The following is a 41136-nucleotide window of genomic DNA, read 5'->3' as shown; positions in this document are numbered from 1 at the left end:
GGTCTGCACCGTCGATCCACGCGGAACCAAAGCGTACTGGTAATGAGTATGACTACTCTCCTGCGGGTCCTTGATGTTCAGTACCACGTACCCCTCACGTTCCTCCAACCAAAAACCTTTAGCATACTTAATATGAATCCGGGAAACCGTATCGACCTTCCCTTTCACGGTCTGTTCTCCCGACGACTGTTTGCGTGAAGTCGACTTGCAACAAAAGAGAACACTACAAAGGTATAAAAGATAAAAAAAACGCACTACATTCATTTCTTTTCCTCCGAAAGTATTAATTAATCACGTCTCCTGGCAGGTTTTCTGGCTTGTCATCTTTTCCCCTTCCCGGTATCACCAGTGGCCTAACGAAAAGATCCGCCCTCTCGGACGGGCAATGACTTTACAGCTGCGGGGACAGCCCCGGAATTTCACCGGATTCCCTTTTCTTCCAACATGAAAGCACCAAGACGCCTGCAAATATATAAATATTATTTTGAGGCTATTCCTTTTTTAGCGACTTTTGCAACGAAGAAAAAGAGTTCATAAGGTTCGTAAGGTTCATAAAGCTTATAAAGTAACGGGGTGTCCTTCGGACGAAGCCTGTCGGCAACTTCCGTTGCCGTGAACTAAGCACCTCACAAGGGACCATAAACCTTATAAACTTTATGAACCTTATAAACTTTACAAACTAATTTAGACATGAAAGGAAAAATCGTGGGAGTATCGTTGGGACCGGGAGAACCGGAATTGATCACGTTGAAGGCATTAAAAGCCTTACAGGGGGCGGACATCATCTATTGTCCCGGCACACAGACCAAATCCCGTTCCCGGGACATCCTGCAAGCCCTGCCCGTGGCCATGGAACGAGTACGACTTTTCCACGTACCCATGTCCAAGAATCGCACGTTTGCCAATCAAGCCTATGATGCCCTTTGCACGGAAATAGCATCCCTTGTCGCCACGGGTAAAAACGTTGCCATCACGGCGGAAGGGGATTCCGGTTTCTACTCTTCCGTGAATTATATGTTCGACAAACTCGCTTCTATGAACCTTCCCGTGACCACCGTGGCCGGTGTCCCTGCTTTTATTGCGGCAGGAGCCATCTCGGGCCTTCACATCGTGAAACAAGAAGAAAAACTCGTCGTTCTACCGGGAACAACCACCGCCGAAGAACTGGACGCCCTTCTTTCCAACGGTCATGTCGTGGTGATCATGAAACTCTCGCAATGCACGGAAGAAATACACCGTTTCATGCAAAAAAGTCCCTGCCACGAGTACCACTATTACGAAAATGTAGGCACGTCAGACGAGCTACACACGACTGCTTACAACGACATCACACGTAAAGACTTCCCCTATTTCTCGTTAATGATTATTCGTCCTTGCAAACAATTGGCATAGATATTGCGTACAAGAAGACGCAAGATGAATGATTATAAACATTTTTACAGGTTAATTATATGATTCAACGAATAACATGTGCATTGTCGTTATGCCTTTTATTGTTTATCCCGTTCCATGACATCATGGCGGGGGAACTCGTGACAAGAGATTCGCTGAACAATACAACTGACACGTTGAAGAATGGATTCTTTCACCGTTTCTATCGTTATTTCGAGCAATCGAACAAGGTGAAAGAAGAAAAGAAATTCGACTTCTCCATCATCGGGGGACCGCACTTTTCGAGCGACACGAAGCTGGGGCTCGGCGTGGTCGCATCCGGACTATTCCGTATTGACCGTGAAGATAAAACCATCTCCCCGTCAAACATTTCCCTTTACGGGGATGTCACGACCACGGGTTTTTACCTGCTAGGAATCCGGGGCAACATGATTTTCCCGAAAGACCGTTTCCGGGCAAACATCAATATGTACTTTTTCTCGTTTCCTAGTGAATACTGGGGAATCGGCTACGATGCGGGGAAAGACGAGGATCACAAGACAGAGTACAAACGATTGGAACAACAGGTGAAACTGGAACTTCTATACAAACTCGCTCCCAATTTGTACGCCGGGGCAAACCTTATGTTCCGCAACGTCACGGCAAGGAATTTCGACGACATCACGTTCCTCAACGGGGCCAAGAAAAACGTGAACACTTTCGGACCGGGACTCGTTATATCTTATGACTCGCGAGACTTTATCCCGAACCCGGCAAGAGGTTTTTTCGCCCAACTGGAACAACAATTCTTTCCCGGATGGCTGGGAAATGACGATAGTTTCAAACGCACAAGCGTGGACTTCCGATACTACCAGAAAATGTGGAAAGGTGCCATACTCGCCAGCCAGTTACAAGGGACATTCAATTACGGAGACACTCCCTGGAGCATGGTTTCCCTCATGGGAGGATCATACGCCATGCGAGGGTACTACGAGGGAAGATACCGGGATAACGACCTGATACAATTTCAGGTAGAGTATCGCCAGAAGATATACAACCGCCATGGAATTGTCGCATGGGGCGGAGCCGGAAACGTGTTCCCCGACATGGACAAATTCAAGTGGAAACAAACCCTGCCGACCTACGGAATAGGTTATCGCTGGGAATTTAAAAACAGAGTAAACGTAAGATTAGATTATGGATTCGGCAAAGGCGTCAGCGCATTCTACTTCGGTATTAACGAAGCTTTCTAAAGGGATCGTGAATTTCGTGAAACAGCCAAGATTACTGTTTTGGCTCTTTATCGTGTTGAATTTAGTCCCGAATTTCTGCTTGCTTTTCACGGAACCTCTCTCCGGACTGGGCAAAACGATCTTGATCCTACTACCACTTGGTGTTTACATGGTCGTGTTCTCCCTGTTCAAACGGGCGGGCCTCATGCAATTGATACTGATTCCGGTACTGATCTTACACGCCTTCCAGCTCGTTTTGTTCTATCTCTTCGGAGAGTCGGTCATCGCTGTTGATATGTTCCTGAACCTACCCACCACGAACGCCTCCGAGGCCGGGGAATTGCTGGGAAATATATGGCCCTCCATTATCATTGTCTGCGTCCTTTATATCCCTGTTATCGTGCTGGCCTCTATTGCCGTACACCATAAAGTGAAACGTACTGCCGTGTTCCGCAAGCACATGATCACGTGGGGAATCATCTTCTTTATCATTGGTTCCGGACTGGTCGCTTTCGAGAAACACAGGGATAACACCTACGAGGTAAAAACAGATATATACCCGGCAAACGTGATGTATAACTTGTATTACGCGGGAGTGAAATGGAACCGCAGCATGAACTATCCCGTCACCTCGAAAGATTTCGTCTATCATGCCACCCGTGATTCCGTTCACCAACGCCGGGAAATATACGTGCTGGTAATCGGGGAGGCCGGAAGGGCTGAAAACTGGGAACTGTGGGGGTACCAGCGGGAAACCAACCCGTTATTGAAAAACGAGGATAATCTGGTACTATACAAAGATGCCTTAACACAATCTAACACGACACACAAAAGCGTACCACTCATTCTGTCCGCCGCCGACGCTTGCCACTACGAGTACCTCTACACGCATAAAAGCATCGTAACTGCCTTCAAAGAGGCCGGGTTTAAAACAATATTCCTGTCAAACCAGACACCGAACCGATCATTCACGGATTACTTTGCCGCGGAGGCAGACATTCATGTCAATGTACGTCCTCAAGCCGACGGGGGATTAATCACGGTCAATAAATTCGACGGAGAAATGCTCCCGTTGATACAGCAATACGTGGATTCATTGAGCGAGAACCTATTCATTGTCTTCCACACCTACGGGTCGCACTTCAACTACAAAGAGCGTTACCCGGAAGAATTTGCCAAATTTCAACCGGCCAACGCCACGGAAGTCGAGTACAAAAACAAGGACCAGCTCATCAACGCTTACGACAACAGCGTCCTGTACACGGATTACTTCCTGCACAGCCTGATCGGGATATTGAAGAACTCGGGAGCTGATGCCACCATGATTTACTCGCCGGACCACGGGGAGGATTTACTGGACGACAGCCGGAAAAGATTCCTGCACGCCTCACCGATCCCGACCTATTACCAGATACACATTCCATTCCTGATGTGGTTCTCGGAAAATTACATTGATGCCAGACCAGAAAAATACGAGGTTGCACGTTACAATAGTAGCGCCCCCATTTCTTCGAACGCCTCAATCTTCCATACCCTGTTGAATATGGCCGAGATTCAGACCCCTTATTTTGACTCCACTTACTCGCTCGTCAATCCCGGTTTTGTCCGGAGACCACGCATGTACCTCGGAGACCACGACCAACCCGTGAACTATTACGAGGTCGGGTTGAAGAAACAAGATAAAGAGATGATTCTCAAAAGGGGAATGGACTATTCAATTGAGTGATTCTATGATTTCCGATTAAGTGATTTTATGACTAGATGATTAAAAGAGTTAAGAATTTAACATCCCGTATGATTGTTGAAAAAATAACATCCCCCTATTGTTCAAGCAATGCTTATTCACTACTTTTGAGGCGTTAATATAACCTAACTCATAAAAAGACTCCCGAAAAGGGAATCTAATCATTAAATCAAATTATACACGATGAAAGTAGCAGTAGTAGGAGCAACAGGATTAGTCGGAAGAAAAATGTTGCAGGTTCTGGAAGAAAGAAACTTCCCGGTAACAGAGTTAATACCGGTAGCCAGCGAGCGTTCGGTAGGCAAAGAAATTACCTTCAAGGGGAAAAACTACAAGGTCATGGGTATGCGGGACGCGATCAACATGAAACCTCAACTCGCTATTTTCTCTGCCGGGGGAGAGACCTCATTGGAATGGGCACCCCAATTCGCCGCAGCCGGAATTACCGTGGTCGACAACTCGTCAGCCTGGAGAATGGACCCGACGAAAAAATTGGTGATCCCCGAAATCAACGCAAACACCTTAACCAAAGAAGATAAGATTATCGCGAACCCGAACTGCTCAACAATACAGATGCTCGTTACGTTGGCACCCCTTCACAAAAAATACGGGATCAAACGAGTCGTCGTTTCCACGTACCAATCCGTGACCGGAAGCGGTTTGAAAGGAATCAACCAGCTCGAAGGCGAACGGGAAGGCCGGGAGGTGAAAAAAGCATACGCTCACCCTATCGACCGGAATTGTCTGCCGCACTGCGACTCATTCACCGACAACGGGTACACAAAAGAAGAAATGAAACTGGTCAACGAGACCTGCAAAATATTAAATGACGACACGATTAAAGTAACCGCCACGGCCGTACGGGTTCCCGTCATGGGCGGACACTCCGAAAGTGTAAACATCGAATTCAAACAAGATTACGACCTTGACGAACTTCGTGACCTGCTCGCCCATTCAGAAGGTATCATCGTGCAGGACGATCCCGCCCAGAACCTTTACCCGATGGCCATCACCGCCAACGAGAAAGACGAAGTCTTCGTGGGCCGCTTACGCCGGGATTTCTCCCAACCCAACAGCCTCAATCTGTGGGTAGTTTCCGACAACCTGCGCAAAGGCGCTGCCACGAATGCCGTGCAGATAGCGGAATACTTGTACAAACACGATCTTTTGTAAGAACCCGTAAGTTCATTATAAAAAATGAAGGCCAGCAATAACTATTTGCCGGTCTTCATTTTTTTTATAAACACTGTCACCCGCAACCACCCGTTCCGGATTTAATAACGTGTTCTGTGATCGTAAAATCATTGTAAATTTAAAACTTGTAACATGAAATGTAAGTTTATTATTTTTCTAATCGCACTAACCTCTTGTACTCATACTGCAAAAAGTCAAAACAACATCACGCTCTCCGTAGATGTGGAGAAAATCCCGGAAATGGGTTTTGTCATTTCCTACTTGAAAGAGTCCATGATTGGTATGGATTTCGATGCCAAAGGACATGCAGAATATCGTATCGAAGATATGGATGCGATCTACTTAACTCTCCATAACGGCTTTGCCGAGCAGAAGACGATTTATGCCGAAAAAGGAGATCATATCCAACTATCCTTTGACGGAGAAAGCATGAAGAAAACACTAAAAATGGAGGGAGTGCGAGAAAACATTGCCGATTACTTGAAGAACGTGAAAATATCATGGCCCGCAAACAAGGACTTCGCTTTAGACATAAAAGACTTTGTGAAATTGCTGAAAGAGAAAGTAAAGGAGAATCAACAATTGTTAGACAGCCTGACACCAGCCTTGACAAAGGAAAGCAGTAAATTCGTGAAACTCGAAAAGAATCGGATTAAATACATGCTGGGCTTGTCATTACTTGACTATCCCCGGATGCACCCCTATATGGCAAAGATTGAATATACCCCGGGAGATGATTATTACAACGAGCTTAAAGCTTGGTTGGAAGAAGACCTAAATTCATTGTGCCTATCACAATATCGCACTCTCATGACCGAAGTTCCCACATTCATCATGAGTCGTAAGACGCCTATTCGTACTCCCTACGAAAAAGCCATGAAACAAATGGAGTACATCAACAATAACACCAAAGATGAACAAGTTAAACAGAATTTACTCACCATTATTGCCAACAATTATATCAAGGATGCCGGAATTCAGAAAAGTACTGAACTGGATGCTTTCTACCGGAAACACGTGACAGACAAAGAATTACTTGCCCAATACCAGCAGACGTATGATAGTTGGGCCGCAGTTTCCCCCGGACAACCTACTCCGGATTTTAAAGCCGTTGATATTTCAGATAAAGAATTCTCCCTTAAAGACTTCAAGGGCAAATATGTTTGCCTTTATTTGTGGCCATGTGTCAGCCCCGCAATACAACAATTTGCCGAGTTGAAAAAACTACAACCTCTATTTAAAAAGAAAAACATCGTTTTGGTTAACTTGTCTATTGAGAATAAAAAAGACAACTGGGTCCAAACCATACAAAACGAGGAAGTACAAGTCGGGACCCATCTTTACGCGGGATTCGATAAACATTTTTTACAGAAATGTCATTACAGTGCTGCCAGCATGGTTCAATTTATTTTCATTGATCCCGCTGGAAAGATCATAGAATTACAAGCTCCTCTCCAGTCTTCCAACATGGAAGATTTTATCAAAGAGACCATCCAAGATTAGACTTTTGCGGCCCGTGCATGGGGCCGCAACTTTTTTATTTCAATAAGTTTTTGTTTATTTGCAAAAACAATTGGAAATCACACCGTGTCAAGTCAAGAGAAATTCTTAAAAGGGATAAATCAGAAAGAATCTGATGCATGGAAAGAGCTATATCGCTATTTCTACGGGACTCTATGCAATTACACGACTAAAATTGTTGTAGATGAAACCGTGGCGGAAGACATCGTTCAAGAATGCTTTATCTCCATCTGGAATTCTTCGCTCCATTTCCAAGAGATGAAAGCCCTCTCGGTTTATCTATACCGTTCGGTACACAATAACGCTTTAAAATATCTCCGGGATAAGAATGTCGATAATCAAAGATTACAAAGATGGAGCAAAGAACAAGACGATGTTGAAGATGTTGATTTCTACCAAGCCGTCGAAGAAGAGCTTATTCGCAAATTACACGTGGTCATTGATCAATTACCGGAACAACGTAAAAACATCTTGCTATTGAGTATTGACGGGTTGACCGTGCAAGAGATTGCCGACCAACTGAATATCAGCATCAACACGGTAAAAACGCAAAAGAAAAGAGCCTACGTGTTTCTCAAAGAAAATTTAAAACAAAGTTTACTTCTCATATACATTCTGGAAATATTAAAGTAAAAAAAATTACTCTAGCTGTCACCCGCATATAGCACTTTCGGATTTATAGATAAAATAACGCATAAAAATCGAATCCGATGAAATGGAATGCATTATCAGATAAGACCGAGTGGCTATTAAAAAAGATCACAGAACACACGGAAGAACCTATCGATGACAATATGCTGAAACAACTTGCAGATAAACTGCAAGAGAAGGGTTACGTTTCCAAAAAACTTCGGGAACAACAACGCTTCAATTACCTAAAGGCCTACCAGCAAGTTGTTCAACCAAGAAAAAGATGGGTGTCACCCGGCTTATTAAAAATTGCAGCCGCCATTATTATCCTAATCGGAACAGGGACATTCCTGTATTTCCAGCAACTTCCCGAATCGACACCTACCCCAGATGAACTCTTTCTTACCGAAGTACATCCGGGAACACGTAAAGCTTTCTTGATTAAACATGATGGTCTGGAAATTGAATTGAAAGGAGACTCCGTGAAAATCGACGAACAAAACGGGATTAACATTCATATCGATTCCATGGGACTACGGTATGATACCGAACAGGCTCAACAGCAAACGGCACCCCTCTATAACACGTTGGTTGTTCCCCGGGGAGGGGAATACTCGTTAGTGTTGGCAGACGGGACAAAAGTGTGGCTGAATGCCGATTCTGAATTAAGGTATCCGATCCAATTCACGGGTGACACGAGAGAAGTTTCCGTGGCAGGAGAGGCTTTTTTTGAAGTTACAAAACAAGAAGGCAAACCTTTTATCGTGAAGACATCCCTAGGAAACATCACGGTTCTCGGTACTCAATTTAACGTGTGTAACTATCCGGGGAAAGAGAAACTCGTGACCACGTTAGTACAAGGAAAAGTATCTTGTGATCTACCGGATGGTAAAAGCATTATCCTTGCTCCCGATCAACAATTATCGGTCAACGGGAACGGAGAAAGTAAGTTAAGAACGGTGGACACCAAGTACTTCACTTGCTGGAAAGACGGTATGTTCTTGTTTGAGGAAATGAGGATGGAAGATATTCTGGAACAATTGTCCAGATGGTACGATATTCACATTTTCTACACGAATGAAGAGGTAAAAGATTTGCATTTTTCGGGAGACCTCAGTCGTTTCAAGGATATTATAACTTTCATCGAGATGTTCGAAAAAAGTGCTGATGTAAAACTAACATTAAAAGGGAATACTTTAACAGTAGGTTTATAAAAAAACAAACCGGACCAAGCGCCAACTAAAATCCGGTTTGATATGGTTTAATTTATATAACTAAACGTCTCAAAATTATGAAAAAAAAAGGAAGAATCATGCAGGTTCTTGCAAGCTTTCTGTTTTTATTTGTTTTGCTTACGTGTCATACGAACTTAAAAGCACAAGGCAAAGCGGTAAACATGAACTACAAAGAAGTTTCTTTTGTCGAAGCGATCAATTCTTTTCGGCAACAAACCGGGGTAAAATTTCTTTACAACTTGGAAAAAGTAAAAGATAAAAGATGTAAAGACCTCGTACTGAAAAATGTACCTGTAAACGAAGCTATTGAAACCGTACTGAAACACTTCGGTTTAACCTATTCGATGGTGGAAGGGGTGGTCGTCGTGAAAGAGACGGAAGAAACATCTCCCACGACTTCGACACACACGATCACCGGCAAAGTCGTCGATCAAGCCGGCAACTCGCTCCCCGGGGTAACGGTAATTATTAAAGGAACAAAATCGGGCGTGGCAACAGACGTAAACGGAAATTTCACGATCACGTTAAATGAACAAAAAGAACAAACTCTTATTTTCTCGTTCGTGGGTATGCAAACGAAAGAGGTCTCCTGCATGGCCGGGAAACCCGTGACGATAATCCTGGAGCCAGAAGAGGCCCAACTGGATGAAGTCGTGGTGACAGGTTATCAAAGCATCAATCGCCGGGACATGGTGGGTTCTTACACGACAGTAAAAGCCGCAGATATTATGATGCCGGCATACAATTCTATCGACCAAATGTTACAAGGGAAGATTCCGGGAATGGTTGTCGTCAATTCTTCTTCTCGTATAGGTAGTTCACCTAAAATCACGATCCGCGGAACTTCCACTATTTTCGGAAACACGGATCCGCTATGGGTCGTTGACGGTATCATCCAGCCAGACCCACTCCCCATTGATGCCAGCTCCGCTGTAACGGAAGATATGAAAAACTTGATCGGGAACCAGATATCATGGTTAAATCCTGCTGACATTGAAACAATCACTGTTTTAAAAGACGCATCCGCAACGGCTATTTACGGTTCAAAAGCTTCCAACGGGGTCATCGTGATTACCACGAAGAAAGGGAGCGCAGAGAGAACAAGCATTCGTTATTCAACGAATTTATCATTTAGAGCCCGTCCCAACTACGGGATGTTCAACTTCATGAACTCCAAAGAAAGGATTCAATTCAGTAAAGAAGCTTATGACGCCGGAATCAGGTACCAGAGCGATCCTCTTCCTCAAATATATACCTATGAAGGGTTAATGGCCATGTACAATAATCGCCAAATCAGCGAAGAAAATTTCATGAAACAGATGGAATACTTGGAAACGTGTAACACTGATTGGTTTGACATCCTGTGTCGAAATTCTGTCAGTCATTCTCATAACTTAAGCATTACCGGAGGTTCCCAGAAAGTGACATACAATGCTTCTTTTGGCTACTCTTCAAGCCACGGAACGCAAAAAGGTGATGACATGACACAGTTTAACGCTCGATTGAATGTCAACGCCCAACTACTGGAATCTCTTTCTGTTAATTTCAATCTAAGTAATTCATTTACTGACAGGAAAGGATATGGACCGGGAGTTAGTCCTGAAACTTACGCAAAACAAACCAGCCGGGCAATTCCTTTTGTTGATGAAAACGGAGATCGGGTATCTTATAAACAATACTACGAGTACAAACTAAATAGAACCGGGCAACTTGAATACGGTTACAACATCTTGAACGAGATGGAAAACAGTTACTCTAAAAATAAAGCAAAAAACGTAAATATGTCACTTAACGTGAATTGGAATATTGTTACCTGGCTTCAATACCAATTCGTGGGAAGTATTGCTTTCAACCTGAATAATTCGGAATCATTTGCAGGAGAGAAAACATCCTACATTGAACGCAACTATCGAGGTTATGCTTATGGCTCAGAGTCATCCGGTTCCGCCAAATTCAAAGCAGCGTTATTACCATTCGGAGGTGAACTGGCCACAAACGAGACAAACAATACCTCGTACAATATGCAACACAAAATCGTGTTCTCCAAAACCATTCACGAATTCCACCGGATCAACGCAATGGCCGGAATGGAAATCCGTTCAGAAGCAAACAAAAATAACACAAACACGGTTTGGGGATACGTTCCCGAACGAGGCGAGATATTAGTCTCTCCCTCCAAGCCGACAGAAATTGTTCCCGTTGGCGGAGTCGTCCCTATTTCCTGGGGTGCGCTGGATAAACTCTACCAAGGAGGATGGGCAAACACAAGTATTACCAATAATTTCGTGTCATTTTTTGCTACGTTAGCCTATTCTTTAAAAGATCGCTACGTATTCAATGCCAACATAAGGTCAGACGCATCTAATAGATTCGGGCAAGATGCCAACAACCAATTTGACCCGACATATTCCTTCGGTATATCTTGGAGAATTGCCGAGGAGGAATTTATAAAAAACTACCTGCCATGGCTCAACCAACTGAATTTACGCGCGACCTACGGGATTCAAGGAAATGTTGTAAATTCCGTAAGCCCTGATCTCATTGCCCAGTACCGGGGAATTATAGGAGGTTATGACGAATATTACTTGACCATATCCAGTTTGCCCAACCCCCTGTTAAAATGGGAACGCACAAAAACTTGGAACTTAGGGTTAGACATGCAATTGTTTAATGGTATCACCATGAGTTTCGAATATTATGGACGACGCTCAAATGCCATTATCAACCAGGATATTGCACAAGAATACGGTATGGCAACCATGAAATTAAACGGAGGTCGGATCCATAATCACGGGATTGAATACTCTATAAATTTAACCCCTTACAAAAGAAAAGATTTCGCATGGACCATCGGTATCAACGCATCCAAAAACTGGAATAAAGCTCAAAACGATGATGTCCGGATAAAAGCAGATAAACTGACGAAAGATAATTTCCTTACCGGCAGTAGTGACCGTTTATTAAAGAAAGGGTATCCACTAAGTGCCTTCTGGTCGTATTCTTTTGCCGGACTTGACCCGCAAACAGGTTATCCAACCTTCAACCGGATTGGTTTCGATGAAATAGATCCCGATATTGATCCTACCACGTTTCTGGTATATTCCGGTCAAAAGGACCCTTACTTCACGGGTGGAGTCAACACACGTGTACGCTACAAGAGCCTGTCATTAGGTGTCGATTTTTCCGTGTTACTTGGTGCCAAGAAACGCCTTCCGAATCCTTATGCAAATTTCAACTACGGGAAACTTCCGGCCCCTTACCATAACCTGTCGAAAGACCTGCTAAAACGGTGGCAAAAACCCGGCGATGAAAAACACACGATTTACCCGGCTTTATACACTTCCGTCGAAGACGTATATAACATACAACTTCCTGACGGAACACAATCCAATTCCATTTACTCCATGTGGGCAAATTCCGATGCAATGGTTGTTAATGCCTCTTTTTTACGATGTAACCAAATTTCAGTATCGTGGAATATGCCACCCCGGATATGCTCTAAATTCGGAGCCACCAATTGTTCGATTAGTGCAAACCTCAATAATCCATTCGTCATTGGCAGTAATCGTTTCAATGGATTCGACCCGGAGTTAGGAGATAGTGTCATGCCCAAGATCTTTTCTTGTGGTTTAAGTGTAGGATTTTAAAGATAACATTATGAAACAACGAATTATATTTCTTTGCATTGTAAGTCTAATTCTTGGAAGTTGTGGAGATTTTCTCGAACCCAAATCCAAGAGTGAATTTGTTCCCAAAGACGCCAACTCCTTAAGTGAACTTTTACTTGGAGAAGCTTATCCACGTAACGGTATTACAGAATTAAATGTATTTCTCCATCTGTTGGATGACGATATCGCTCCAGCTCCTTATCAAGGAGTGAAAGTCGGTTCAGATGCAAACAGATGGTATGCTCCTTACACTTGGCAATCCAATATGTATGACATTATGGGTACTGCCGGGGAGAAATACACAAACCTTTATAGCTCTTATTATGCCTTGATATTAGGAGCAAATGCTATTCTGGACTATGTTGATGATATAAACGATGACAAGAATGCTATCAATTCTGTAAAAGCCCAAGCTTTAGCTCTTCGCGGATTCCTTTATTTCAATTTAATCAACATATTCGGAGCCCCTTACAACTACGATAAGACAGCGCTAGGTGTTCCATTGAAGTTAAATAGTGGTATTGAGGAATCCGAACTGAAGAGAAACACCGTAGAAGAAGTGTATGTTCAAATTATAAAAGATCTTCTAGAAGCCGAACGCTTATACAAGACCTTACCGAGCGCTCAACAATGGCAACCCAACAAAAGAACCAGCCTTCCCATGGTTCATCTCCTTCTTTCCAGAGCTTATTTATACATGGAAGAATGGGAAAAAGCCGCAACCTACGCAAATCATGTCATTACAAACGGGAATTTTCATTTATTGGATTTGAACACAATCAAAACATACTCAGAAGAAGACCCTAGTATCCCCTCTTACATAAACTATCACTCTTACACGACATCGAGCGAAGTTATTTGGGTATACGGAAATATTACAGATGTAACTAAATATGTTTACAACGTAAGTGTCTCAACAAATGACCATCCGTTTTTTAGAGCCTCGAAAGAACTCATGAATTGTTTTGACGAAACAGAAAACGACCTGCGTAAAGAACGTTACGTCATTCGTAGTAAATTTCAAATTATCAATGAAGATAACGAGCTTGAAGCAATGCCCTCAGCTTTCGGGAAAATAAACGTAAGTTCTAAGGCATATTATCAACCGGTTGCAGCGAATGATGCTTTTGGTAGAAGTCTTCGATTGTCGGAAGCTTACTTGAATTTCTGCGAGGCAAAAGCCATGCTTTACAAAGCCGGAGTAGCGAATGCCGGACAAGAAGCCCTAAATACACTAAATGAATTTAGAAGATTCCGGTTTCCTTTAAATTATCAAAACGAGAATATCACGGACCCCGAGAAATTAATTACATTTATACATAACGAACGACGCCGAGAACTCTGCTTTGAGGATCATCGCTGGTTTGATTTACGCCGTTGGGGAATGCCACAAATTCAACACACATGGTACCCGGATGCGCAATCAACGCTCGTTTACACGCTCAAAGAACATGATCCCGGATACACGATTCCATTACCACCCGATGCTTTGGAATTGAATAATTTACTAGAACAAAACCCATTGGCCCCCGCACCACGCAACGGTATTAACCTTTAATTAAATAGTATGCCATGAAACAGATCATATTGTTAATAGCTATAAGCAGTATCTTCATGTTAACCTCCTGTTACAATGAAGGTGATGTTACCCCTTCCGGTAATTATTCGGTTTTACGACTTGAATTCCCTCAAGGAAACAATTCGTGGGATAAAGAAATCAAGGACATTCACGATGTTTATGGGGTATATTTACTATACAAAGGTATTACCCCCCAAGACCTTAATCGCAAATGGACATCCTTGGGTACAGGAAAATTATATTATGGGAATGATTTAACAGACGAACAAACACCGTATTACGTCGACTTTCTCAAAAATCATGTTCTCAATTATGTAACTCCGGAAATTGCTAAACTAGTGTTACCAGCTAAAATATATATGCTGGATAATTTAAGAGGATTGAACCCGGGAGAGGATCCCAATGGGACCGGAACGGGGACTGGAACAGGGACCGGAACTGGAACAGGAACCGGAACAGGGACCGGAACAGGGACCGGAACTGGAACAGGAACCGGAACAGGGACCGGAACAGGGACCGGAACGGGAACCGGAACAGGGACCGGAACGGGGACCGGAACGGGGAACCGTAATTTTGTAGGATTAAAAACAGACGGTTTTGATTATTGGGCAATTAGCTTCACTGCCGATCAAATTGCTCATCCTAATTCACAAGATTTAAAAATCAAAAGAGCAACATTACTTTATCTAATGTTTGAAGCGGCTTTACAAAACAAAGTAATAAATGAACCGGATAGTTTCAAACAAGGAATTGACTACATCACTGCAATTACGAACAGTCAAAAAGACAAGCCAGATTATTATCTAACTCGAGGTTTTATTAACATTCTTGCCAGAGATTTTAGTAAAGAAAGCTCGCCGTATAGTATATCCGAATATACAAATGCAAGTTGGGACACAAAAGCCTATCCGTATAGAGACTATCTATCCTACATAAGAGCAGCCATGTTTTACACGAAAGAAGAATTTCAAGCAAAATATTCTCCGGAAACATATCCTCTTGTCAACTCAAGATATGAAATCGTGGTAAACCATATAAAAAACAATTACAACATTGATCTCGAAGGAATAGCCAAAGGACCTAAGAAATAAGGTGCGTCAAAAGTCCTTTCGTTAATTACGAATCCCACACCACAACTCCCCTCTCCTTACACGGGAGGGGAGTTGGAGTAACTCGAAAAAAGCATAATCTCACACAAGATATGAAGATAAAAATTTTAATTTTCCTGCAACTATTATATTTTCCTCTTTTTGCACAAAACCTCAATGCATATCAGCATCTAAAGCAAGAATGGTCAAAGAATTTTGCCTCCGCCAAAGATATTATCGAGACTTATCACAATAATACCAAACGAACAAACACGGCAGCATTTACTACCATAAATAATTGCTTTATGACTCTAAAAAGCGGAGAATACATCATTTGCAGTAAAGGAGAAAAAGAAGATATTCAACTTTTACTTCAGGAAATTTCACCCATAGTGTTAAATGACTCCTCGGTTATCACATTCATGCAACAAAATTCTCCAGAAGAATTCACGAATTATTATTACATGATTCTCGCCTTAAAAGAAGGAGAGTCTTTTGATGCAGCAAGAGACGGTATCACCATCTCGACACAATTTCCCACAAGAGCCCTCAATCATAATGACTACACGAAACTAAATGAAATCTTTTCCGGTGACAATAAATTGTTACATGAGATTTATCTGAAAAAAATAAAATTCCTTCTTCAAAACAATGGCTGTACAAAAGAAATTGCCCAACTACGCCCAATCATAGAATCACATGTAGAATCCTCTCCCTTAAAACTTGAAATATTAAAACTATACACGCAATATGAACTCTTGGGCCAAGGCAAACCGGCACCATTATCTTCATTACAAGATTCGGATGGGAACATCTACACATTCGGTAATTTTAAAGGCAAAGTCATCGTTGTAGACGTATGGGCCACGTGGTGTTGCAGTTGCATTGAAAAAATGCCGAAATTCATTCAACTAAAGAATGAATTTCAAGAAAATGGAAACATTATTTTCCTAACAGTTTCTATTGATCAAGAAAGAACCCGGGATAAGTGGTTAAAAGCTATCCAGGAAAACAACATGACCGGATTAATAAATCTTATTATCTCTCCCACAGGTGATTCTCATTTTGAAACAGATTATCAAATAGTAGGAGTACCTCGTTATTTCATCATAGACAAAGAAGGAAAAATCATCACCGTATTTGCCCCCAGTCCCGACAAAGAAATGAAAGACTTAATTCAAAACATCTTAAAATCATAACCATGAAATTTATTTCTATCATTAGCTTATTACTTCTTCTAGCCAGCAACAGCATTGCTCAAGAAGGTACGAACTTCGAGGATCTAACCTTTCAGGAAGCCTTGGCAAAAGCAAAAACAACCGGGAAGAAATTATTCATTGACTGTTACACGAAAACCTGTGGACCATGCAAATACATGGTCAAATTTATTTTCCCGTTAAAAGAATGCGGGGAATATTTCAACAAGAACTATATCTGCATCATGAAAGATATGCAGGAGGGAGAAGGGATTGATATTGCTCAAAAATACAACGTACAATTCTATCCGACATACTTGTTCATCAACCATGACGGAAGTCTCTATTGCCGCATGGACGGGGGAGCCGTGTCAAAGCCTGAAGATAATTTCGTACAAAAAGTCAAAAACGTAATCGAACTGACAGAATTAAACAAGGAGTACGCCGAAGGAAACCGGGAGCAGGCATTTCTAAAAAAATATATAACTATTTTGCAAAAACAGGATAAACAAAAACTACAAATCGTTCTGGGAGAAACGATGCCCCAACTGGGAGTCAAAAAACTATGCGAAGCAGAAAATTGGTCCCTCATTAAAACAGAAATAACAAATGTCGACACCCCTCTATTCCGCTATCTGGTTGACAATCGAAAAGCTTTTAGCAAACAAATCGGACAGCAAGAAGTCGAAGAGAAAATCATGTCGGCCTATTTAGAAGAATTCCGTATCTTTAAATCAATGGGAATAGACTTCGAGAAACGCATCGCTGACCTTAAACTTTTTGAAAAAGACCATTATAAAGGAGTTCTTTCACTAAGGTATTGTATGGTATTCCGCCAAATAATCGACAACAAGCAAAAAGACAGGATACTTGAAATTCTCACGGTATTACGGGATCTACCCGAACGGATTACAGATACCAAAGAACAAATGAACGTGTTGCAAGAACTCCAAGGATTCCAACAAATAGCAAATCAACAACAGAAAGAGAAAGCTTGTTCTTATTTGGAGGAGATCTGCAAAAAACTCCAACCGACTCAAACAAAACAAGTCGAAAGAATAATCACACGCATCAAGTAATAACCCCACGAAGAGATCATCTAACACCCGGTGATCTCTTCTAAAAAGATTTCATGTATCCCCGTTAATTCTTCGTACTCGCAACAGACATGACAGGCGTATCCATCATCTACCGGACAGGCATACACGTACAGCGGTAACTTATTTTCCCCTTCAAATAAAGACACATCTCCCCCGGAAAACGAAACAATAAAACTATTCAACGGGCGGGTCAATCCGGTACCTATATATTTCAAAAAACTTTCCTTCACAGACCAGTAATTAAAAAATAATTGATCTTGTTTATCCTCTTCCAACATTTTCAATTGTGCCACCTCTTCCCCGTGAAAAAAACGTCCCGCAACTTCCATACGAGCTTTTGCCCGTTTTTCAATATCAATACCGATCTCCCGGTCGGACACGGCACAAACAACGTAATCCCCCGAATGTGAAATATTAAAAAATACATTTTCTACGCCCACAATAAAAGGTTTTCCCTTCTCTCCCCGGTCAATCCGATAATCTTCCGAGGTCAGATTCCAATATTTTTTCAGAGCAAAACGAACCAATGCCTCTCCTAACAACCTGCGAAGGGCAACTTCCTTGCTTCCATACCCGAGGACTTCGGCATAACATTCTTTAGACACAACAGATCGTAACCCAGCAAACATTTTATCCCGATTAGCTCCTGCCGGAATTTGAATAAATAATACTTCAATCATAACACAAAGGTAAAAAAGTTAGAGACAACTATTTTCTTTTCTAAAACAAATAATCCAGAAAACCTAATAAACACGGGCATCTTAACGTTATTTTAAAATTACAGGGTAAAAATTTTAAGAAAATATTCACATTTCTCGGCAAAAAACTTGTTTATATCATTTTTATCTTCTATTTTTGAAACATCAAATTAACGTTTAAATAACATTTAAAGATAAACGTCATGGAAGCAAAGAAAACATCCCGTTCCGATCTTGAGAACAAGCGGTTTATTTTCCGCGAGATCGGTTTTATTGTAGCCTTGGCTACGGTGTTTTTTGCCTTTGAGACAAAATACTACCAGGAAGAGGCCAAAGAGATCACGTTTCCTGTTGAGACGAGTGACATAGAGGAAGTTCTTCCCGTTTTTGTACCACAAAGAGCTTCACAACCACTTCCCAAGATTTCCGTAAAACCTTTGGATTTCATCGAGGTCGTGGAAAACGAGATGGATCTTGAAAATGAGATGGACGTTGTTGATGATAACGCAAACACGAAAGGCTCTTTAACGGGTAAGGCTACCGACTGGCAGAGCGGGTATGATGACGAGGGTGATGATCCCGGTGAGGGAGATCTTCCGTTCTTTACAGTTGAAAAAATGCCTCGTTTTAACGGAGACTTGAACAAATGGCTTAGGAAAAATTTAAGATACCCGGCAAGATGTGCAGAAATGGGCATCGGAGGAAAAGTATTTGTTGAATTCGTGGTAGAGAAAGACGGTAGCATCAGTTCCATTAACGTGGTTCGTTCCGCTGATCCGGATTTGTCACAAGAAGCTATCCGTGTGGTTAAGGCCATGCCGAAATGGATTCCGGGAATGCAACGGGACAAAGCCGTAAGAGTTCGGTTTACCATCCCGATCACATTCCAGTTAAAATAAGAGAAACATACAGTGATTTACATACAATACGAACATCCCGAAAAAGGACAACCTTAAATTGGTTGTCCTTTTTTACTTTTCCTCTCCCAAGCCATCATCGACATGAAATCAACATGATATGAACAACAACCCAAACTTTTAAGAAGATTTTAATGAAGTTTAGCGATCATTTTAACATTTTCTTCAAAAAAAAGGGGAGAAATATTGCGGTTTATTATGAATTTGACTATTTTTACCCACGCAAATTGTGAGAAAAACAGAACTATAATATTAAACTAATAACATGGAAGTAAAAAAATCACCTAAAGCAGATCTTGAAGGGAAAAAGACCATTTTCCTTGAGATCGGTTTTGTTATAGCTCTAGGGATTCTACTGAGTGCTTTCAACTGGAAGACCAACACGAAAGTAGAAGAAGGGTTTGTTATTACCCAAGAAGAGCAGGTTGAGGAGGAAATTATTCCTATTACTCAACAAATGATGAAACCACCCCCACCACCTCCTCCAGCCCCGAAATTGACGGACTTGATCGAGATCGTGGAAGATGAATTAAGTATTGACGAGGAACTTGAAATCGACGACGCTGAAGCTGACGTTGAAAACAAGAATAATTATAACTTCGATTACGACGGAGACAGCTGGGGAGAAGAAGAGAGCGACGGAGAAGCTGATATTTTCCAAGTAGTAGAAGATATGCCGCAGTTCCCCGGAGGTAGTGTACAAAAATGGATTGCGAAGAACGTAAAATACCCGATGATCGCACAGGAAAATAACATTCAGGGTAAAGTTTTCGTACAATTCGTGATCGAGAAAGACGGTAGTGTTAGCGACGTGAAAGTTGCCAGATCCGTTGACCCATCTTTGGACAAGGAGGCTATCCGCGTGGTAAAAGCCATGCCGAAATGGAAACCTGGAAAACAGAGAGGTAAACCGGTTCGAGTATCTTACACTGTACCTATCAACTTCCAGTTACAGTAAATAAGACATGTTAAATTATAACAAGGGGCTGTCGATCATCGTCAGCCCCTTCTTTTCCTATTTATGAGCGAATATTTTTACACGAAAAAAGAAGCAGAAAAAGCCATTCTTGTAGGTGTAGCGCTACAATCAGAAAACATCAGCTACGATATGATGTGTGAATACTTAGACGAACTTGCGTTCCTTGCAGAAACGGCAGGAGCGGAAACAGTGAAAATATTCACGCAAAACTTGGATAAGCCGGTAACGGCTACCTTTGTCGGTAAAGGGAAATTGGAAGAAATCAAAACATACGTCGAAGATAACGATATTGACTTGATTATTTTTGATGATGAACTAAGCCCGACACAAATCAGAAATCTGGAAAGAGAACTAAAAGGCAGAAAAGTCCTTGACCGTACCAACCTCATCTTGGATATTTTTGCCAAAAGAGCCCGTACGGCAGAAGCAAAAGCTCAAGTTGAACTGGCACAATATCAATACCTACTCCCTCGTCTGACGGGAATGTGGACTCACTTGGAAAGACAAAAAGGAGGTATTGGGCTTCGCGGTCCGGGAGAAAGTGAAATCGAGACCGACAGACGTATCATCCGGGACAAAATCACCCGTTTGAAAGAGCAGTTGACCAAGATTGACAAACAGATGGTCACACAACGGAAAAACCGCGGAAAACTCGTACGAGTAGCCTTAGTGGGCTATACGAACGTGGGCAAATCCACGCTCATGAATCTCCTGAGCAAATCGGAAGTATTCGCAGAGAACAAACTTTTCGCAACTCTGGATACCACGGTACGCAAGATAGCCATAAAGAACGTCCCGCTACTACTGGCGGACACGGTCGGTTTTATCCGTAAACTTCCCCATCACCTGGTAGAATCATTCAAATCCACACTGGACGAGGTGAGAGAAGCAGATGTCATTTTGCATGTAGTCGACATCTCCCATCCCCAATTCGAGGATCAAATCCGGGTCGTGAACGAAACACTGGGTGAGTTAATGGATAATTCTAAACCCACGATTACAGTATTCAATAAAATAGACGCCTTCACGTACACGAAAAAGGAGGAAGATGATCTCACTCCCATCGAGCGGAAAAACTATAGCCTAGAGGACTTGAAACAAATGTGGATGTCCAAACAGGAAGGAGAAACCGTGTACATCTCGGCTAAATCTAAAGAAAATATCGAGGAATTGAAAGAAAAGATATACGAGATTGCCAAAGACATTCACTCGGCACGTTTCCCGTTCAACGATTTCTTATACCAGGATTTCGAGATGGACGAAGATACAAAATAAGGTGCCAATCAAGACAAAAAAACAGGGAAATCAGACCCTTTCCCCTTCAGGAGCGACATTCGGATGCCGCTCCTTTTTTATACTGAAAATCAGTGATATATATAATTATACATCTTTCACCTATTTTCTGACAAAACCATTCGTTTATTTTGATTTCTGGCTAATTTTTTGTATATTAGAGGTATAAGCTTAACCATCATAAATAAACATTATGGAAGTAAAGAAATCATCAAAGGCAAACCTCGAAAACAAAAAAGGAATCTTCTTCGAGATCGGACTAATCGTAGCATTAGCCTGCATATTCCTTGCTTTCGAGTGGAAAGTCGACGTGAAGATGGAAGAAGGCTTCATAGTAATAAACACGGAAGAACAATTGGATGAAGAGATCATACCCGTCACCCAACGAATGCAACAAGCTCTTCCGCCACCACCTCCTGCACCTCGGTTAACCGACTTAATAGAGATCGTAGATGAAGAAATAAATCTGGATGACAACTTGGATATCATGGACGTGGATGCCAACGTTGCCAACCACGGAGTTTACGACTTTAGCGGCACGGGTAACGGGTACGAAGGGGAATACGGGTATGGAGATGAATATTCCGGGGAATCCGAAGTATTCGCGGTTGTTGAAGAAATGCCCAAATTCCCGGGAGGCAATGTACAGAAATGGATTTCCAAGCACATCAAATACCCGATGATCGCTCAAGAAAACAACATCCAAGGTAAAGTTTTTGTACAATTTGTCATCGAGAAAGACGGTAGCGTTTCAAACGTAAAGGTCTCCAGGTCCGTGGACCCTTCACTAGACAAGGAAGCCATTCGTGTCATTCAATCCATGCCAAAATGGACTCCTGGAAAGCAAAGACAGAAACCGGTGAGAGTATCTTTCACGGTTCCTATTAATTTTCAATTACAATAAAAGGTGTGCGAAAGCACACCTTCGTTCATAAAGTCTATAAAGTTTGTAAGGTTTATAAAGTTCATGGACCCCTCGCGGGGCGCTTTATCCACTGCAGCTTAAGCTGCAGACAAACACAGTCCGAAGGACACCCGTGACCTTATAGACTTTACGGACTTTATAACTTTATGAACCTTATAAACCGATTTATTTCACCGTAATCAAGAAATAATTCTTTTTCCCGCTTTGCAAAAGGATAAACTTACCGTCGATCAAATATTCGGGAGTAACCACTAATTCTTGATCCTGCACTTTCTCCTTATTTATACTGATCGCATTTCCCTTCAATGCACGCCGAGCCTCTCCTTTTGAAGACATCATGGAAGTTTTCTCTGCCATCAAGTCCACGATATGAATTCCGGCCTCTAAATCAGTTCGTGCAACGTCAAATTGAGGCACCCCTTCAAAAACAGACAATAACGTGTCTTCATCCAAACGTTTCAACGCATCGGATGTTGCATTACCAAAAAGAATTTGGGAGGCCTCCAAAGCTGAATCATAGGCTTCTTCCCCGTGTATCAAACAAGTCACCTCCTTCGCCAATACTTTCTGCAATTTTCTCAAATGCGGAGCTTCTTGATGCTCTGCAATCAAGGCATCAATCTCTGCCGGTGGCAATATCGTGAAAATTTTGATATACCGGGCAGCGTCCTCGTCCGTGCTGTTCAGCCAGAATTGATAGAACTTGTATGGAGAAGTCCGTTGTGGATCCAACCACACGTTACCCGACTCTGTTTTTCCGAATTTCTTACCGTCACTCTTGGTCATCAACGGCCAGGTCAAACCATAAGCCTCCCCACCATCTTTCCGGCGAATCAATTCGCCCCCCGTGGTGATATTTCCCCATTGATCGGAACCACCCATTTGCAACAGGCAGTTATAATTACGACGTAAATACAAAAAATCATACCCCTGCACCAATTGATAGGTAAACTCCGTGAATGACATCCCGTTAGTTGAATCGGCACTCAATCGTTTTTTCACGGAATCCTTCGACATCATGTAATTCACCGTGATATGTTTTCCCACTTCTCGTATAAAATCGAGAAAAGAGAAGTTTTTCATCCAGTCATAATTATTTACCATGATTGCCGCATTCGGCTCGCTCGAATTGAAATCAATAAACTTGGACAACTGGACTTTAATTCCCGCCATGTTCTTTTGAATGGTATCCTCGTCCAACAAATTCCGTTCTAAGGATTTACCGCTGGGATCTCCGATCATACCCGTTGCTCCACCAATCACGAAAATCGGTTTATGCCCGGCCATCTGTAAATGTTTCATCATCATAACCGACACGAGGTGACCTATATGTAACGAATCAGCCGTCGGGTCAATTCCGACATAAGCCGTCGTTTGTTCTTTTGCTAATTGTTCTTCGGTTCCCGGCATGATATTATGAATCATCCCTCTCCATCTTAGTTCTTCAACAAAATTCATCGATTCTTAATTTTTAATTCGCATTTGCGAGTTATAAGTTAATAAGTTACGAGTTCTTCAACTCTTATCTTTTAGTTTTTAGCTTTTAGTTTTTAGTTTATTTTATCGCACTTTCGTAAACGCCATTTGCAAAGTTAACAAAAGGTTTGTACAACAAGCTGTCACCTTTCGTTTTTGCCGAAATAAAATCATAACGAACGTCCAGCGCATTCACGATGAAAAGCACCACGCATACCACGATAGCAGCTTTCAACACGCCCAGAACGATCCCGAATAACTTGTTAAACAGTCCCAATGAAACCATATCAATCAACTTGGTCAACAATTTCCCAAGCAGATGCATCACGATAATAACCAGCAGAAAAGTCACGGCGAAAGCGATGTAGTAGGCGTATGATTCCGGCAAAGCCACGAAATCTTTCAAGAAGCCCTCCACGTTCACGGCATATCTCAACGAGATAAAAACTCCTAACACCAACGCAAATAACGTTGACATCTCAACAATCAACCCCTGACTAAACCCTTTATAAGCCCCGTATACCAACGGTAGCAATATAATCACATCAATGTAATTCACCGTTAAATTATTAATCATTTCATTCAGATTTCAAAGATAAACAATTGTCCACGTTTCATCACAAAATCGGAAGAATAATATTGAAAAAACTTTCCAAAATCAAGAGGAATTACATCCGAGTTCAAACGGAGTTCGGTCCCCAAAGACGAGACAAAGCCGATTCCCCCACGAGTTAAACCCGACTAATTAGATTGTCTTTAATACCTAGGAAAAACCGTTATCAACTTCCCGTAGGCATCGATCTCCCTCTCAACTCCCGTCGATCTCCCACGGATCTCTTCATTTTCAGTATCCGCGCTTCAATTTTCAATTATTTATGCCTTAAACTGACAAATTCTTACTATTTTCGCACAATGTTTATGCCAGAATTAAAATTGAGAATTTATGTATAGAACACATACTTGTGGGCAGCTAAGAATGGAGAACGTGAATGAAAGCGTTTGTCTTAGCGGATGGGTACAAAAAGTACGGAAACTTGGAGCCATGACTTTCGTGGATCTTCGTGACCGTTACGGGATTACCCAATTGGTTGTCGAGGAATCGGCTCCCGAAGAAATTAAAGCTAACGTGGCAAAGCTCGGACGTGAATTCGTGATCCAGGTAAAGGGTAGGGTGATCGAAAGAGCCAGCAAAAATAATAAAATACCGACAGGCGACATCGAGATTATCGTGAATGAATTGAATGTTCTGAGCGAATCGGAAGTACCGCCTTTCACGATCGAGGATCAAACCGACGGGGGGGATGAGATCCGGATGAAATACCGTTACTTGGATTTACGTCGTTCCTGCGTTCGCAAAAATCTGGAATTACGCCACCGTATGGCGCAATTGACCCGGAACTACTTGAGTAACTTGAACTTTATCGAGGTAGAAACCCCGGTATTAATCAAAAGTACTCCCGAGGGGGCCCGCGATTTCGTGGTACCTTCCCGTATGAACCAAGGCCAATTCTACGCCTTGCCACAAAGTCCGCAGACCTTCAAACAATTGCTGATGGTTTCCGGTTTCGACCGCTATTTCCAGATCGTGAAATGTTTCCGGGACGAGGATTTACGGGCTGACCGTCAACCCGAATTCACACAGATCGACTGCGAAATGTCATTCGTGGAACAAGAAGACGTGTTGGAAGTTTTCGAAGGTTTGATCAGTCACTTGTTCAAAGAAGTTCGTGGCGTGGATATTCCCAAACTGGAAAAAATGACCTGGATGGATGCCATGGAGCAATACGGATGTGATAAACCGGACCTTCGTTTCGGGATGAAGATCGTGGATTTGACTGCCGTTGCCAAAGGGAAAGATTTCGCCGTGTTCAACGATGCTGAATATATCGGGGCTATCTGCGCACCTAAATGTGCCGGATATACCCGTAAACAACTGGACGAGTTGACCGAATTCGTGAAACGTTCACAGATTGGAGCCAAAGGATTGGTTTACGTGAAATACAACGAGGACGGGACATTCAAATCCTCTGTTGATAAATTCTACTCGGGAAGCGACTTGAAGGTATGGGCAGAAACCTGCAAGGCAGAAGCGGGAGACCTGATTCTGATTCTAGTAGGTCCGAAATTCAAAACCCTCCCCCAATTGTGCGAGTTACGCTTAGAAATGGGTAACCGTCTGGGATTACGGGATAAGGATGTCTTCAAACCGTTGTGGGTAGTAGACTTTCCCTTGCTGGAATGGGACGAGGAAACCCAACGTTTCTACGCAATGCACCACCCGTTCACTTCTCCCAAGCCGGAGGATATTCCATTAATGGATACCGACCCGGGTAAAGTACGTGCCAATGCTTACGATATGGTCATTAACGGCGTGGAAGTCGGTGGTGGTTCTATCCGTATTCACGACTCGGCATTACAATCCAAAATGTTCGATTGCTTGGGCTTCACTCACGAGGCCGCACAGGCTCAATTCGGCTTCCTTATGGGTGCATTCAAATACGGGGCGCCTCCTCATGGCGGTATTGCATTCGGTTTCGACCGGTTAGCCTCTATGTTCGCCGGGTTGGATTCTATCCGCGACGTGATTGCCTTCCCGAAGAACAACTCCGGGCGTGACGTGATGATTGACTCCCCTTCTGAAATCTCTCCGGAGCAATTCAAGGAACTGGGCATTCAATTGAAAATGGAAAATTGAAAATTGCAAATGAATGAATTTATGATTCCTGTCGAAAAAAAAGCGTTGATTCGTGCGGCTGGAATCTAAAATCTAAAATTTAAAATCTAAAATTAATAAGGTGTTTTTTAAAGACGTCATAGGACATGAAGAGATAAAGCAAAGACTGATTACTTCCCTGCAAACGGGAAGAATCAGTCATGCACAACTCTTTTCCGGTGACACGGGAGCGGGATCACTTGCCCTGGCGTTAGCTTTCACGCAATACCTCTTCTGCACGGGCGACAAACATGAAGACGCTTGCGGGATCTGCCCGGAGTGCAAGAAGATGCAGAAACTGATCCATCCGGATTTACACTTTGTCTTTCCCGTGGTAAAATCTGCCAAAATAAAAACACCGATCAGTGACGAGTATATCAACGAATGGCGTAGCCTTCTGCTCAAAAGTCCATACATGGACATGGAAGAATGGCTGGGAGCCATGGGTGCCGACGAGAACGCTCAAGCCTTGATATACACGGAAGAAAGCGGGAACATCCTCCGGAAACTCAACCTGAAATCCTTCGAATCGGACTACAAGGTCATGATCATCTGGTTACCCGAAAAGATGAAAACGGAATGTTCCAACAAACTTTTAAAGATACTGGAAGAACCTTATCCAAACACGTTATTCCTGCTGGTCACCGAACACGCGGAAGAAATCATTACCACGATTCTCTCACGGACACAGCGGATCAAGGTACCCCCTCTGACCCAAGAAAACATAGCAGAACAACTGGTTCTTCAAAAACACCTGGTCCGGGACTCGGCCGATCAAGTCGCTCACGTGGCATCCGGTAGCTGGCTGAGAGCCCTCCGCATGCTGAACGAGACCGACGAATCTGTTTACAATCAAGAGAAATTCGTGCAGATGATGCGTCTCTGCTGGGAACGAAAAATGCTCCCCGTCAACGAATTTGTCAATGAACTCGCTTCTCTCGGAAGAGAAAAGCAAAAAAGTTTCCTGATGCATTGCATCCGTATGTTACGGGAAAACTTTGTCAGAAACTTTGGTATTGAAAAAATAGTATACATGACTGAACGGGAGAAAACTTTCTCCACGAGATTCTCTCCCTACGTTCATGAAGGCAATATTATTCCCCTTTTCGATGAATTTGAACGTGCATATAGCGACATCATCCGGAACGGGAACGGGAAAATAATTTTCACGGATCTCTGCATCAAGGTGATGCAAAACATCAGACCGTGAAAAACATGAAAAACTAAAAGATATAAACTAAAAATTGAACCATTGAAAAGCGAAAATAAATATCACATCATTTTCAATTTTCAATTTTCAATTTTCAATTAATACAGTATGAGCGAGATAAACGAAGAAGAAGTACAGAATAACTCCGAAAACAAAAATATAAAGCAACAACCACAGGTTGTCCCCGTGATTGACCACCGCCTGCTGGCAGGAAAACTCACGGTCTATAACTGGATGGAAGATACCCCGGAAGGATGCACTCCTTCTGAAATCGTGGAAGTCCGGTTTAAAAATACAAGGAAAGGTTTTTATTTAAACAACAGTAACCTGAAACTGAATATCGGGGACATCGTGGCCGTGGAGGCAGCTCTTGGACACGACATCGGGATTGTATCCCTCACGGGAGAACTCGTGCGGGAACAGATGAGACTGAAAAAAGTCGACTTGGAACGTAATCCCTTGAAAAAGATATACCGGAAGGCAAAACCCCACGACATCGAGAAATGGCAACAGGCCATCGCCTTGGAACACGACACGATGATCCGTTCACGTGTTATCGCTGCCGAACTCGGACTTGACATGAAAATCGGGGACGTGGAGTACCAAGGGGACAAGACAAAAGCCATTTTCTACTACATCGCCAATGACCGCGTGGATTTCCGGAAACTGATCAAGATTCTGGCGGAAACATTCCACATCCGGATCGAGATGAAACAGATCGGGGCCCGTCAGGAGGCAGGACGTATCGGGGGAATCGGGTCGTGTGGACGTAAATTATGCTGTTCCACGTTCATCACGAACTTTATTTCCGTTTCCACTTCTGCCGCCCGTTATCAGGACATTTCCTTAAACCCGCAAAAGCTGGCAGGACAATGTGGTAAGTTGAAATGTTGTCTGAATTACGAAGTCGATGCTTATATTGACGAGCAAAAAGATTTCCCGTCCACCAATATTTGGCTGAACACGGGCGAAGGTATGCTCTATCACCAGAAAACAGATATTTTCGGTCGCAATATGTCCTACTCTTTCGACAAAGAAGGACGCGGTACGTTGATCAAACTATCCGTTGCCCGCGTGAAAGAGATCATCGCCATGAACAAACGGGGTCAAATTCCGGCAAAAGCTGTCGATGTCGAAAAAGAAGAACAAGTGAACATCGGTTACACGGACGGGGTGGGAGAAGAAAGCTTGAATCGTTTTGACGAGAAAAAACAAAATCAAGGCAAACGAAATCACTCCAGAAACCGTAATAACCGGAAAAACAACCAGAAAGAGAACAACAACACGAATAACGAGAATAAACCCAAGGAAAATCCGGGCAACAACACGGGGAACAAGCCTGAAAACAGGAACGAGAATAGAAACGAAAACAGGCAAGGCAACAGGCCCAAGCACCGCCCCGAAAACCGGAATAATAACCAACAGGGTAATCGTTCCAACGAGAAACCGGCAAATCGCCCGGACGGACCGAAAGTGTTACGTAAACAAGACAAAAACAATAAACCGGAAAACAAGGAAAATAATAAACCTGCTGAACAATGAACAATTATAGACCCTTCGCCGGGATCACCCCGGCAGTAAAGATCATCATCATTATCAACGTACTCGTTTTCTTGGCCGTTAACATGATCGGCCAGCGATCGGACGTTGATCTTGTCAATATACTCGGAATGCACTTGCCGCAATCCCAGTATTTCCAGATCTACCAGTATATCACGCATATGTTCACGCAAGAAGGGCTTACTCACCTTTTCTTCAATATGTTTGCCGTGTTCATGTTCGGCCGGATACTAGAATCGGTATGGGGTACCAAACGTTTTATTATTTACTATTTTGTTACCGGATTAGGTGCTGCCGCACTCCACTCGCTGGTAAGCTGGTACGGGCTACACAATATGCAGGAACAATTCTATGCATTCCAAAGTACTCCCGACGCGGGAGTCTTCGCCGAGTTCGTCCGCTCTCACGTGAGCAACCCTAGGCTACTTTCGCAATTGATGCAATTTGTCGATGCCTGGAATGCCGCACCTGCCAGTTCGCAGTTTGCCGGACAGGCTGAATATTACATGCAAAGTATTATTCAGGCCTATACCAACGTTCCGACTATCGGGGCATCCGGGGCTGTCTTCGGCATATTGCTGGCATTTGGTATGTTGTTCCCGAACACCGAGTTATACTTGATGTTCATTCCCATTCCCATCAAGGCGAAGTATTTCGTGCTTTTGTACGGTGCCGCTGAATTGTTCTTCGGTTTACAGAATTCGGTAGGTGACAACGTGGCTCACTTTGCACACTTGGGTGGTATGCTTTTCGGTTTCTTCCTGATTCTTTACTGGCGAAAACACAGCAAGAAGTTTTACTAGAAAAAGATAGGTTATGTACAACAGGGCGTATGGATCGAATTTTTCAGGTGGAATCTGGAATGGGATAAAGAACTCCTTCAAACAAGGAACGGCACTTACCCGCCTGATCTATATCAATATCGGTGTTTTTCTCGTCATTAAGATTCTGGAAGTATTCTTCGTACTGGCCGGACAACGGGGATTCGAACAACTCCTGTTGCCTTACGTGGGTGTTCCCGCACTGCCGGAACGCCTGCTTTACACGCCGTGGACGATAATTACCTACATGTTCACCCAGTTCGGTTTTCTACACTTGTTGTTTAATATGCTCTGGCTGTACTGGTTCGGTTCGATCTTTCAAAACACGTTCTCCAGCCAGAAACTCACGGGAGTGTATCTCCTTGGGGGAATTACCGGGGCTATCATTTACATGGCTGCCTACGCCTTGTTTCCCGCTTTCGAGCTTGAACGTTACCAGTCGTGGGCCATCGGTGCCTCGGCATCCGTCATGGCCATCGTGTTCGCCGTGTGTACTTATCACCCGAACTACAAGATATACGTGTTTCTGATCGGCCCGGTGAAACTTATTCACCTGGCGATCTTCACGGCAGTCATAGACCTTCTAAGTATCCCCAGCGGTAACGCGGGAGGGCATATTGCCCACCTCGGGGGAGCCTTGTTCGGTTATCTTTTCACCTTGTCTTTCCGTCGCAATCTCGACTTGACCAAAGGACTTTCATCCCTCTTCACCAAGTTAGGCAACAGCCGCCTATTCCGTAAGAAGACCATGAGAGTCAAGTACAAAAAGAAAGTCTCGGACATGAATGACATGGAATATAACGAGTACAAAAAACGAAAAGACGACCGCATCAACAGCATCTTGGACAAAATCTCTAAACATGGTTATGAAAGCCTGACAAAAGAAGAAAAGGAGATATTGTTCAAATCGAAAAACAATTGAAAATGGAGAATGGAGAATTGAAAATAAACTCCCTCCCCCCTTCGGGGTACTCCCTCTATAAACAGAGGGAGAGCTGGTACCTTTTCCCAAAGACGAAGACGATTCCGGCTCCTCCTCTGTTTATAGAGGAGGTGGCAGCAAAGCTGATGGAGGAGTTCTATTTAAAATTATTAAATCTAAAATTCCTTGAGTCGGTTATTTGATATTATCATGAGGATCGTCACGATCATCGCCATGATCGGATTACTTGGGAGCTACACCGCTCCCTATATTAACCCTAACGTGTTTTATTTTTCATCACTGCTGGGCTACACCTATCATTATTTATTGATTGTAAACATTATCCTGCTACTTTACTGGATTGCACGCTGGAAAAAGATAGCTATTCTATCCATACTGATTATCGCAGCCGGGTATCCGTTAATTACCACTTACTATGGATTGAACCCGCAAACCGTACCTGATGCCCCCCACGACCTTTCCATCATGACTTACAATATCCAGATGTTAGGAATAGGCGAAAAGGATGCACCTGCAAAGATCGAAAATTACATAAATAATAGCGGTAACGACATCGTTTGTATGCAGGAATTTCCTCAACGGGAAGCCTCCTTCAAAAAATTCCCTGCTTACCCGTATTATCACCGCAATCGGGATGTCGCACTTGTCTCCCGCTATCCGATTATTAACAAAGGCGTGATTAAATTCGACAAGGGACATTCGGCCGCCTGTGTTTATGGAGACATAGCCATCGGTAAAGATACGATCCGGGTATACTCTGTACATCTTGAATCCTACCGGTTAGGCAAAAATGAACAACAGATATACAAGGAACTCACCAGTGGCAACACGCAAAATGCCACGCAAGGCGTCAAGACGATATCTTCTCGTCTGGTTACCGCCAACCGGAACCGAGCAAAACAGGCGCAAATAATAAAAGATCATATGCTACAATCCCCCTACCCGGTTATCATTTGCGGGGATTTTAACGATACCCCGATCTCCTTCGCTTATCACACGTTGTCCGAAGGGATGAAAGATTGTTTCATTGAAAAAGGACGTGGTCTCGGAAACACGTATATCGGGGAGTTCCCCTCGTTCCGTATAGACCACATCCTGCACGCACCAACACTCGGCACAGTATCTTATACTCGTGATACCGTTAAGTATTCCGATCATTATCCGGTGCAAAGTGATATTCGATTTTAGACTTCAAATTTCATATAAATTATTCCCAACCATTTTCTATTTTCAAATATTTATCTATATTTGCAACCAGAAATGGGGAATTAGCTCAGTTGGCTAGAGCGTTTGAATGGCATTCAAAAGGTCGACGGTTCGATTCCGTTATTCTCCACGAACACCACCTAAAGCATTGAATTTCAATGCTTTTTCTTTTTAAGAGTGTTTTCGTTTTTTTCGGGGCTTTTTTTAGGTTTTGGAACGGCTTAAAAAAACAAGGAAAAGTGGTGTACAAATACTCAAATTTTTATTTCAAAACTATTTCTCTACCCTTCCATCCCCAAACCAACACTTACATCTGTCTCTTTATGTTGTCATCAACTCTCCGTTTTCCCTTCGTTCCTATAGAAACTGACTTCATCGAAAGGATAACGAAGAGATAACGACAAGACGCAAGAGTAGGCCATACCGAGGGTAAGACTTCACCCGGAAGATTACAAACCCTAGAAACAGGTAGGAACAATTTTAGCATTTCAGCAAAAATATTCCAATTTGGCATAAATTATGTTGCATAAATCATCACTAAACCTAAACATACAACATAATGGAAGTTATTGCAGCACGTACGATGAACGCACTTTACATGTACCTTGATGTCGCGTTCCTACTTTTCCTAGGTGCAACCTTAGTTTACACGAAAAGATATTTGGCAATCATTGTCGGATTACTGGCCGGAATCCTGTATTTCATTGTTGACTATGGTTATTTTTACCTGTATTTAGGCACGAGAAGTGTGGAAGGAGCCGATCCATTCTGTTTTCTCCTGTGGTTAAGCATGAGTTACGGTTTCACGAATTTCGTATGGATATGGCTCTGGCTCGACCGGGACAAACGGGCATTGGAATGGTCCATCTTGATTATCGTCTCTTGGTTTACCACCTCGTTACTAAGCCAAAGTTTCGGGGGTAATTTCGCCCCGATCGCCATTTCAAGGGGTACGGGAGCCTACCATGGTATCATGGCCCTCATCCTCTTCGTGGGATATGCTATTCTTTGTATTCATAACATCAGAACGACGGACGAAACCCGAAAGATTAACATACTGTGGATTCTTGCCATCGGGATTCTAGTACAATTCGCATGGGAATTCGTACTACTGGTCACGGGAATCCGTAACCCGAGTTTCATGACCATCGTGGTTAACTCCCTTCTCGAAACCAACTTGGGATTACCTTACATGTACTTCATTCACCAGGCTGTAAGCAAACGATACCACGAAAATCTCTCCCGTCGTGAAAAAATCATCGTAGCCTAATTAACCACTCTCTCTTGAAAAAAAGGACAACGAGTTTAACACGTTGTCCTTTTTTTCGTAAATTAGCCACAAATAAAAAACGGAGTTTATGGAACAGGAGCGCCAAGAAGAGAACCAGAAACTGACAAAAAAAATCAGCCCGTATAAAATCATATACCCCATCATTATCGGGTTGGCAGTGGTCTCTTACATGTTATATAAAGAATTCGATCCTAAAGCATTTGACATGATCACCTTTACATGGAACACCGTGTTCTGGTTATTCGTTGCCATCCTGTGTATGGCCATCCGTGATTTAGGGTATATTATCCGGATCAAAATACTATCCGGCGGAAAACTAAACTGGATACAATCCATCCGAATCATATTCCTCTGGGAATTCACCTCGGCAGTAACTCCCTCCGCCATCGGGGGAACCAGCCTAGCGATCCTTTTCGTGCATAAAGAAGGAATCGGGGTCGGGAAAAGTTCCGCCATGGTCATGGCAACCTCCTTTCTTGACGAATTGTACTTCATCATCATGTTTCCACTTATACTGCTGTTCGTCAACCATCAGGCACTGTGGGAAATGCCGGATACCACGAAAGCAGTGGCCGATGGGTTAATTCTCGTGGCCGTTATCGGATATAGCGTGAAACTTGCCTACCTTCTCGTATTAAGCTACGGGTTATTCAAGAATCCTCGGGGCTTGAAATGGCTGATCATGAAATTATTCCGGTGGCGTATTCTCCGCAAATGGCGTCACGATGCCAACGAGGCCGGAACCGATATTATCCGGAATTCCCACGAATTAAGAAGTATGCCGTTCTCCTTCTGGCTAAAAACATTTGGAGCCACTTTTTTCTCGTGGACAGCACGTTACTGGGTAGTAAACGCCATCCTCGTGGCTTTTTGGTTCGGACGTTATGATTGGGCGCAACATTTTCTTATCTTTGCACGACAACTCGTCATGTGGATCATGATGCTGGTAAGCCCGACACCAGGTGGTAGCGGTTTTGCGGAATTTGTCTTCTCCAAGTACCTCGGAGAATTTCTTCCGAGCGCCGGGGTTGCCATAGCGATGGCCATTTTATGGAGGCTCATCAGCTACTACCCTTACCTGTTTATCGGGGCATTTATCGTACCGAAATGGATTGCCCGTAGTTTTGGCAAGACATCGAAGAAAACGAAAACGAACAATTAAAGATTTAACGTGCTAAGGAATAAAAACCATGGGACTATTTAAACAACCGGAACACCGTCGTTTCAACTTAAAACCCCGCTACTGGGACCCGGAAGCAGAGGCCAGAAAAGAACGAGAAAAACGTATTCGTGCAGAATTGGGGTTAGCGGAAGATGGGGATGAATATATTCCCGATGTCAAGGCCAGTCTTCAAAAAGAATACGCCAAACGTAAAAATGAGCGTCTCGGAGGAGGTCTTGGTTACTCGACCCGTATCTTCATGATTCTTATTATCATACTGATCGGGATCTTCTATTTGGCAACGTACAAGATCGATCTCATCATGAAATTATTCTAAGAATTCCGGTATGGCAGACGTAATTCAATTATTACCCGACTCGGTAGCGAACCAGATTGCGGCAGGAGAGGTCGTACAACGTCCGGCCTCCGTGGTAAAGGAATTAATGGAAAATGCCCTTGATGCCGGGGCAACAAAAGTACAAGTTATCCTAAAGAACGCGGGCAAAGGATTCATCCAGGTCGTTGACGACGGGAAAGGAATGTCCCCGAGAGATTCCCGCATGGCTTTTGAACGTCATGCCACATCCAAAATATCCTGCGCGCAGGACTTGTTCAACATCCGCACGATGGGATTCCGCGGAGAGGCCCTTGCATCGATTGCATCCGTGGCAGAGGTGGAATTACGCACTAAACGGGAAGAGGATGAACTGGGGACCTACCTCTTCGTGGCCGATTCTGAATTAAAAAACCAGGAAAATATCAATTGTTCCCGGGGAACAAATATGCTGGTTAAAAACCTGTTCTACACGATTCCCGCCCGGCGAAAATTTCTGAAATCGGACACCACGGAACTCCGTAATATTACCACGGAATTCTTACGGGTAGCCCTCACCGCCCCGGATATCGCGTTCACGCTCGTCAACAACGGGAATGAAATATACAACCTGCCCGCATCCGGCTTGCGCCAGCGCATTGTAAATGCCTTCGGGAAAACGATTAATACAAAGCTACTCCCGGTTAATTGCGAAACGGGAATCGTCACCATCAATGGTTTCGTGTGCATCCCCCAGCACGCCCGGAAAACTTATGGGGAACAGTATTTTTTCGTGAACAACCGGTTCATGAAACATAACTTTTTCCATAAAGCAATCACGGAAGCCTATGCCGGACTGATTAGCGGGGACATGATCCCCTCGTATTTCCTTTATTTCACCGTGGACCCCTCCATCATAGATGTGAACATCCACCCGACAAAGACGGAGATCAAATTTCAAGACGAGAGTGCTATATTCCAAATTATACTGGCCAGCGTGAAAGAGGCCTTGGGCAAATTCAACGTAACCCCGACAATCGACTTTGACACGGAAGACAAGGTTGACTTCACGGTTCCCGACTCTCCGATTCTCCCGAAGGTTCCCAAGGTCAGTTATAACCCCCATTACAACCCGTTCAACTATTCCACCTCGATCTCGAAAGAAGATTCAAACTTCGAACAGTCAGGCGGTAATAGTTCACGCCAGAACTTCGAACCCCGGCACAAGGAACAAGTTCCCGCGAACTGGGATGCACTCTTCGCCGGATTGGAAGATAAAACCGAAGAAGTACAAACTGAAATCCCCGAAATGGCAGAGAAACAGGAGGACCACGAAGGAATCATCTCTTTCGTGCAAATGAAAGGCAGATTCATTGTCACGCCCGTTCATTCCGGGTTGATGTTCATTGATCAGAAACGGGCGCACGAACGGGTGCTATACGAACGTTATCTGGAAACCTTGTCACACCAACAAATCTGCGGACAAAAAAGCCTGTTCCCCGAAACTCTAGAACTCTCGGCTGAAGATTTTCTACTCGTAAAAGAAATCATGGACGATCTGGCCATGTTAGGCTTTGAACTCGGAGAATTCGGAAAGAATTGCTACGCCATCTACGCCACCCCGTCCGACTTGTCGACTTCTCGCGGAAAAGAAGTGCTTATTAGCCTGATTGAACATTACAAGAACACGGAAGGTTCAATCCGGGATAAAATGAGGGAGCGCATAGCCCTATCACTCGCAAAGGCGGCATCGCTGGATTACAATACCCCACTGGACAAACAGGAAATGAGCAATCTGTTCGACAACTTGTTCGCCTGCCAGCATCCCAATTACACGGCTGACGGCAAGACAATCATCCACATTCTGAAAAATGAGGACGTGACCCAGTGGTTTAAATAAAAACTATTTTTCTTTCAGATAAGCCCGCAACGTTTTCGCTGTTTCGGGATCAGAAGGTCGTGACATATCCGAGTTGATAATACGTCCATCCGGAGCGATCAAAATAAAACGAGGGATTCCGCGAATCATGTAAAAATCCATGAAAGAACGGTCACTCCCTATGTATAATTGTACTTCTCCCTTGGGATTCTCTCGCACCCGCTTTTCCCAGACTGCACGGTCATTATCACAAGAAACAGCCACGAACACTATATTTTCATCTTCAAACTCTTTCTCCAGTTTCTCCCAAGCCAGATTTTCATAGCGACAAGGAACACCCCAAGTAGTCCACACGTTGATGAACAGATATTTTCCCCTGAAATCTTCCAATTCGACAGCTTGCCCGGCAATATCCGTAAACATAAAATCAAAAGCAGGACTACCGGGGACAATTTTCGCACAACGATCATAAATCTCTTGAAACCGTTTCCGCAATGCCGGGTCCTTCACGTAAAAATCATACACCCGCAAGACATCATCAATATGCTCGTCAATTCCCACACCAAGCAAATAAGCATAAGCGTAATGATCGATCAGGAACTCCACCAGCGTCTCGTTCGTCAAATGGTGGATCACGTAATCAAACTGTGCCATCACTTGCTTGTAGGCATCCAGCTCCTTCATGTGGTACGTACTGATCAACGAAACCAAGGAGGCCATTCCTTCCTGGTACTCCTTCAGAACCAGCAACTTCTCATCTTCCTTGATCAATTTTTTGATACAGGAAAGATAAGCGGTATCCGGCTGATAATCCGTGTTTCCCGTACTCCAAGCATGATACAAAGGGTAATTTTCCAACGCTTTATAAGTGGAAAACTTGATCCGGTTCCGTTCCATCTCAGTAAAAGCGGCATCGAAACCCATGGTATCCAGATAATGAAACTGCTCTTGAATCAAGTCCTTCAACTGGCCTAAAAACTCCGGGGCATTCAGTTCATAATCGACAGACAGATTCTTCATGACCTGACTATTCAAATAATTATTCTTGGGAGAGCCGTCTCCTTCAAAACGGATATTCCCTTTAGCATGGTCCCCGTAAATATATATTTGCAATGTCGTTCCGTCTTCAATAAACAAAGGAAGACGATCCTTTCCATATTTTAACGTTGCGTATCCGCGTTCGCCCTCTGTCAGCATCAATTTGGCATAGCCGGAGTCATCCACTTCAATTTCCCGTTCCTCCCCGTTAACCATCAGCTCCGGCTGTATCCCTGAAGACCCGATAAGATTAAACTCCACAACCGTTTTCCGGGTATTACAACACCACATCAATAATATCAAGATCAATATTATGCCTCCAAATTTTCCCATTATCTAACGCACCAATGTTACAATTTGCTAAATTAATTATAAATTCTTTTAACCCGAGTTAATGTCCTGACTTTAACTTTTTATTAACGTATCATACCTTGTTATTTAAATCAAGTCCAAATAGCTTTACACACGCTTAAAATGACTAAAAATATGAACAACATGGATAAAAAACAGGCCCTGCATTACCACGCAATGGGACGTCCCGGAAAGATTGAAGTCGTTCCGACAAAACCACATAGTACACAATATGATCTTTCACTGGCCTATTCTCCAGGGGTAGCGGAACCCTGCCTGGAAATCCAGAAGAATCAAATTGATGCCTACAAATATACAGCCAAGAGCAACTTGGTAGCCGTGATTTCAAACGGGACAGCCGTGCTCGGATTAGGAGATATTGGTGCCTTGTCCGGCAAACCCGTCATGGAAGGGAAAGGATTATTGTTTAAAATATTCGCGGACATCGACGTGTTTGACATCGAACTCGACACGAAAGACGTGGATAAATTCATCGAAACGGTTAAAATGATCTCCCCGACTTTCGGGGGAATAAACCTGGAAGATATTAAAGCACCCGAATGTTTCGAAATCGAACGCCGGCTCAAAGAAGAACTGGATATTCCCGTGATGCACGATGACCAACACGGGACAGCCATTATTTCGGCTGCCGGGTTATTAAATGCCCTCGAACTCAACGGGAAAAAAATTGATACCATTCGTGTCGTGGTCAACGGGGCCGGAGCCGCAGCCATTTCCTGCGCCCGCCTTTATAAAGCATTGGGCGTGAAGAAAGAGAACATGATCATGTGCGACAGCAAAGGAGTTATCTACACGGGAAGAGCCGGCCTCAACACAGAGAAAGAAGAATTTGCCGTTGAGACCTCTGCCCGTACACTAACCGAAGCTCTCGTTGGAGCCGATATGTTTTTAGGTCTTTCTGTCGCTGATATATTGAGCGAAGAAATGATTCAAAGCATGGCCAAAGACCCGATCGTATTCGCCCTTGCTAACCCGAATCCGGAAATCGGCTATGAAAAAGCCATTCACAGCCGCCCGGACATCATTTTCGCCACGGGACGTTCGGACTACCCGAACCAGATCAACAATGTACTCGGATTCCCGTATATCTTCCGGGGAGCATTGGATGTGCAAGCCCGGAGCATAAACGAGGAGATGAAACTTGCCGCCACTTACGCGCTGGCTGAATTGACGAAAGAACCCGTTCCTGAAAACGTGAAAATGGCATACAATGACCCGTCCATCGCTTTCGGCAGGAATTATATCATTCCCAAACCTTTGGACACCCGTCTGATCAGTCGCATCGCCCCTGCCGTGGCCAAAGCCGCCATCGAATCGGGAGTTGCTCGCACGGAGATCGAAGACTGGGATACCTACCGGGATCAACTGGAAAAACGTATGGGCCAAGACGAAAGACTCATGCGCCGAATGACCCGTAAAGCCAAAACTAACCCCAAACGGATCGTGTTCGCGGAAGGAGCCGATATAAAAACCCTGATGGCCGTACAGGAAATACTTTCCGAAAAGATCGCTTATCCCGTACTCATCGGCAACAAAACCGAAATCGAAACTCTCCAAAAACAATATAAATTAGAGTTACCCGAACTAACCATTTTCGACCCGGCAAAAGAGATCAATAAAATAGATCAATACACCCAGGCTTATTACGAAAAAAGACAAAGAAAAGGGGTTATTCTGGAACAAGCCAAAGAATTGATGAAAAACCCGAATTTCATCGGTTTAATGATGGTTGAATCCGGAGAGGCAGACGGTTTCATTTCCGGGATTCACTCTAATTACCACGATGTACTCCGGGCTGCCAAAGACATCATCGGCCTAAGAGCCTGTTGCAAATATGCCGTAGGTATGCACATCGTGACCAATAAAAAAGGTACTTATTTCCTAGCCGACACGACAGTCAACAGTCATCCGTCAGCCGACACGCTGGAATGCGTGACCGTCCTAACCTACGAGGCAGTAAAACAATTCAACGTGGAACCGGTTGTCGCCCTCACCTCATACTCCAATTTCGGGGAATACCGCTTGGGTAGCCCGGCACAGATACAAGAGGCTGTTGACACGCTTCATCGTAAATACCCCGAAATCCTGGTTGACGGCGAAATGTCCGCATCCATCGCATTCAATACCGAATTGCGACAAGCACGTTTCCCGTTCTCCCCACTGGCAGACAAGGACGTGAACACGATTATCTTCCCAAACCTTAGTTCCGGAAGTATAGCCTTGGGTGTGTTGCAAGAACTAGGAAACAACGAAATCATCGGACCCGTTTTACTTGGTTTGAATAAACCCGTACATATTTTACAAATGGGATGTAGCGTGAGAGACATTGTTTACATGACCACCTTGGCCGTGACGGACGCACAGAAAGAAATGCCGGTGGATATGTGCCGAATCTGACGTTCGGAGTTCATAAAGTTATAAGGTTTATAAGGTCTATAAGGCCATGTGGCCAAAAATAGTTGGTAAATTCTTTATAACGATTTGAATTCCAGAATGATTAATTACCTTAATTGAAAACGTTTTCAATTAAGGTAATTTTTATGGAAAAATCTAGTAGGAAAGCTCGTTGTTGGTCATGCCAATCGACCGACACGATAAAGTGGGGTAAACAATCTGGTAAACAACGTTACCGTTGCCTGCATTGTGGCATCTATTTCACGATAAAAAATGAACCAGTCAAAAGAACGAACGAGTTGATTTGGTTTAAGAAGTGGGTCATTTACCGTCAAACCCTGGAATCAATATCACGAGATTCAGGGCTTAGCACCCGTACTCTTCGTCG

At 43.4% G+C, this 41136-nt stretch carries 32 protein-coding genes, 1 tRNA gene, 2 pseudogenes and 1 riboswitch; of the genes and pseudogenes, 30 read left to right on the top strand and 5 right to left on the bottom strand.

Annotation, left to right across the window (positions count from 1 at the left end; translation table 11 throughout):
- Positions 1-264: pseudogene (locus AB5542_RS06230) on the bottom strand (iron ABC transporter substrate-binding protein); the annotation flags it as partial.
- A 20-nt stretch (positions 265-284) separates the two neighbouring features.
- Positions 285-473: riboswitch (cobalamin riboswitch) on the bottom strand.
- Between the two features lie 217 nt (positions 474-690).
- Here AB5542_RS06230 and cobI point away from each other — a divergent pair.
- The 12 genes from cobI to AB5542_RS06170 all read left to right on the top strand — a co-directional run bounded on the left by cobI (position 691) and on the right by AB5542_RS06170 (position 17537).
- Positions 691-1392: a precorrin-2 C(20)-methyltransferase gene (gene cobI / locus AB5542_RS06225; RefSeq protein ID WP_279038591.1), complete on the top strand. Its 702-nt coding sequence runs from the start codon at positions 691-693 to the stop codon at positions 1390-1392.
- 59 nt (positions 1393-1451) lie between these two features.
- Entirely contained in the window at positions 1452-2624 is a 1173-nt protein-coding gene (locus tag AB5542_RS06220; RefSeq protein ID WP_118303611.1) for a BamA/TamA family outer membrane protein, read from the top strand.
- Positions 2569-4329 carry a lipid A phosphoethanolamine transferase gene (locus tag AB5542_RS06215; protein WP_118303609.1) on the top strand — a complete coding sequence of 587 codons (1761 nt, stop codon included), beginning with the start codon at positions 2569-2571 and terminating at the stop codon, positions 4327-4329. The genes AB5542_RS06220 and AB5542_RS06215 overlap by 56 nt, the downstream gene beginning before the upstream one ends.
- Before the next feature lie 201 nt (positions 4330-4530).
- A complete protein-coding gene (locus tag AB5542_RS06210; RefSeq protein ID WP_270543252.1) occupies positions 4531-5520 on the top strand; it encodes an aspartate-semialdehyde dehydrogenase in 990 nt (329 codons plus the stop codon).
- A gap of 153 nt (positions 5521-5673) precedes the next feature.
- Entirely contained in the window at positions 5674-7044 is a 1371-nt protein-coding gene (locus AB5542_RS06205; protein ID WP_279038592.1) for a redoxin domain-containing protein, read from the top strand.
- Positions 7045-7128: 84 nt separating this feature from the next.
- On the top strand, positions 7129-7695 hold the full coding sequence (locus AB5542_RS06200; protein WP_158571808.1) for an RNA polymerase sigma factor: 567 nt from the start codon (positions 7129-7131) through the stop codon (positions 7693-7695).
- A 77-nt stretch (positions 7696-7772) separates the two neighbouring features.
- The gene (locus AB5542_RS06195) at positions 7773-8906 is read left to right on the top strand and encodes a FecR family protein (protein ID WP_087419640.1); all 1134 of its coding nucleotides are present in this window, start codon (positions 7773-7775) and stop codon (positions 8904-8906) included.
- Positions 8907-8983: 77 nt separating this feature from the next.
- Positions 8984-12574 carry a SusC/RagA family TonB-linked outer membrane protein gene (locus tag AB5542_RS06190; protein WP_087419639.1) on the top strand — a complete coding sequence of 1197 codons (3591 nt, stop codon included), beginning with the start codon at positions 8984-8986 and terminating at the stop codon, positions 12572-12574.
- Between the two features lie 10 nt (positions 12575-12584).
- Positions 12585-14153, top strand: a complete 1569-nt coding sequence (locus AB5542_RS06185) for a RagB/SusD family nutrient uptake outer membrane protein (RefSeq protein WP_087419638.1) — start codon at positions 12585-12587, stop codon at positions 14151-14153.
- A gap of 14 nt (positions 14154-14167) precedes the next feature.
- On the top strand, positions 14168-15265 hold the full coding sequence (locus AB5542_RS06180) for a hypothetical protein (RefSeq protein ID WP_368243017.1): 1098 nt from the start codon (positions 14168-14170) through the stop codon (positions 15263-15265).
- Positions 15266-15375: 110 nt separating this feature from the next.
- The gene (locus AB5542_RS06175; RefSeq protein ID WP_087419636.1) at positions 15376-16461 is read left to right on the top strand and encodes a TlpA family protein disulfide reductase; all 1086 of its coding nucleotides are present in this window, start codon (positions 15376-15378) and stop codon (positions 16459-16461) included.
- A 2-nt stretch (positions 16462-16463) separates the two neighbouring features.
- Complete coding sequence (locus tag AB5542_RS06170) at positions 16464-17537, top strand: thioredoxin family protein (protein WP_087419635.1); 1074 nt, start codon at positions 16464-16466, stop codon at positions 17535-17537.
- 20 nt (positions 17538-17557) lie between these two features.
- Here the strand turns inward: AB5542_RS06170 and AB5542_RS06165 are convergent, their stop codons facing one another.
- On the bottom strand, positions 17558-18238 hold the full coding sequence (locus AB5542_RS06165) for a 4'-phosphopantetheinyl transferase family protein (RefSeq protein ID WP_087419634.1): 681 nt from the start codon (positions 18236-18238) through the stop codon (positions 17558-17560).
- Between the two features lie 221 nt (positions 18239-18459).
- Here AB5542_RS06165 and AB5542_RS06160 point away from each other — a divergent pair, with 221 nt between their 5' ends.
- The 4 genes from AB5542_RS06160 to AB5542_RS06145 all read left to right on the top strand — a co-directional run bounded on the left by AB5542_RS06160 (position 18460) and on the right by AB5542_RS06145 (position 22349).
- Positions 18460-19155, top strand: a complete 696-nt coding sequence (locus AB5542_RS06160) for an energy transducer TonB (RefSeq protein WP_279038595.1) — start codon at positions 18460-18462, stop codon at positions 19153-19155.
- Between the two features lie 283 nt (positions 19156-19438).
- On the top strand, positions 19439-20131 hold the full coding sequence (locus AB5542_RS06155; RefSeq protein WP_027200304.1) for an energy transducer TonB: 693 nt from the start codon (positions 19439-19441) through the stop codon (positions 20129-20131).
- A gap of 63 nt (positions 20132-20194) precedes the next feature.
- Entirely contained in the window at positions 20195-21427 is a 1233-nt protein-coding gene (gene hflX / locus AB5542_RS06150; protein ID WP_279038596.1) for a GTPase HflX, read from the top strand.
- Between the two features lie 211 nt (positions 21428-21638).
- Positions 21639-22349 carry an energy transducer TonB gene (locus tag AB5542_RS06145; RefSeq protein ID WP_279038597.1) on the top strand — a complete coding sequence of 237 codons (711 nt, stop codon included), beginning with the start codon at positions 21639-21641 and terminating at the stop codon, positions 22347-22349.
- A gap of 186 nt (positions 22350-22535) precedes the next feature.
- Here AB5542_RS06145 and tyrS read toward each other — a convergent pair whose 3' ends face one another.
- Both tyrS and AB5542_RS06135 read right to left on the bottom strand, forming a co-directional pair.
- Positions 22536-23828, bottom strand: a complete 1293-nt coding sequence (gene tyrS, locus AB5542_RS06140) for a tyrosine--tRNA ligase (protein WP_279038598.1) — start codon at positions 23826-23828, stop codon at positions 22536-22538.
- Between the two features lie 97 nt (positions 23829-23925).
- On the bottom strand, positions 23926-24423 hold the full coding sequence (locus tag AB5542_RS06135; RefSeq protein ID WP_087419629.1) for a CvpA family protein: 498 nt from the start codon (positions 24421-24423) through the stop codon (positions 23926-23928).
- A 366-nt stretch (positions 24424-24789) separates the two neighbouring features.
- On the opposite strand from AB5542_RS06135, the gene aspS reads away from it, so the two are divergent.
- The 12 genes from aspS (at position 24790) to mutL (ending at position 36965) form a co-directional block, all read left to right on the top strand.
- A complete protein-coding gene (gene aspS, locus AB5542_RS06130; protein WP_279038599.1) occupies positions 24790-26541 on the top strand; it encodes an aspartate--tRNA ligase in 1752 nt (583 codons plus the stop codon).
- 100 nt (positions 26542-26641) lie between these two features.
- Positions 26642-27769 carry an ATP-binding protein gene (locus tag AB5542_RS06125; protein WP_279038600.1) on the top strand — a complete coding sequence of 376 codons (1128 nt, stop codon included), beginning with the start codon at positions 26642-26644 and terminating at the stop codon, positions 27767-27769.
- Positions 27770-27877: 108 nt separating this feature from the next.
- On the top strand, positions 27878-29311 hold the full coding sequence (locus AB5542_RS06120; protein WP_087419626.1) for a stage 0 sporulation family protein: 1434 nt from the start codon (positions 27878-27880) through the stop codon (positions 29309-29311).
- Positions 29308-30132 (top strand): rhomboid family intramembrane serine protease, encoded by an 825-nt coding sequence (locus AB5542_RS06115; protein ID WP_087419625.1) that lies wholly within the window; start codon positions 29308-29310, stop codon positions 30130-30132. Before AB5542_RS06120 ends, AB5542_RS06115 begins: the two co-directional genes overlap by 4 nt.
- A gap of 13 nt (positions 30133-30145) precedes the next feature.
- Complete coding sequence (locus tag AB5542_RS06110; RefSeq protein WP_270543268.1) at positions 30146-31072, top strand: rhomboid family protein; 927 nt, start codon at positions 30146-30148, stop codon at positions 31070-31072.
- Positions 31073-31074: 2 nt separating this feature from the next.
- Complete coding sequence (locus AB5542_RS06105; RefSeq protein WP_279038601.1) at positions 31075-31275, top strand: hypothetical protein; 201 nt, start codon at positions 31075-31077, stop codon at positions 31273-31275.
- A complete protein-coding gene (locus AB5542_RS06100) occupies positions 31259-32281 on the top strand; it encodes an endonuclease/exonuclease/phosphatase family protein (protein WP_279038602.1) in 1023 nt (340 codons plus the stop codon). Before AB5542_RS06105 ends, AB5542_RS06100 begins: the two co-directional genes overlap by 17 nt.
- 74 nt (positions 32282-32355) lie before the next feature.
- A tRNA-Ala gene (locus tag AB5542_RS06095) sits at positions 32356-32429 on the top strand.
- Between the two features lie 429 nt (positions 32430-32858).
- Positions 32859-33569: a hypothetical protein gene (locus tag AB5542_RS06090; RefSeq protein ID WP_279038603.1), complete on the top strand. Its 711-nt coding sequence runs from the start codon at positions 32859-32861 to the stop codon at positions 33567-33569.
- Positions 33570-33657: 88 nt separating this feature from the next.
- Positions 33658-34752 carry a YbhN family protein gene (locus tag AB5542_RS06085; protein ID WP_279038604.1) on the top strand — a complete coding sequence of 365 codons (1095 nt, stop codon included), beginning with the start codon at positions 33658-33660 and terminating at the stop codon, positions 34750-34752.
- Positions 34753-34780: 28 nt separating this feature from the next.
- Complete coding sequence (locus tag AB5542_RS06080; RefSeq protein WP_124316467.1) at positions 34781-35089, top strand: hypothetical protein; 309 nt, start codon at positions 34781-34783, stop codon at positions 35087-35089.
- 10 nt (positions 35090-35099) lie between these two features.
- The gene (mutL, locus tag AB5542_RS06075; RefSeq protein ID WP_279038605.1) at positions 35100-36965 is read left to right on the top strand and encodes a DNA mismatch repair endonuclease MutL; all 1866 of its coding nucleotides are present in this window, start codon (positions 35100-35102) and stop codon (positions 36963-36965) included.
- A gap of 3 nt (positions 36966-36968) precedes the next feature.
- On the opposite strand, the gene AB5542_RS06070 is transcribed toward mutL, so the two are convergent.
- On the bottom strand, positions 36969-38315 hold the full coding sequence (locus tag AB5542_RS06070; RefSeq protein WP_279038606.1) for a TlpA family protein disulfide reductase: 1347 nt from the start codon (positions 38313-38315) through the stop codon (positions 36969-36971).
- A gap of 153 nt (positions 38316-38468) precedes the next feature.
- Here AB5542_RS06070 and AB5542_RS06065 point away from each other — a divergent pair, with 153 nt between their 5' ends.
- Both AB5542_RS06065 and AB5542_RS06060 read left to right on the top strand, forming a co-directional pair.
- Positions 38469-40751: an NADP-dependent malic enzyme gene (locus tag AB5542_RS06065; protein WP_279038607.1), complete on the top strand. Its 2283-nt coding sequence runs from the start codon at positions 38469-38471 to the stop codon at positions 40749-40751.
- Between the two features lie 143 nt (positions 40752-40894).
- Positions 40895-41136, top strand: a pseudogene (locus AB5542_RS06060) (hypothetical protein); the annotation flags it as partial.

Origin of the sequence: Butyricimonas sp. RTP31003st1_G1_RTP31003_210430 (assembly GCF_040920905.1) — a bacterium.
In the GTDB taxonomy this organism is placed as follows: Bacteria; Bacteroidota; Bacteroidia; order Bacteroidales; family Marinifilaceae; genus Butyricimonas; species Butyricimonas paravirosa.
The sequence above is the reverse complement of the archived record's forward strand: the minus strand, read 5'-3'. Positions and strand labels throughout refer to the sequence as shown.

Coding starts and splice junctions, on each gene's coding strand:
- cobI (WP_279038591.1), top strand. CDS start 691: ATGAAAGGAAAAATCGTGGGAGTATCGTTGGGACCGGGAGAACCGGAA.
- AB5542_RS06175 (WP_087419636.1), top strand. CDS start 15,376: ATGAAGATAAAAATTTTAATTTTCCTGCAACTATTATATTTTCCTCTT.
- AB5542_RS06170 (WP_087419635.1), top strand. CDS start 16,464: ATGAAATTTATTTCTATCATTAGCTTATTACTTCTTCTAGCCAGCAAC.
- AB5542_RS06155 (WP_027200304.1), top strand. CDS start 19,439: ATGGAAGTAAAAAAATCACCTAAAGCAGATCTTGAAGGGAAAAAGACC.
- AB5542_RS06165 (WP_087419634.1), bottom strand. CDS start 18,238: ATGATTGAAGTATTATTTATTCAAATTCCGGCAGGAGCTAATCGGGAT.
- AB5542_RS06065 (WP_279038607.1), top strand. CDS start 38,469: ATGAACAACATGGATAAAAAACAGGCCCTGCATTACCACGCAATGGGA.
- AB5542_RS06145 (WP_279038597.1), top strand. CDS start 21,639: ATGGAAGTAAAGAAATCATCAAAGGCAAACCTCGAAAACAAAAAAGGA.
- mutL (WP_279038605.1), top strand. CDS start 35,100: ATGGCAGACGTAATTCAATTATTACCCGACTCGGTAGCGAACCAGATT.
- AB5542_RS06070 (WP_279038606.1), bottom strand. CDS start 38,315: ATGGGAAAATTTGGAGGCATAATATTGATCTTGATATTATTGATGTGG.
- AB5542_RS06135 (WP_087419629.1), bottom strand. CDS start 24,423: ATGATTAATAATTTAACGGTGAATTACATTGATGTGATTATATTGCTA.
- AB5542_RS06085 (WP_279038604.1), top strand. CDS start 33,658: ATGGAACAGGAGCGCCAAGAAGAGAACCAGAAACTGACAAAAAAAATC.
- AB5542_RS06205 (WP_279038592.1), top strand. CDS start 5,674: ATGAAATGTAAGTTTATTATTTTTCTAATCGCACTAACCTCTTGTACT.
- AB5542_RS06110 (WP_270543268.1), top strand. CDS start 30,146: ATGTACAACAGGGCGTATGGATCGAATTTTTCAGGTGGAATCTGGAAT.
- AB5542_RS06220 (WP_118303611.1), top strand. CDS start 1,452: ATGATTCAACGAATAACATGTGCATTGTCGTTATGCCTTTTATTGTTT.
- AB5542_RS06115 (WP_087419625.1), top strand. CDS start 29,308: ATGAACAATTATAGACCCTTCGCCGGGATCACCCCGGCAGTAAAGATC.
- AB5542_RS06190 (WP_087419639.1), top strand. CDS start 8,984: ATGAAAAAAAAAGGAAGAATCATGCAGGTTCTTGCAAGCTTTCTGTTT.
- AB5542_RS06210 (WP_270543252.1), top strand. CDS start 4,531: ATGAAAGTAGCAGTAGTAGGAGCAACAGGATTAGTCGGAAGAAAAATG.
- tyrS (WP_279038598.1), bottom strand. CDS start 23,828: ATGAATTTTGTTGAAGAACTAAGATGGAGAGGGATGATTCATAATATC.
- AB5542_RS06195 (WP_087419640.1), top strand. CDS start 7,773: ATGAAATGGAATGCATTATCAGATAAGACCGAGTGGCTATTAAAAAAG.
- AB5542_RS06120 (WP_087419626.1), top strand. CDS start 27,878: ATGAGCGAGATAAACGAAGAAGAAGTACAGAATAACTCCGAAAACAAA.
- AB5542_RS06090 (WP_279038603.1), top strand. CDS start 32,859: ATGGAAGTTATTGCAGCACGTACGATGAACGCACTTTACATGTACCTT.
- AB5542_RS06160 (WP_279038595.1), top strand. CDS start 18,460: ATGGAAGCAAAGAAAACATCCCGTTCCGATCTTGAGAACAAGCGGTTT.
- hflX (WP_279038596.1), top strand. CDS start 20,195: ATGAGCGAATATTTTTACACGAAAAAAGAAGCAGAAAAAGCCATTCTT.
- AB5542_RS06185 (WP_087419638.1), top strand. CDS start 12,585: ATGAAACAACGAATTATATTTCTTTGCATTGTAAGTCTAATTCTTGGA.
- AB5542_RS06215 (WP_118303609.1), top strand. CDS start 2,569: ATGGATTCGGCAAAGGCGTCAGCGCATTCTACTTCGGTATTAACGAAG.
- AB5542_RS06105 (WP_279038601.1), top strand. CDS start 31,075: ATGGAGAATGGAGAATTGAAAATAAACTCCCTCCCCCCTTCGGGGTAC.
- aspS (WP_279038599.1), top strand. CDS start 24,790: ATGTATAGAACACATACTTGTGGGCAGCTAAGAATGGAGAACGTGAAT.
- AB5542_RS06180 (WP_368243017.1), top strand. CDS start 14,168: ATGAAACAGATCATATTGTTAATAGCTATAAGCAGTATCTTCATGTTA.
- AB5542_RS06080 (WP_124316467.1), top strand. CDS start 34,781: ATGGGACTATTTAAACAACCGGAACACCGTCGTTTCAACTTAAAACCC.